Raw genomic sequence first — 54,738 nt, 5'->3', positions numbered from 1 at the left:
CCGGGCGCAGGAGTACGAGGCGAAGATCAACTCGGGCGACCTGGTCTCGATCGCCGAGGTGACCCGTGACCTGTTCCGCCCCGATGACCAGCCCGAACAGTCCTATTCCGAACGGCAGATCTTCGAAGCGGCCTCGAGCCGACTGGCGCGCGAACTCGCGGCCATGGAGAAGACCGATGAGCCCGCCGCGCTCGAGAAGATCCTCAATGTCCTGCGCGAACACGCCCCGCAGTACTACGAGAACGCCGAAGAGGCCTGATTTCGACCAAGGGTCATCTCGGACCGACGAAAGGCCGCCCCACCGGGCGGCCTTTTTCGTATCGCGGTTGCACGCACGATGCTGCTGTATTATGTCGGCAACACGGACTGGGTCCATTTCGGCACGAGGAAGGTTCACATGCTGCAGAAGATTCTCAAGGGGGTTGCCCCGGTTATCGCGCTGATGATGGCCACTGGTTGCAACGGAAGCATCAACATCAACGGCTCCGACGGGGTTCCGCTGTCCGAGCTCGATCTCACGGGCAAGACCCCGACCGAAGTGGTCGCAGCCGGGCCCGACAGCGTGATCGTGACCCGCGGCGAGACCCTCGCCATCGACGTCAGCGGCGACCGGGAAGCGGTCGACGCGCTGCGCTTCACCCTCGACGACGAGACGCTCGGCATCATGCGCGAGAACGAGAACTGGAGCAGCACCGACGGCCGCGCGACGGTGCGCGTTACCCTGCCCCGGCTGGAGAAGCTGGTCGTCGCAGGTTCCGGCACGGTTGAGGCGGACATGATCGACGGAAATGCGGAAGTGACGATCGCCGGCAGCGGATCGGCGAATACCGCGCAGGTCGATGCCGACGTGCTCGAAGTGAACATCGCCGGATCGGGCACCTATCGCGCGGCCGGTCGGGCGACGACGCTCGAACTCAACATCGCCGGATCGGGCGAAGCCGAGATGGAACGGCTCAAGGTCGACAAGGCCGACATCACGATCGCCGGATCGGGCGATGCGGCGTTCGCCTCGGACGGAACGGTGGAAGCGTCGATCATGGGCTCGGGCGACGTATCGGTGACCGGTTCGGCCTCCTGCACGATCAGCTCGATGGGTTCGGGCACGCTCAAGTGCTCCTCGGCAGCGGCCACTGCGGGCGACAATGCGGCGCCTGCAACGGCCGAAGCGGAATAAATTCGCACCCGTTCATCGCCGCGACGCTTTTTACAGGCTATGCTGCGCAGAGGAGGAATTCCCATGCGCGGCATAGTCTTGGCTTCCATCGTTCTGCCCGGCGCGCTCATGCTCGGCGGCTGTCTTGCAAAGGCCGCGGTTGGCGCGGTGACGGCACCGGTCAGAGTCGCCAGCGGGGCGGTCGATCTCGCCACCACCAGTCAATCCGAAGCGGACGAGAAACGCGGGCGCGAACTACGCCAGCGCGAGGCGCAACTTGGCCGGCTCGAACGCCGTTATGCGGACGAGATGCGCGACTGCAGCGACGGCGACCGCCGCGCCTGCGACGACGCGCGACGGACCTACGGCGAGATCCAGATCCTGCTGCCCAGCGTTCCGGCCGCCCCCGAACCGCGCTAGCCCGGCTCAGGCTGCGGCGCGCCGCAGCCGGTCGTTGATCGCGGCGCCGATCCCCGCTTCCGGCACGGGCGCGACCGCGATGCGCGGCAGGTCCGATCGCGCCGCTTGGTGGAGGCAGGCATAGAGGCGCGCGGCGGCCTCGGCGAGATCGCCGGATGGCGAGAGCGAGCAGTGGCTCGCAACGGCACCGAAACCGATCAGAAACTCGTCCGGCGTGGCTGTCGCGGCGTTGAGGCGCACCGGCTTGCCCGGCGCGTAGTGGCTCGCGAGCTGGCCGGGCGCCTCGATCGCACCGCCCGCGCTGCCGCTTTCGCGCGGCGCTCCCAGCAACAGGCGGTGGAGCGCGTCGAGATCCACGGGTCCAGGACGAAGCTCGTCCCAGCGCCCGCCGTCACGAATGGCGAGGATCGTCGATTCGACCCCCTCCTCGCACGGCCCTGCATCGAGAATGAGGTCGATCCGCCCGTCGAGCGAGGCGGAGACGTGTTCCGCCTGTGTGGGGCTGATGAAGCCGCTGCGGTTGGCCGAGGGCGCCGCAAGCGGAAAATCGCAGGCGGCGAGCAGTGCCCGCATGGCCGGATGCGCCGGCGCGCGCAGCGCGACCGTCGGCAGACCGGCAGTGACCGCCGCGGCCAGACCCGCATCCTCGCGCCGGGGCAGAACCAGCGTCAGCGGCCCTGGCCACACGCGTTCGGCGAGCAGCGAGGCGTCACCCTCCAGCCGCGCATACCGCGCGGCCTGCGCGGCATCGCGGACGTGCACGATCAGCGGGTTGAAGCTCGGCCGCCCCTTGGCATCGTAAATCCGCGCCACAGCCTCGTCGCTGTCGGCCCGGGCAGCGAGGCCATAGACCGTCTCGGTCGGCACCGCGACCAGCCCGCCGGCGGCGAGAATTCTCGCCGCGCGAGCAATTCCTTTCGCATCTGCAGAAACTGTTTCGGTCGCGTTCTTGCCGCTCATTCCCGCGCGCTATATGCGCTTTGGCGCAAAGCCAAGGGGAACCGCACGACGTGACCTACTCGCCCGCCACCCAGGATCAGTTGCTCGCCATCCGCGTCAACGCGGGAATTGCCGACCTCGCCGCGACCGAACGCTTCGCCGCGGCGGAGCCCGATATGGTCGAGGCGATCGTCGAAGGCATCGGCGCTTTCGCTGCCGGGGAATGGGCACCGCTGAACCGCGCGGGCGACCTGGAAGGCGCGAAGCTGGAGAACGGCGTGGTCCGCCTGCCGGACGGGTTCGCGCAGGGCTATGCCGACTATGTCGCGCAGGGCTGGAACGCGATCGCCGGCCCGGCAGAGTTCGGCGGCCAGGGCCTGCCCTTCACGCTCGCCTGCAACGTGCTCGAGAACCTCGGCACCGCGAACATGGCGTTCAGCCTCCTGCCGATGCTCTCGGTCGGCGCGATCGAGGCGCTCGACCATCACGGCAGCGAGGCGCAGAAGGCGGCCTATCTGCCCAAGCTGGTCAGCGGCCAGTGGTCCGGCACGATGAACCTCACCGAGCCGCAGGCGGGCAGCGACCTCGGCGCGCTGCGCACCACGGCAACCCCGATCGAAGACGGCGAGCACGCCGGCAAATACCGCATCGCCGGGCAGAAGATCTTCATCACGTTCGGCGAGCACGAGCTGGCGGAGAACATCGTCCATCTCGTTCTCGCGCGCCTGCCCGACGCGCCCGAGGGCAGCCGCGGCATCTCGCTGTTCCTCGTGCCGAAGTACCACGTCAACGACGACGGATCGCCCGGCCCCCGGAACGACGTGCGGTGCGTGAGCCTCGAGCACAAGCTCGGCATCAATGCCTCGCCGACCTGCTTGATGAGCTACGGCGACAACGGCGAATGCATTGGCGAACTCGTCGGCGCGGAGAACCGCGGGCTGATGGCGATGTTCACGATGATGAACAACGCGCGGATCAACGTCGGCAACCAGGGCGTACAGATCGGCGAGCGCGCGACCCAGGCCGCGCTCGCCTATGCTGCCGAGCGCGTGCAGTCGGCCCGCGCCGGATCGCCCGACAAGACGCCGGTCGCGATCATCGAGCATCCCGACGTGCGCCGCATGCTGCTGCGGATGAAGGCGCTGACCGAAGGCGCGCGGGCTCTCCTCTACTACACCGCGGGCCAGGTCGACCGCGGCACGCTGGGCGACGAGGCGGCCGATCGGCGCGGCGACGTGCTCGTGCCGCTGATCAAGGCCTGGGGGACCGACGTGGGCATCGAAGTCGCCAGCCTTGGCGTACAGATCCACGGCGGCATGGGCTTCATCGAGGAGACCGGTGCGGCGCAGCATTACCGCGACGCGCGCATCGCCCCGATCTACGAAGGCACCAACGGCATTCAGGCCGCCGACCTGGTGACGCGCAAGCTGGGGCTCGAGAACGGCGCGGTGTTCGCCGCATTGATGGCGGATATCGCGCGCGATGCGGCGGGCGATGAGCCGTCCCTCGCCGCGCTCGCCAACGATTGCGCCGCGATCGGCGAATGGATGCGCGACACTGCGTCGCTGGACGACCGGCTTGCCGGCAGCGTGCCGTTCTGCACGATGTCGGCCGTCGCGGTCGCCGGGTGGCAGTTGCTGCGGCAGCTTCGCGCGATCGGAGGCGGCGAAGCGCCGGGCACCGCCGCCGCCAAGCGCGCGAGCGTGCGCTTCTTCCTCGACCGGATCGTGCCCGAGGCCGCCGGTCTCAAGGCATCGGCCATGGCCGGCGCGGAGCCGCTCTACACGCTCACCAGCGAGCAGCTCGCGGGATGACGCGCGAGACTTCGTCCGACCAAGGCGATCCTCTCGCGCGGATTGCCGATGCGCTGGAGAAGCTCGCGGGAGAAGCTGCGCCGGCGACCGACTGGAACGCGGCGCCCGCCTATGTATGGGACGGGCACGCGGCGCGTCCCGTCGGCGCGATCGATGCGCCGCCGCTCGCGCTGCTCCAGGGCATCGACGCCCAGCGCGACACCGTCGCGGCCAACGTCGTGCGCATCGCCAGGGGTCACGCAGCGCACGACATGCTGCTGTGGGGCGCACGCGGCATGGGCAAATCGGCGCTGGTGCGGGCTTCGGTCGTTGCAGCCCAAGCCGCAGTGCCCGGCGGACTGGCACTGGTGCAGGTCGCGGCGGACGCCCTGCCCTCACTCCCGCGCCTGTTCGCGCAGCTCCGCGAGGCGGGACGCAATTTCCTCGTCTATATCGACGATCTCGGGTTCGGCGAGGAGGATACGGCCGGCCCGCGCCACTTGCGCAGTTGGCTCGAAGGCGGAGTCGAAGCGCGGCCCACGAACGTACGCCTCGCGGTCACCTCCAACCGCCGGGCAATCGTGCCGCGCCATTCGCGCGAACAGGACGATCCGCTGAACCCGCGCGATGCGGTCGACGATACGCTCGCGCTGGCCGACCGGTTCGGACTCTCGGTCGGCTTCCACAACTGCACGCAGGACGATTACCTGGCGATTATCGCAGGTTACGCCCGCGAATACGGCCTCGAGTGGAGCGAGCCCGATGCGCTCGAATGGGCGCGGCGGCGCGGCGCACGCTCGGGCCGCACGGCATGGCATTATGTGAACGAGCTTGCCGGACGCGCCGGACGCGCGATCTGAGGCTTTACTGGATCACGTCTTCGCGCGCGTAGTCGTCGTCGAACGTGGCTGTGCTGCCGCCCAGTTCGCGCTGGGGCGGCAACGAAGCGCCCTGGATGCGCTCGATCGCCGGCAGGGGTTCAGCCCCGGGGGCAATCACACGCCAGATGATGCCCGCGGTGTCGTCGCTCACCAGCAGCGCGCCGTCGCCGGCCCATTCGACCCAGGTGGGGCGGCCACGCGTCGTGCCCTCGCCCGTCAGGAAGCCGGTCAGCACCGGGATCGGCTTGCCGAGCGGGTTGCCGCGCTCATCGAAGGCTACGTAGACGACGTCGTACCCGGCAGGTGGCTTGCGGTTCCATGATCCGTGGCGCGCGATGAAGGCGCCCTGACCGAAACGCGGACCCACGCGCGCGCCTTCTTCACTGAAGACCAGGCCGAGCGCCGCGACGTGCGGGCCGAGCGCATATTCGGGCCGCCGGGCATATTCGATGAGAAACGCCGGCATCGGCGCCTCAACCCGGCGGTCGATATTGTTCTTCCAGTAGACCCAGGGCCAGCCGTACTGCGCGCCGATCGGCACGTTGGTGAGGTAGTCGGGCACGAGGTCCGAGCCGAGCATGTCGCGCTCGTTGACCGTGGTCCAGAGTTCGCCGCTCCACGGGCTCCAGTCGAGGCCGTTGGGATTGCGCAGGCCGGTTGCGTAGATCCGCTGCCGGTCGTCCTCGAGATCGTACTCCCAGATCGCGGCCCGGCCTTCTTCCAGCTCGATGCCCTTCTCGGCGATGTTGGAGGCCGATCCGACCGCGACGTAGATGTGGGCGCCTTCCGGATCGAGCGCGATGTTGCGCATCCAGTGGTTGCCGGCAGCCGGCAGGTCCATCAGCTTGCGCGGCTCGGCGGTGATCTGCGTCGCGCCGAGTTCGTAGGGAAAGGCAAGCAGCGCGTCGTGATTGGCGACGTAGAGCGTCTCGTCGGCCCAGGCGATGCCGGACGGCGATTCGAGATCGTCGGTCAGCACGAACCGCTGCTCGGCATCGCCGTTGCCGTCTGCATCGCGCAATAGCACGAGCGTGTCGGGTGATTCGCCCGTCGCCCCCGCACGCGACATCAGCAAGCCGGCGACCCAGTCGGTAAACCCGCCTTCGTCGTCGTCGCTCTTGGGCGCCCGGGTCAGGGTCACCAGGACATCGCCGTTGGGCAGCGTGTAGATGACGCGCGGATGGTCGAGCCCCTCGGCGAAGCGCGTGACGGTCAGCCCTTCCGCCGCTTGCGGCGCCTGGTCGGGCGCCCAGCCGACCGGCTTGGCGATCCGAACCGTCGGAATCATCTGGGAGTCGGGCTCCGCCAGTGTCGGATCCGTACCGGTGACCTCGGCCACCGAGAGCTCGGCCTCGTCGCCCCTGACGAGCCAGGCGGCCGCGAAGATGAGGACGAGGATCAGGAGAAGGACCCAGATCAGGATCTTGCGCTTGGTGCTCATGAGCGGAAGGATTACGCGCTGCGGGCCTTTGCGGCAATGGCGCAGCGGTCCAGGGTCCGTACTTAACTGGAGCAAGGATCGTGATTGCCCATGGAGGTCCGCCGACAAGGAGCGCAGCGCAGGCGCGTAGCAGCGCTACGCGCAAGCAAGCGACGCTGCTCGGCGAGCCTCCATGGGCAACCGCTGCGCGGCGGGCGGATTTTGGCGCCATGCGGCGTCGCGCGTCGGTCACGATGAATCATCATCGCTCCCTCCTTGCTCCTAGCCTGGCACCAAAATCCGCTCCGTCACGACCTTGCTCCAGTTAAGTACGGACCCTAGAGGGCGTGCCATGTACGATTTCGCTGCCGACCCCGCGCTCCCCAAGCCCGAGCTTTACCGTCAGCTTTGCGCGGCCGCCGATGCGCTGACTGCCGGCGAGCGTGACGGCATCGCCAACATGGCCAACGTCGCCGCCCTGATCTGGGAGTTCGTTCCGCGCCTCAACTGGTCGGGCTTCTACCGGATGGTGGAGGACGAGCTCGTCCTCGGGCCGTTCGCCGGTCGGCCGGCCTGTATCCGCATTCCGCTGGGCCAGGGCGTGTGCGGCGCAGCGGCGCGAACGGGCGAGACGCAGCTCGTGGAGGACGTGCACGCCTTCCCCGGCCATATTGCCTGCGACGCAGCCAGCCGCTCCGAACTGGTCGTGCCCGTATTTCGCGACGGGGCAGTAATCGCGGTGATCGATCTCGACAGTCCCGAGCCGGCGCGCTTCGACCGGGAGGACGCGGACGGTCTGGAAGCGCTCGCGGCGATCCTCTCCGACCGGATCTGACCCCCCGGCGCCCCGTTTCGGGACATCGCCCGCAGGCACGTGTGCCTCTGCGGGTTGCAATGGTAGATTTTTCGTTAACGCCGGGAATCGACTCGGCCTAACGAAGGGGATCGACCATGACCGCCCGTCACCTGACCCTGCTCGGCGCCGCAGTGGGCGCGATCGGCGCCGCATCTCCGGCGATGGCGCAGCCCGAGATGCCGTACGAGTACGCCTATCCGCTGCCGCCTGGCGAAGTCGTTTACGAGCAGGCGCCCGTGGTTCAGCCGCTTCCGGCGCCGGCACAACCGTCTCCGCCGCCGCAGGAAGTCTATCACGAGCCGGAATACTCCGACGATCCTGCGTATGACGACTACGCCGACCGCTACGAATACGAGCGCAGTGGGCCGGTCTACCACGAAGTCCCGCCGCCGCCGGCTGCCTATTATCCTGCGCCGCCCGCGCCCCCGCCGCATTTCGACGCCGAGGCGTGGCTGGCGGACTGCCGGGCGCGCTATCGCGCCGGCGAAGGCCGCGAGGAAGGCGGTGTCGCCGGGGGACTGCTCGGCGCGGCCGCGGGCGGGCTGATCGGCAATCGCGTTGCCGACGGCGAGCGGCTTGCGGGCACCCTGATCGGCGCGGGAGTCGGCGGCTTGGCCGGCCTTGCCATCGGCACCGCGATCGGCGCCGCCGTCGATCGGGACCGGGCGGAGGATTACTGCGAGGCTATGCTCGAGCGCTATCCGCACGGCTATGCGCACGCACCGGCGCCGGCCTATCCGCCCCCTGCTCCTTACGGGTACGGCTACCCCGGCTATTACGGCCACGGCTGCGCTTGCGCCCCGGCGGTAACCTACATGCCCGTCCTGATGGCCGTGCCGCAGCGCGCGGTCGTGCGCGAATATGTGACGGAGGAATGGGTCGAGGCCGAGCCGCGCGCCGAACGGCCCGTCTCGACCAAACGGCGCGTGATCCGCACGCCCGCGCCGGACAAGCGGATCAAGTACAGCAAGACCAGATGACTTGGGGCGAAGCCGCATTCTTGCGGCTTCGTAGGGGGAGGCGGCGGCCGCGGAGCCACCCGGTCGCCGCCTTTACTTGACATATCAGTTACTTAGATAGAAACTAGATATCGCCGCCGGTCAGGCGCTGGCAGATCAGATCGAGCTGATCGAGCGTCCGGTAGCGGATCGTCACAGCCCCCGACCGCGGATCGGCGTCGGTCTTGATCCGCACGCCCAGTCCGAGAAACTCCTCCAGGTGGGTCTGAACCGCGGCAATGTCGGCATCTTTCGCCGGATCGCGCGAATTGCGGACCTTGCGGCGCGGTTCGCCCTCGGCGGGCTGCGCGGCAAGCTTCTCGATCTGGCGAACGGAGAGCTTCTGGGAGACCGCACGTTGCGCCAACTCGACCGCGGCGTCGTTTCCGATTAGCGCCCGGGCGTGCCCCATCGACAGCGCGCCCTCCTCGACCAGATCGAGCACGTCTTCGGGCAGATTGAGCAGACGCTGGAGATTCGCGACGTGACTGCGCGACTTGTCGACCAGTTGCGCGATCTCGCCCTGCGTCATGCCCTGCCGGTCGGCCAGCGCCTGATAGGCGCGCGCTTCCTCAACCGGATTGAGATCCTCGCGCTGGATGTTCTCGATCAGCGCGAGCGCCATGACCTCGGTTTCGTCGAGCTCGCGCACGATCGCGGGAATCTCGTGCAGCCGCGCCTTCTGCGCTGCACGCCAGCGCCGCTCCCCCGCCACGAGCTGATAGCGCCCGCGGGCGAGCGGCCGGACGATCACCGGCTGGATCACGCCGCGCTGGGCGATCGACGCAGCAAGTTCCTCGAGCGCCGCCTCGTCGAAACGGCGGCGCGGCTGACCGGGCAGCGGCTCAATCGCCGACGTTGCAATGGAGGCAAGGCCCGAACGCGGTGAAGCACTTGATTTACCGGCATTTTCCACCGACCCGCCGGCCTCGCTGCGAGCGAGCGGCTCTTCGCGCTGAGTTTCGCCCAGGAGTGCACCCAGCCCTCTCCCGAGCTTCCGCTTGCGGTCGGTCGCGTTGCGAACGGGCGCCGAGGCGGCGGTCGGTTCGGGGGAGTTGCTCATGCGGCTTTCCTCTTCTCGGGAATGCGTCCGATCAGTTCACGTGCGAGCGCGATATAGGCGCGGCTGCCGGCGCAGGCGTGGTCGTAGACGAGCGCGGGGAGCCCGTGGCTCGGTGCTTCGGACAGGCGCACGTTGCGCGGGATGACCGCCTCGAACACGAGCTTGCCCAGGCAATCGCGCACATCGTCCGCAACCTGGTCCGTCAGCCGATTGCGGCGATCGAACATGGTCAGGACGATCCCGATGATGCCGAGATCGGGATTAAAGCGCTGCTGCACCCGCTCGACGGTCTGCAGGAGCTGGCTCAGGCCCTCAAGCGCGAAGAACTCGCACTGAAGCGGAACCAGCAGGGTGTCGGCCGCACCCAGCGCGTTGAGCGTGAGCAACCCGAGCGACGGGGGGCAATCGATAAAGCAGATGTCGTGCGCGTGATGGTCGGCAAGCGCCCGCCGCAGCCGTGCGGTGCGATCCTCGACCGACACGAGCTCCACCTCCGCTCCGCTCAAATCGACCGTGGCAGGGACGATATCGAGACCCGGGATAGCCGTCGGATGGACACATTCGGCGAGCGGAGCTTCGTCGACCAGAATGTCGTAGCTAGAACTCTCGCGGTCGGCGCTGGCGATTCCCAGTCCGGTCGAGGCATTGCCCTGCGGATCGAGATCGACCAGCAGCGTCTTCCAGCCGATCGCCGCCATCGCCGTCGCGATGTTGATGGCGGTCGTCGTCTTGCCGACCCCGCCCTTCTGGTTCGCGATGGCGATGGTGATCATGCTTTTCTCCCGGCCAGCTTACCGACGATAATGCCCGATGCGGGGTCCGTCCGCGATTGTTCCACGTGAAACAGCGCGCGCTGCCGTTTGGGCAGCTCCTGCAATTCTTGCGCCGCCGAACGCCCCTTGGGCAACAGCCACAGGGTTTCGCTTGTGGAAAATCGTGCGGATAGCGCGAGGATACGTTCGAGCGATGCGAAGGCGCGCGCCGAGATCACGCCCACGGGAACACTGTCGACATTTTCGAGTCGCACCCCTTCGATCCGGCAGTGTTCGAGTGCAAGCTCGTCCCGCATACGCTCCAGCCATTCGATTCGCTTCCGGCGCGATTCGACGAGAACCACGGGCCATTCGGGCCGCATCGCGGCAATGACCAGGCCCGGGAGCCCTGCCCCCGAGCCGAGGTCTAGCCAAGGTCCTGTTTCACGTGGAACATATTCGAGGAGCTGCGCCGAATCCGCGATGTGGCGTTGCCATATCGATGGCAGCGTCGCGCGCGCGACGAGATTCTGCCGCTCGTTCTCTTCGGCGAGTGCGCCGATCAGCCGGTTGAGCCGGTCCATGGCGACCGAATCGCACAGGCCGGCGACGTATGCGCGGGCCTGATCCTCGCTTGCGATCATGCCGCTTCTGGCCGCATATCGCGCCGGCGCGCATGGACGAGCACCGCCGAGAGCGCCGCGGGTGTGATCCCCGGAACTCGCCCCGCTGCCGAAAGCGTCTCGGGCTGCGCCGTGGTCAGCCGCTCCACCATCTCGTTGGAGAGGCCCGGCACTTCCCCATAGGGGAAGCCACTCCCCAGCCTTACTGTCTCGCTAGCACGCAAATCCCGCAGCTCGGCCTCCTGCCGCTCAAGATAGGGCGCGTAGATCGCGTCTTCCGCCAGCTCCACCGCGATCTCCTCAGCCGGGTCGAAACCCTCGTCGAGCCACGGTGCGAGACCCGCGAGATCGACGCCGTTGTACCGTAGCCATTCGTCTAGCCGGTGAACGCCGGAGTCGCGCCGGATCGGCAGTCCCGCCTGCTCCAGCTCTGAGGCAGGCACTCCCCTCGCGAGCTGCGCGTCCCACTCGGCGCGCCGCTGCTCGCGCGATTCGAACCAACGGCGGCGCGCGTCGCCGGCGCAACCGGCCGCGATCGCCAACGGCGTCAGGCGCGTCGAAGCATTGTTGGCGCGCAGCCGCAGGCGATACTCGGCCCGCGCGGTCAACATGCGATAGGGTTCGCTGACCCCCTGCAGAGTCAGGTCATCGACCATGACCGCGATGTACGAGTTGGCGCGGTCGAGCGGCGCCGGCTCCCGGCCCAGCACCGCGGCCGCCGCATGCATTCCGGCGACGAGCCCCTGCGCCGCGGCTTCCTCGTAGCCGGTCGTGCCGTTGATCTGTCCCGCGCAATAGAGCCCGCCGATCGCGCGCAGCTCCAGCGCCGGCGTGAGCGTGCGCGGATCGATGTGATCGTATTCGACGGCATAGCCGGGGACGACCATGTCGACGGCCTCGAGCCCTTCCATACTTCTGAGCATGGCGAGCTGGACGTCGACCGGAAGCGAAGTGCTGACGCCGTTGGGATAGACGAGGTGGGTGTCGAGCCCTTCGGGTTCGAGGAACACCTGATGTCCCTCGCGGTCGCCGAAGCGGTGGATCTTGTCCTCGATCGAGGGGCAATAGCGCGGCCCCTGTGCATCGATCGCGCCGGTGAACAGCGGCGACCGATCCAGCCCCGCACGAATGATGTTGTGGCTGCGCGCGTTGGTGCGGGTGATGGCGCAGAAGACCTGCGGATTCGCGCGCCGCGGCGTGACGGCGGACATCGTCCAGGTCCCGTCGTCCGACGGTTGCTCGGCCAGCCGCGCCCAGTCGATCGTCCGCCCGTCCAGCCGTGGCGGCGTGCCAGTCTTGAGCCGCGCCATCGGCAGCTTCGCCTCGCGGAGCTGCGCCGCGAGGACATGCGCGGCGTTCTCGCCGATCCGTCCGCCTTCGAACCGCTCCTCGCCGCGGAACAGGCGGCCGCCGAGGAACGTGCCGGTGCAGAGGATTATCGCCTGCGCTTCGATATGCGAACCGTCGGCGAGCGTGAGGCCCTTTGTCCGGCCGCCGTCCAGAATCAGGGCCGCCGCCTCCCCCGGGATCAGGTCGAGATTCGCCTGCTCACCCAACGCATGCTGGACGGCGGTCTTGAACAGCTTGCGGTCGGCCTGGATGCGCGGGCCCCAGACGGCGCTGCCTTTCGACATGTTGAGCATGCGATAGTGGATCGCCGCTGCGTCGGCTGCGCGGCCGATCACGCCGTCGAAAGCGTCGACCTCGCGGACAAGGTGCCCCTTCCCCAGCCCGCCGATTGCGGGATTGCAGCTCATCGCCCCGACCGTTTCGGGATCGAACGTCACCAGTCCGACGCGCGCGCCCATACGCGCAGCGACGGCCGCCGCTTCGACGCCGGCGTGCCCGCCGCCAATGACAAGGATATCGTAGGAGCGCATGGCCCGCGCGATAGGCGATCTCGCTCAGACGGTCAAAGCGCTCGCGCTGGATAGATGCCAGGTCTGGCGGGAATGCGATGTTCCACGTGAAACATCACTTGCCGATGCAGAAGCGCCCGAACAGCGCGTCCAGCATGTGCTCGGTCGACGCGCGTCCGGTCAGGCGATCGAAGGCACTGCGGGCGAGACGCAGATGCTCTGCCGCGATCAAGGGGTCGCCGGCCGCGCCGATCTCGGCGAGCGCACCCCGGGCCTCCTCGAGCAAGGCGGACTGCCGCTCGGTCAGCGCGACTTCTCCCGGCGCCGGCATCGCGTCCCGCGCACGGGCCATCAGCCGCTCGCGCAACCGATCCAGGTTGAACCCGGTCCTCGCCGAAAGCGCGAGCGCACCCTCGCCCTTGGCCCGGCGAGTCTGGTCGTCCGCCTTGGCATCGATCTCCCAGGCGCCCGTCGGCCCCTGCCCTTCCTCGCCGAGCCAGAGTACGAGATCGGCGCGCCCGAGCTGCTCCTGCGCCCGGGCAATGCCGATCTTCTCGATATCGTCCCCGCTCTCGTCCTCGCGCAGCCCGGCCGTGTCGACGAAAGTGAAGGGAATTCCGGCGACTGCGACCGACCGTTCGAGAACGTCGCGCGTCGTTCCGGCGATCGGCGAGGTTATGGCCGCTTCGTTCTCCAGCAAAGCATTGAAAAGTGTCGATTTTCCGGCATTGGGCGGGCCGGCGAGGACGACCCGGTACCCCTCGCGCAAGACGGTCGCACGCGGGCGAGCGAGCCACTGGTCGAGTTCCTCGGCGAGCCGCGACCCATCGTCCGTGAACGACGACGGCAAGTCCGCCGCGTCCTCTTCGTCCGAAAAGTCGAGCACCGCCTCCACTTGCGCGGAAAGCGCGAGCACCCGGTCGCGCCACTCACCGACCTGCTGCGACAGCGCCCCGCCGGCCAATGCCATCGCCGAGCGCCGCTGCAATTCGGTCTCCGCCTCAAGCAGGCCGGCCAGCCCTTCGGCTTCGGCAAGGTCGATCCGGCCATTGGCGAAGGCGCGGCGGGTGAACTCGCCGGGCGTCGCGGCGCGCAAGCCCGGCAGCTCCGCCAACGCGCGCTCGACCGCGCTCACCACCGCCCGTCCGCCGTGCAGGTGAAGCTCAGCGACGTCCTCGCCCGTCGCGGTCCCCGGCCCCGGCAGCCACAGCACCAGCGCCCGGTCGAGCACTTCGCCCCGGCCGTCGCGCAAGGTCCGCGCCGCCGCTCGCCGCGCCGGGGGAAGCGCGCCAGCCAGCGCCTGCAAGGCCTCGCCCGCGCGCGGACCGCTGACACGCTCGACCGCGATGCCGGCGGGCACTGCACCGCTCGACAGCGCGAAGATCGTCTCGGCCAGCGCCTTGCCGCTATCGTGAGGAGTCGACGTTGGTTTCATGGCTGGTTGGTCGCCCGCGGCCACGCTCTCCCTCTCGTCATCCCACCAAAAGCTGGGATGACGGATTTGTTTGCGGTGTATCGAAGCGATGAGCTCCTAGGACTTCTCGTCCGTCGGCTTCTTGTCCGCGTTGCGCGCCGCGCCTTCCATGAAGCTCTGGAACAGCTTCAGGCCCGCCTGCCCCATCGGGGCGAGCTGGCGCGCGTAGTCCTGCAACTGGTCGGGATTGCTGACCCCCTTCATCGCCTTGGCCATCATGTCGACGTAGACGTCGTTGGCCTTGCCGACGTCGGGCAAACCCATGAAGGTCCGGGCCTCCTCGGGCGTGCAGTCGATTTCGATATGGACCTTCATCGCGGTTCCTCCGTTGGATCGGGAAACAAACTGGGTTTGGCATTCGCCGCGCGCAAGCGGTAAGCCCGGCCTACGCAGGTGTAACCGGGAAAGGAAGGGACGACGAAATGAGCGAGACCGCGACCATCGAGACACTGTCGGGCGACCGGACGTTCAGCGCCTATGTCGCGCGGCCGGAGGGAACGGCGCGGGCGGCGATCGTCGTGATCCAGGAAATCTTCGGCGTGAACCCCGGCATCCGCCGCAAGTGCGACCGTCTGGCGGAGGCCGGCTATCTCGCGGTCGCGCCCGACGTGTTCTGGCGGATCGAACCTGGCGTCGAGCTCGACCCCGATGTGGAGGCTGAATTCCAGCGCGCGCTCGATCTGATGGGCAAGTTCGACCAGGATCAGGGCATCCGCGACATCGAGGCGACGATCCACTGGATCCGCAGGAGCGAAGGCGTCGCGAAAGTCGGCGCGGTCGGCTACTGCCTCGGCGGGCGGCTCGCCTACATGACCGCGGCGCGCACCGACGTGGACGCCTCCGTCGGCTATTACGCGGTCGGGATCGACAACCTGCTGCGCGAGAAGCACGGCATCGCCAATCCATTGATGCTGCACATCGCGGGCGACGACGGGTTCGTCGACAAGGATACGCAGAAGGCGATGCACGAGGGGCTGGACGACCATCCCAAGGTCACGCTCCACGATTATCCGGGCCTCGACCACGGCTTCGCCACCGAATTCGGCAAGCGCCGCGACGAACAGGGTGCGACGCTGGCGGACGAGCGCACCGCGGAGTTCTTCGCCCGGCACCTCGGCTGAGGGGCGGCAGGCGATGATCAACCGCGCGTCCTGGCGTTTCTCAGGGCACGTCGCCTCGCGCTTCGTCGTGCCGGCGCTGCTGATCGTCCTGACGGCGCTGTTCGCGTGGTGGGAGCCGCTGCGCTGGGGCCTCGTGCTCACCCTCCCCCTGCTGGCGGTCGCCGTATGGGACTTCTTCCAGCGCAAGCACACGCTGCGCCGCAACTATCCGCTGCTCGCCCGGGTGCGCTGGATCATGGAGGACCTGCGTCCCTATGCCCGCGCCTACGTAGTCGAGGGCGATCTCGAAGGGCGGCCGTTCAACCACGACGAGCGGGCGCTGGTCTACGCGCGCTCCAAGGGCGAGCTCGACTCGCATCCCTTCGGCACCGAACTCGACGTCTATTCGGACGAATACGAGTGGCTCGCCCATTCCATCGTGCCCAACGAGGAGGCCCCTACGGAGTGGCGAGTCGACGTCGGCGGGCCGCAATGCGCGCGGCCCTACTCCGCCTCGCTGCTCAATATCTCCGCGATGAGCTTCGGGTCGCTCTCGGCCAATGCAATCCTCGCGCTCAACAAGGGCGCAGCGGCGGGCGGATTCTACCACGACACCGGCGAAGGCGGCATCTCGCGCTACCACCGCGAGCACGGCGGCGATCTGGTGTGGGAGATCGGCAGCGGCTACTTCGGCTGCCGCGACGATAAGGGCCGCTTCGATCCCGCGCGCTTTGCGGACGCGGCGCAGGCCGACCAGGTCAAGATGGTCGAGATCAAGCTCAGCCAGGGCGCCAAGCCCGGCCACGGCGGCGTCCTGCCCGCGGCGAAAGTGAGCGAGGAGATCGCCGGCGCGCGCAGCGTTCTGCCGCACAAGGACTGCATCTCGCCCGCGGCCCACTCGACCTTCTCGACCCCGGTCGGCCTGCTCGAATGGGCGGCGCAACTGCGCGATCTCTCGGGCGGAAAGCCGATCGGAATCAAGCTCTGCGTCGGCAAGCCGCACGAGGTGTTCGCAGTGATGAAAGCCATGCGCGAGACGGGCATCCGGCTCGACTATATCGTGGTCGACGGCGCCGAGGGCGGCACCGGCGCGGCGCCGGTCGAAATGTCGAACCGGATCGGCATGCCGCTACGCGAAGGGCTGATCCTGCTGCGCAATGCGCTGGTCGGCTGCGAACTGCGGGACGAAATCCGCCTGTCCGCCGCCGGCAAGGTCCATTCGGGCGCGGGCATGGCGATGAAGTTCGCGCTCGGCGCCGACTGGTGCAACGCCGGGCGCGCCTTCATGTTCGCGCTCGGCTGCGTCCAGTCGATGCGCTGCCATGACGACACCTGCCCCACCGGCGTCGCGACCCAGGACGCGACCCGCCAGCGCGGGCTGGTGGTGATGGACAAGTCCGAGCGCGTCACCCGCTTCCACCGCCATACGCTCCACGCGCTGCGCGAAATGGTCGTCGCCATGGGGCTGGACAATCCGTGGCAGATCGAACCGTGCGACTTGTCCGAGCGGCAGAACAGCGCGCGCTCGGACAGTATCGACTACATCTACAACTTCCTCGAACCCGGAGAGCTGCTGATGGAACCCGAAGGCACGCAGTATGCGCGCGACTGGCGCCTCGCCCGCGCCGACAGCTTCGCGAAGGCGCTATAAAGCCATTTCAGCCTTTACGAGCCGATTGTAACAAGCTTTCGTGATTCTGTTGTGAAAGATTCGTACTTTGAAATGGAATCAACGAGTCGAGTCTGATATTCTGCACGCAAGGAGTCGGAGCATGGATATCGAGCTCGATCGCGAAATTCAGCGCAATCTATTCGCGTTTCTGCCCCAGTTGCCCGACCTACTGCCCGATCACGAAGGTTGGTTCGCCGTTTTGCGAGACCAGCGAATTGCTGGGCTGTATGCAAAACTTAGCGAGGCGATACGGAGCGCAGATGGCGAATTCACCGACGGGCGCTACTCGATCCAGCGCATAACCGACAGGCCAGTTGAATTGGGAATGTTCAGCGGTGCTGTTGATCAAGGGTAACGCGCGCAACGAACCGCCTATCATCCGTGTTTGCGTCCTTCCCACCACTCCCGAACTACTTTCAACCTCGTCATCGAATCCTACACCAACCCAATCGGGTGTAGATTGCCGTGCCCTGCTTGACACTGGTGCAGACGGCATGAGCGTGACACGCTCGCTCGCAGAAGCCGCCAACCTCAATTACCGAGGCAAGATGCCGGCATCGGGACTGGCTGGACAGAACTATCACCGATCATGGACGACATTCCTGGGAATCTATTGCGACGATATCGGACCACTGCCGTTCATCTTGGATGAACCCTACCTTGCAATCGAAGTCAGTCCGTATCCTGCTTTCGACGTGATCATCGGAAGGGAGGCGCTGATGGTCGGTGATTTTACGCTCAAAGCAAATGGCGATTTCGAATGGTTGATTCGAAACTGATTCACGACTGCTAGCGCGTCACCAACGCAGGTTCGCAGCCTGTAGGCATTCAAGCACAAAATCGACGCGCTCCTCGGCACTGACGAGCGGCAGATCGACCGACTCGTAGCCGTAGTCGCGCCACGCGGCCGTGACCGCCGCATCGCTTGCCAGCGCCGCCTCCCAGTCCTGAATCCGCTCCTCGTCGGGCCGGTAGATCGCCTGCCACGGCGGCGCGCGGAACACCGGGCCGTCGTAGCGCAGCTCGCGGCAGACGCGGTCGATGTCCTCGGGCACCGGCAGGTCTTCGAGCCGCAGGAAGCCGACGATATCGGGAAAGCCGCGGTCGAACACCGTCGGGCCCGGCCGCCCCTCGGCCGCCCGCCAGGCGGCAAGCTCCGCTTCGAACATCGCCCGCGCGAAGCCGGCAGGATCGTCCGCCCGCAGAGCCATGCCGCCGGCCTCGCGCAGGATCGCGCGTGCGACCTCGGGCTCGGTCGCGATCCCGCGCCGGTCGAGCGCCTCGAGCAGGGTCGACTTGCCCGTGCCGGGACCCGCCGGTGATCGCCGCGCGGACCGGAACCGACATGCCCGACCTACTGGTTCATCGTCGCGAAGAAGTCCTCGTTGGTCTTGGAATCCTTCATCTTGTCGAGGAGGAATTCCATCGCATCGATCGTGCCCATCTGCATGAGGATGCGCCGGAGGACCCACATCTTGGAGAGCTTGTCCTTCTCGACCAGCAGCTCTTCCTTGCGGGTGCCGGACTTGCCGACGTCGAGCGCCGGGAAGATGCGCTTGTCGGCGACCTTGCGGTCGAGCACGATCTCCGAATTGCCGGTGCCCTTGAACTCCTCGAAAATGACCTCGTCCATGCGGCTGCCGGTGTCGATCAGCGCGGTGGCGATGATCGAGAGGCTGCCGCCTTCCTCGATGTTGCGCGCCGCACCGAAGAAGCGCTTGGGCCGCTGGAGCGCGTTGGCGTCGACGCCGCCGGTCAGGACCTTGCCCGACGAAGGGACGACGGTGTTGTAGGCGCGGCCGAGGCGGGTGATCGAATCGAGCAGGATCACGACGTCCTTCTTGTGCTCGACCAGACGCTTGGCCTTCTCGATCACCATTTCGGCGACCTGGACGTGGCGCGTCGCGGGTTCGTCGAAGGTCGAGGAGATGACCTCGCCGTTCACGCTGCGCTGCATGTCGGTCACTTCCTCCGGCCGCTCGTCGACGAGCAGAACCAGCAGGAAGACTTCCGGATGATTGTCGGTAATCGCCTTGGCGATGTTCTGCATCAGCACGGTCTTGCCGGTGCGCGGCGGGGCGACGATCAGCGCGCGCTGGCCCTTGCCCTGCGGACTGATGATGTCGATCACTCGCGCGCTCTTGTCCTTCACGGTCGGATCGAGCGTGTCGAGATTGAGCTTCTCGTCCGGATAGAGCGGCGTCAGGTTGTCGAAGTTGGTCCGGTGGCGGACCGCTTCGGGATCATCGAAATTGACCTTGGTGAGGCTGGTGAGCGCGAAATAGCGTTCGCCGTCCTTCGGCGCCCGGATCTCGCCTTCGACCGTGTCGCCGGTCCTCAGGCCCCATTTGCGGATCTGGTTGGGAGAGACGTAGATGTCGTCGGGCCCGGCGAGATAGTTCGCCTCGGGGCTGCGGAGGAAGCCGAAGCCGTCCTGCAGCACCTCGATGGTGCCGACGCCCATGATCTTCTCGTCGTATTCCTCGTCTTCGGCGAGTTCGCGCAGGATGCAGAACATCAGGTCCTGCCGGCGCATGGTGGAGGCGCCCTCGACGCCGAGTTCCTCGGCCATCGACACCAGGTCGGCCGGGGGTTTCTGCTTAAGTTCTTTCAAGTGCATTGTGTTCGTTCCGTGGTGGAAATGGCCGGCAGGTCGATGGGCTTGGAGAAAGCAGACCCGGCACCGCTTGACCGCGGGGCCTCAGCCGGAAGAGACGTTGGGAATAAGCGCGCGCTGCGGCGCCGTCAATTCGCTTTGCGCAGGTTCGGCGCCGGTCGATCCGGCAATCAGAACGGGCGGACGATAACCAGTACCACGATCAGTGCGACGGCGATGCCCGGCACCTCGTTGAGCAGCCGCAATTTGCGTCCCTCGAGCGGACGCTCGCCGCGTGCCAGCTTCTTCGCATAGGCCGCCATCCACCCGTGATAGCCCGACAGCGCGAGCACCAGCAGCAGCTTGGCGTGGAACCAGCCCTGGCTCCAGGCATCGACGGTGAAGGCGAGCAGCAGGCCGAGCACCCACACGACCACGATCGATGGCATGAGGATGATCTTCAGCAGGCGCCGCTCGCGCTCGATCCACGCGGCATCCTCGACCGATCCGGGCGCAGATTCCTGATGATAGACGAAGAAGCGCGGCAGCATGAACAGGCCGGCCATCCAGAAAATCACGAAAATCAGATGGCCCGCCTTGAGCCAGTAGTAGGTCATGCCGAGGATGTCCTGCATGGGCGCGATGTAGTAGCTCGCGGGGCGGTCGTCACCCCCTCCATGCGCGAACGGTCTCGATCAGCGTCTCGACGTGCGCGATCGGCGTGTGCTGGCCGATCCCGTGACCGAGATTGAAGACATGGGGCCGGCCCGCGAAGGCCTCGAGAATCGCCCGCGCTCCGCTCGCCAGCCGCTCCCCGCCCGCGAGCAGCAGCAGGGGATCGAGATTGCCCTGGACCGGCATGCCCGCCGGCAGTTCGCGCGCCACCCATGCGGGGTCGAGCGTCTCGTCCACCCCGATCGCCGCGACGCCGGTTTCCCGGGCATAGGCCGGCAGCTTCTCGCCCGAGCCCTTGGGGAAGCCGATCACCGGCAGGCCGGGAAACCGCTCGGCCATGGCGGCGGCGATCGCGGCATTGGGCGCGATCACCCAGCGCTCGAACTCGTGCGGCGCGAGGCTGCCCGCCCAACTGTCGAACAGCTGCACTGCCTCCGCCCCGGCCTCGATCTGACCGGCGAGATATTCGACCGTGACCGAAACGATCGCGTCGATCAGCGCCTGGAACGCCGGGGGATCGCAGTAGGCCATCGCGCGCGCCGCGTGCTGGTCGCGGCTGCCCTCGCCCGCCACCATGTAGGTCGCGACGGTCCACGGACTGCCCGCGAAGCCGAGCAGCGTCGTCTCGGGCGACAGGCGCGCGCGCACCTGCCGCACCGTTTCGTAGATCGGCGCAAGGCGGCCCGGAACCGCCTCCAGGCTCGCCAGCGCGCTATCGACCAGCGGCGGCGAGAGCTTCGGGCCTTCGCCTGCGAGGAACGCGAGATCCTGCCCCATCGCGTAGGGCACGATGAGGATATCGGAAAACAGGATCGCGCCGTCGAACCCGAAACGGTCGATCGGCTGCATGGTGATCTCGGCCGCGGCCTCGCTGTCGTAGACCAGCTCGAGGAAACCGCCCTTCTCCGCCCGAAGCGCGCGGTATTCGGGCAGGTAGCGGCCTGCCTGACGCATGAGCCAAAGCGGCACGCGCTCGCCGCGTTTTCCGCGCAGGGTGTCGAGAAGAAGACCGGGCATTCGGGAAGGTCCAATCCAAATAATATAGTATTTAAATAGGATGCTGGAGTCTGTTGGCCCTGTGGATATCGGGGACAGGCGCGCCCTGCCCGATTTCTCCCGGAATGAACAGGCCCAGAGGCTTCGCGACTCATCGGTCTGCCGCGTCAACCGAAGCTTATCCCCGCTGTCCCCAGCCTGTCGAAAAGCCTCGCGCCCTGTCCACAAGCGCGGGTGCCGAATGGCTGACAGCGGGAATGAAATCGGCCCCCGAACTTGTCGCCAGCTTTCTCCCGTGGTTTATGCCGGCATTCTCCACAGCCGATCGCGCACCTTGCCGGATGAGCCGCCTCCACCTCCATCTCGTATCCGATTCCACCGGCGAAACGCTGGAAATGGTGGCCAAGGCCGCGCTTGCCCAGTTCGACGCGGCGGAGATCGTGCGCCACTTCTGGCCGATGGTCCGCTCGCGCCAGCATCTTTCGCGGATACTGCCCGATCTTGCCGACAATCCGGGGCTCGTGCTGTTCACCCTGGTCAATCCCGAGACGCGCGCGACGTTGGAGGAGCATTGCCGCCAGCTCGGCCTGCCGGCGGTGCCCGCGCTCGATGCGGTGACCGAAGCGCTCGAGGCGCAGCTCGGGCAGGAGGCGCATGGCCGCCCCGGCCGCCAGCACGCGATGGACGAGGCCTATTTCCGGCGGGTCGACGCGATCCACTTCACGATCGCGCACGACGACGGGCTCGGATGGGAAGACTGGGAGCAGGCCGATATCGTGCTCGCCGGCGTCTCGCGTTCGTCGAAGACGCCGACCAGCATCTATCTCGCCAACCGCGGATACAAGGTCGCCAACATCCCGCTCGTGATCGAAAGTCCGCCCCCGCCCGCGCTGTTCGAACTGCGCCATCCGCTGGTCGTCGGCCTGACCACCGCGCCCGAACGGCTGGTGCAGATCCGCCGCAACCGCCTGCTCACGCTCAACGAGACGGCCGAGACGTCCTATGTCGATGCCGAGCGCGTGCGCGGCGAAGTCCAGTTCGCCCGCCGCATGTTCGCCGACAACGGCTGGCCGGTGATCGACGTCACGCGCCGCTCGATCGAGGAGACCGCGGCGGCGATCATCCGCCTGCTGGGCGAGCGGGCGAGCGATGGCGACGACATGCTCACCGGATCGAAGCCGATATGACGCTGGTGCTCGCATCCAAGAGCGCCTCGCGCGCGGCCATGCTCGAGGCGGCGGGCGTCGCGTTCGAGGCCCGGCCCGCGCGGGTGGACGAGCGGGCGCTGGAGGCGCAGCTCGGCGCCGCCCCGCCCGACCAGGTCGCGCTGGCGCTGGCCGAGGCCAAGGCGCTCGCCGTCGCGGAGCCCGAGCGGCCGGTGCTCGGCAGCGATTCGCTGGTGGTGGTCGGCGAGCGGCGCTTCGACAAGCCCGCCAGCCGCGAGGAAGCGGCCGAGCACCTGCGCGCGTTCTCGGGCCGGGTCATGCACCTCCACTCCGCCGCCGCCATCGCCCGCGGCGGCTCGGTCGTCTGGCGCGAAACTTCACTCGCCATGCTTCACACGCGCAAGTTTACTGAAGATTTCATCCAGACCTACCTAAACGCCGAATGGCCCGCCGTAAGCCACTGCGTCGGGGTGTTTCGGATCGAAGGACCCGGCGTGCAACTGTTCGAACGGATCGAAGGCGACCAGTTCACCGTGCTCGGAATGCCGCTGCTCGCAGTGCTCGGCGCTTTGCGCGACATGGGGGAGCTGCCGCGATGAGCGCCGCCTATGCCGAAGTGATCGGCGATCCGATCGCGCAGTCGAAGTCGCCGCTCATCCATCGCTTCTGGATCGAAGGTGCCGGGCTCGACGCCGACTACCGCGCGCACCGCGTGGCCGAGGGAGCACTGGCCGGCTACCTCGCCGAGCGCCGGACAGACCCCGCCTGGCGCGGGTGCAATGTGACGATGCCGCACAAGCAGGCGATCATTCCCCTGCTCGACCGGATCGACCCGTTCGCGGCGCGGGTCGGCGCGGTCAACACCGTAGTGCGGGAAGGCGATGCGCTGGCGGGCTACAACACCGACGTGGCGGGCTTCCTCGAACCGCTCGAAGCCATGCTCGGCAAGCGGCACCTGTTCCGCATGGCACGCGTGTTCGGCACCGGCGGCGCGACGCGCGCGGTGATCACCGCCCTCGCTGGTCACGGATTCACACTCGTCCTCGCCGGCCGCGATCCGGAGAAGGCTCGCGCGCTGCTCGACGAGCTCGATCCCGGCGGCGAGCATTATGCGGTGGCGCTGGATCACTTCGCGGAGGCGACCGATTTCGCCTTCGACGACCGCGAGGGCTGCTGCGACCTGCTGGTCAACACCACCCCGCTGGGCATGCGCGGCCATGCGCCGCTTGCGTTCGACTTCAGCCATGCACCGCCGGGATCGGTCGCCTACGACATCGTCACCGATCCCGTGGATACCGACTTCCTCCAGCGTGCGCGCGCGGCCGGTTTCGATACGATCGACGGTCTCTCGATGCTGATCGGGCAGGCGGCCGCGGCCTTCGAGTGCTTCTTTGGTGTCGCCCCGCCGCGCGGGCGCGATAGCGAACTGCGCGAAAGGCTCGTGCAATGACCCGTCCAAAGATCGTCGGCCTCACCGGTTCGATCGGCATGGGCAAGTCGACCGTGGCCGGGATGTTCGAACGCGCGGGCGTGCCGGTGTTCGACGCCGATGCCGAAGTGCGGCGCATGCAGGGACCGGACGGCACGCTGGTCCCGGCAATCGAGGCGGCCTTTCCCGGCTCGACTGGCCCCGAGGGCGTCCGGCGTCAGGCGCTCGGCGCCCAGGTTTTCGGCGATTCCGAGGCGCTCGCCCGACTGGAGGGGATCGTCCATCCCGCGGTTGCCGCGCGGCGCAAGGAATTCCTGGCCCAGCACGCCGGTGCGCCGCTGGTGGTGTTCGATATCCCGCTGCTGTTCGAGAAGGGGGGGCATGCGCAAGTCGACGCGATCGTCGTCGTCTCCGCGCCGGCCGACGTCCAGCGCGAGCGGGTGCTTCGGCGGCCGGGAATGACGGCGGAGAAGTTCGCGCAGATCCTCGCGCTGCAGGTGCCCGACGAGGAGAAGCGGGCCCGCGCAGACCATGTGATCGATACCGGCGGTCCCCTTGCCGAAACCGAGGTCGCCGTGCGCGCCCTCGCCGCCGAGCTGGCTCCCTAGAATTTCGCCTGGCCCGAGCTAAAAAAGCGCTCGGCGCCCCTTGTCACTTGGCCGTCCGAGGCCGATAGATAAAGGGATGCGCGAAATCGTATTCGATACCGAAACCACCGGCCTCGACCCCCGCAGCGGGGACCGTCTGGTGGAAATCGGATGTGTCGAATTGATCAACCGCGTGCCCACCGGGCAGACCTTCCACGCCTATTTCAATCCGGAGCGCGACATGCCCGCCGGCGCCGAGGCGGTGCACGGGCTGTCGAGCGCCTTCCTGTCGGACAAGCCGCTGTTTCGCGACACGGTGAGCGCGGTGCTCGACTTCATCGCCGACTCGCCGCTCGTCGCGCATAACGCCTCGTTCGACTTCGGCTTCCTCAATGCCGAACTTGCGCTGTGCGAGCGCGAGGCGGTGTGCATGACCCGGATGATCGATACCGTCGCGCTCGCGCGCAAGCGGCATCCGGGCGCAAAGCTCTCGCTCGACGCGCTGTGCACGCGCTACGGCATCGATCGCAGCCACCGGGTGAAGCACGGCGCGCTGCTCGATGCCGAACTGTTGGCGCAAGTCTACGTCGAACTGACCGGCGGCCGGCAGATCGGGCTCGCGCTTGCTGCGGAAACCACCAGCGTCGGCATCGTCGCGATGCCGCGACACATACCCGCGACGCGTGTGCGCCGCGAACCACGACCACATGCTGCGAGCCAGGAGGAACTCGCACGGCACCAGGCGTTTATCGCCAAGATGACTTCGCCCCTCTGGGGTAGCTGATCGGGGCCGGGGGGTCTCGCCCAAGCAATGGAGAATGATCGCCGATGGATATCCGCATTTCTGGCCACCAGATGGAGACGGGCACTGCCCTGCAGGATCACGCCGCCGAGCGGCTGAACGCGATCGTCGAGAAGTATTTCAACCGAGCGCTCACCTCGCAGGTCACGTTCGGCAAGGCACCCGCCGGGGCCTTCAGTTGCGACATCGTGACCCATGTGATGCAGGGCATGATCGTCAAAAGCCATGCCGAAGCGCAGGACGCCCACCAGGCGCTCGACCGCGCGGCGGAGAAGATCGACAAGCAGCTCCGCCGCTACAAGCGCCGCCTGCAGGATCGCCACTCCCAGGCAGCGCACGCGCTGCAGGAAGAGGAGGCGGCCTATACGATCTTCGCGCCGATCGGCGAAGATGTGGAGGAAGTCGAGGGCAACGAGCCGCCGATGATCGTCGCCGAGACCACCGCAGACGTCCCCGAGACGAGCGTGGCCGACGCGGTCATGATGCTGGACCTGCGCGACACGAATGCGCTGTTCTTCAAAAACGCTGGCACCGGCCGTCATAATATGGTCTATCGCCGCCGAGATGGCTCGATCGGCTGGGTCGAGCCCCGTTGACACCGCGGCGCGGACAAGCGCCCGCCACGGAAATCAGCCGGATCGCAAGGGCTTGCTACGGTCGATCGCGCCTGCGGCGCGCGGCCCGCTCGCCAGATCATGGCATGCTGAACTGATTCGCAACCGAACGATGAACGTACATTTCAAGCTGATTCCCGAAGCATTCGTGCTGAGCGATGCCGGCACCAAAGCCGCGGTTCTGGGCGATCTCGCCCAGTGCTTCGCGCGCGCCTACGGGTTCGCCGTGTCCGACGTGCTGGAGGCGCTCGAGGAGCGCGAAAAGCTCGGCAGCACCGGTTTCGGCCGGGGGGTCGCGATCCCGCACGCACGCCTCACCGGGATCAACCGCCCGGTTGCGGCCGTGCTCAAGCTGTCCGCACCGGTCGATTTCCATGCGGCCGACGGCATGCCGGTGGAACTCGCCTTCGGCCTGATCTCGCCCGAGAACGCCGGCGTCGCGCACCTTCACGCGCTCGCGGCCATTTCGCGGCTGGTGCGCGACGAGGCGACCAATCGGATGCTGCTCGAGGCGACCGACACAGAGGCGCTGATCGCGTCGCTCACCAACGCCAGCGATCGTGACGTCGCCTGACTCTCGGTCCGGCGCCGGCCCGCACTACCGAGGGCTCGAGGCGCTCTACCGGTCCGCGCCGGTCAACGCACTGTTCGAATCGACGCTGGAAATCGTCGACGAAGGGCGGTCGCGGATCGAGTTCGTCGTGACCCCGGCCGCCTATCACGCCGCCGGCGCGGCGCACGGGACGATCTATTTCAAGATGCTCGACGATGCCGCCTTCTACGCGGCGAACACGCTGATCACCGACCGCTTCCTCCTGACGACTTCGTTCAACCTCCATTTCACCAAGCCGGTGCGCGAAGGCAAAGTGACGGCCGAGGGGCGCTGGATCAGCGGACGGCGGCGCGTTCTGGTCGCCGAAGCGCGGTTGATCGATGCCGAAGGCGAAGAGATCGGCCGGGGCACGGGCACGTTCATGCGCTCGCGGATCGCACTTTCGAGCCTCGCGGGCTATCGCCCCGGCCAGGCCTGATGGTGGACCGCCGGCTGCCCGCGCATCTCGAAGCGGCGGCGATTCTGCGGCTTGCCGAATCGCTCGGCGGGTTCGGCACGGTTATCGAAAAAGGTGAACGCGACTCGGGCACGATTCTGCTGGTAACGATATTTCGCGGTCGCGCGGCGCGGCTTTACGAAAGAATGCCGCAGCTCGACGGAACCCGCGCTTTCGTGCTGTCTCGCGAGCAAGACGCTGAAAACCCATTGGAATTTTCCGAGTATTTGACGCGGCGCAAGCGCCAGGACGGCGATATCTGGATTCTCGAGGCAGATATCGCGGACCAAGAACGGTTCGTCGCATCCCTGCCGCGTTAAGTTGACATCGAAACGCCGCTATCTATCTGGCCGCGCAACTACCGATGCGCAGGCGGCATGGGCGGCATTTCGGCCGCGCGGCAGGCACGCAGACGGGGAACGGCCGGCAGGCCTTTTTCATCCGGACCCATCCTAAACGCAATTTGACGCGATCAGGTCCCAGCCTGCGACTGTGCTCGTTCACCGCCTAGATATGACGGATTGATGAGTCGAAAGACCCGCTTGGCGTCGTTGGCGGCGCTTGCCGCAATGACCAGTTTTACGGTTGCCAGCGCCGAAGGTTCCGGCGCCAACGCCCAGATGGGCGAGAACCCCCAGATTTCCGAACCGGTGCTGACCGAGGAGGTCGTTCCGGTTTTCGTCGAGAAGGAAGTGGTCCAGCCGCTTCCCGACGCCGCAACGGCGCAGGATCTCGCCGATGCGAGCTCGCTGCGCGAACTGGTTGCGCAAATCCCCGATCATGGGCGGCTTTCGCGCGAGATGGAATGCCTCGCGGGTGCGATCTACTTCGAATCGCGCGGCGAGCCGCTCGCAGGCCAGCTTGCCGTGGCGCAAGTGGTGATCAATCGTGCCAACTCGGGCCTCTTCCCCTCGAGTTACTGCGGTGTGGTGTTCCAGCGCGCCCAGTTCTCCTTCGTGCGGGGCGGCGGCATGCCTCACATTCGGCGCGGATCGGCCGCGTGGGAACGTGCCAAGGCCGTGGCGCACATCGCGCACGAAGGGCTGTGGGAAAGCGAAGCCGCGGACTCGCTCTATTTCCACGCCACTTACGTCAAACCGTCGTGGAGCCGCAGCAAGCAGGCGCGCGCCACGATCGACACACACGTCTTCTACCGCTGATCGGTGAGCGGAGGCCGATGCCTCCGCAGCCTCATGCCCGGTCGGCGACGTCGACCCACACCGGCGTGTGATCGCTGGCTTTTTCGCGGCCCCGGTATTCCTTGTCGACCCCCGCGGCGACCATGCGGTCGGCGAGTTCGGGGCTGAGCAGCAGGTGATCGATGCGGAAGCCGTGGTCGCGTTGCCAGGCGCCGGCCTGATAGTCCCAGAAGGTCCACACACCGCCGCGCGGATTCAACGTATCGAGCGCGTCGGTCCAGCCGGCCGCCAGCAACCGGCGATAGGCGGCGCGCGATTCCGGCTGCATCAGCGCGTCGCTGGCCATGGCCGCGGGCGACCAGACGTCCTTGTCCTCGGGAATGACGTTGAAGTCGCCCACCACGGCGCAGGGGATCTCCAGCGCCCACAGCTCGGCCATGCGCGCACGTAGCCGCTCCATCCAGGCGAGCTTGTAATCGAACTTGGGGCCGGGCTGCGGATTGCCGTTGGGCAGGTAGATGCAGGCGATCCGCACGCCGTTCACGTCGGCTTCGATGTAGCGCGCATGGAGATCGTCCGGATCGCCGGGCAAGGTGCGCTGCGCCTCGACCGGCTGCACCCCGTCCGCGAGGATCGCGACGCCGTTGAACCCTTTCTGGCCATGCCAGATCGCCTTGTAGCCGATCTTCTCGAACGCGTCGGCGGGGAAGCCCTCGTCCTGGCTCTTGATCTCCTGCAGGCAGGCGACCGTGGGGCGGGTTTCCTCGAGCCACTCGATCAGCCGCGGCAGGCGCGCCTTGACGCCGTTGATATTGAAGCTGGCGATTCTCAGAGCAACCTCCCGCACACCGTTGGAGCGGAGCCTACCGGTCCCGCCCTTCAACGCTTCGCTAGAAGAAAATGGGCGGCTTCGAAAGCGCGGCGCGCGCCCAAGTGGGAAGCGGCGCTAGATTCCGAAGCTGGAGCCACAGCCGCAACCGGCGGCGGCGTTGGGATTCTCGACCTTGAAGGCCGCACCGCCCAGCGATTCCACGAAATCGACCGTACTGCCCGCGACGAGGTCCAGGCTGACGGGATCGACCACCAGGCGCACGCCGTCGGTCTCGCTCACGCTGTCGTCCGTGTCGGGCGCATCGGCGAGATCGAACTTGTACTGGAAGCCGGAGCAGCCGCCTCCTTCCACCGAAAGCCGCAGCACGGCGGGTTTCGCCTGACGTTCGGCAATCCATGCAATGCGCTTCGCGGCGGCGGGCGTGAGAGTCAGCGTGTCGGCCATGGGGGCGATATGGGGATGCGCCGGGCCGCGCTCAAGCGGTTCGGATATAGTCACGCATCGCAGCCGCATCGCGCTCGACTTCGTCGATCCGCGACTTGACCAGATCGCCGATCGAGATGAACCCGCACATGACCTCCCCGTCGACGACCGGCAAGTGGCGCACGCGCCGCCGGGTCATCAGCGCCATGGCCTCGTCGACTTTGGTTTTCGGCGAAACGGTGATTGCGGGCGCGGTCATCACCTCGCCCACCGTGCGGTCGAACGCGGCGGCCCCTTCCTTCGCCACGCAGTAGAGCACATCGCGCTCCGAGAAGATGCCCGCAACCCTGCCGCCTTCCATAACCGGCATGGCGCCGATCCGGCGCTCGGCGAGCAGGGCGACCGCATCGCGCATCCGGGTCGCTGCTTCGCACTGCACGATGTCGGCGCGTGCCCGGCCGACGATCAGGCTGGCTATGTCCATGGTATCCGGCCTCCTTCGCTAGGATGGGAGAATGCCATGAAACGCCCGCCATTGCCAATCGGGCGGGAAACAGCCAGTTGGGACTGGATGACATCCCGATCGCCCCTCGACGATCCCGACAAGGCCGCATTCGCGTGGGGCCGCTACAAGCGGCTTATGCGCGTGATGGTGCTCGTCACGCTGGTCGTGGTCGCGCTGGTCCTTGGCTACATCTATGTCACCGACAGCGCGCTTTCGATCCACTTCTACATCGCCACCGGACTCGGCGTCGGGGTGGCAATGATGCTGACCGCCGCCCTGATGGGGCTGGTGTTCCTCTCGAGCGGGACCGGTCACGACGAGAGCATCGACGACCCGACGAACGACAAGTGGCGCGACTAGTCGCGCGGTGTCCAACGCGCTAGCGAGGGACGGATGACAGCGCCTGCAGCCCAGACTACCAGACCGTCCGTGCGCTTCTTCGGCCTTTCTTCCTGGTCGGTTTTTGCACCGCTTGTCGCGCTGGCTGCCGTTCTGCTGGGCAAACCCGAAGGTCCGGCCCTTGCGGTCGTGGTCGGCGTGTTGCTCGGCGCCGCGATCCTGGCCGCGGTTTATCATGCCGAGGTCCTTGCGCATCACCTGGGGGAGCCGTTCGGTACGCTCGTGCTCGCCCTGGCGGTCACGATCATCGAAAGCTCGCTGATCGTCTCGATCATGCTGAGCGAGGGCGCGCAGGCCCAGGCGCTGGCGCGCGATACGCTGATTGCGGCGATCATGATCACGATCAACGGCATCATCGGCCTCTGTCTGCTGGCCGGCGGCCGGCGACATCACGAGCAGAGTTATACCCAGTCGGGAGTGAGTGCCGGCCTGGCCATGCTTGCGACGCTGTCCGTGCTGACGCTGATCCTGCCGAACTACACGACCAGCGCCAGCGGCGCCTTCTACAATTCCCAGCAGCTCGTGTTCGTGGCGATCATCTCGCTGCTGATCTACGCGACGTTCGTCGTCGCGCAGACGATCCGCCATCGCGACCATTTCCTGCACCACATTCCCGACGCAGACGACCGTGCGCACGAAGCGCCGGTGCCGCGTCCGAAAGCAATGGCGGCAGGTGCGGCCATGCTTGTCGCGCTGGCGGCGGTCGTGCTGCTGGCCAAGAACCTCTCGCCGGTGATCGAGGTCGGGGTCGCGGCGATCGGCGCGCCGCGTGCGCTAGTCGGAATCATCATCGCCGCGCTGGTGCTCGCGCCAGAGGGATTCGCAGCGCTGCGTGCCGCGCGCGCCAATCGCGTGCAGACCAGCCTCAACCTCGCGATCGGCTCCGCATTGGCCTCCATCGGGCTGACCATTCCCGCGGTCGCGACGGTGGCGCTGATCTTGGGTCTCGATCTCGAACTGGGTCTGTCGATGCCCTCGATCGTGATCCTCGCCCTCACTCTCCTGGTCGCCGCGATCACGCTGGGCCGTGGACGCACGACTGTGGTCCAAGGCGTGATTCACCTGACGATTTTCGCGACCTTCCTGTTCATCACGATCGTTCCCTAGGCGGCGCTAACTCCGGTAGAGCGCGTCCAATCGCGGCTGGTAGCGTTCGCGGATCTTGTGGCGGCGAATCTTCATCGAGGGAGTCATCTCCTCGTTCTCGATCGTGAACGGCTCGTCGGCGAAGGCGAACTGGCGGACTTTCTCGATCACCGAGAGATCCCGGTTCACTTCGTCGATCGCGGCGCGCACCGCGCTGCGGAAGGCGGGCAGGCCTTGCAGTTCCTTCATGTCGAACTTCTCGTCGTTGGCGTTGGCCCATTCGAGCGCCCATTCCGCGTCGGGCACGATCAGGCCCACGACGTAAGGGCGCCGGTCGCCGCTCACCATCGCTTGCGCGATCTCCTGCCGCAGGGTCAGCATGCCCTCGATCTTCTGCGGCGCGACGTTGTCGCCCTTGTCGTTGACGATCATGTCCTTCTTGCGGTCGGTGATGACGATCCGGCCCTTCTCGTCGAGATGACCGATGTCGCCCGTGTGCAGCCAGCCGTCCTTGAGCGTACGCCGCGTCTCGGCCTCGTTGCGCCAATAACCGTGCATGACCAGCTCGCCGCGGCAGAGGATCTCGCCATCCTCCGCGATCTGAATCTCCACTCCGCGCAAGGGCGGGCCGACCGTATGCATCGCGATCCCTGCGTTCGGTCGATTGCAGCTGATCACCGGCCCCGCCTCGGTCTGGCCGTAGCCCTGAAGCATGGTCAGCCCCATCGCCTGGAAGAACACCCCGACATCGGGATTGAGCGGCGCGCCGCCGCTGACCATCGCTTTGATCCGCCCGCCGAAGCGCTGGCGAATCTTCGGCCGCAGCAGCCGCTCGAGAACGAAATTCAGCGTTTTGTCGCCGAAACGGTAGCGGCCTTCCGCCTGCCGCTCGCCGAGCGCGAGCGCGCGGTCCATCAGCGCCTTGGCCGCCCCACCCTGCTTATCGACCTGCTTCATGATCCGCTGGCGCAGGACTTCGAACAGGCGCGGGACGACGACCATGATCGTCGGGCGCGTCTCCTCGATATTGCTGGCGAGCTTCTCGAGTCCCTCGGCGTAGTAGATCTCCGCGCCCACCGCGATCGGCAGGCACTGGCCGCCGGTGTGCTCGTAGGCATGGCTCAGCGGCAGGAACGAGAGGAAGCGCTCGTCTGCATCGAGCCCGAAATCGTTCGCCAGGATATCCGCCGCGCCGGCGACGTTGCAAAGGATCGCACCGTGATGCTGCAACACGCCGCGTGGCGCGCCGCCGGTGCCGCTGGTGTAGATGATGCAGGCGGTGTCGTCGCGGCCGATAGCGGCGATCCGCTCTTCCACCGCCTTGCGTGCGGCGACGGCGTCGCCTTTGACCATGTTCGGCCAGGCGTGGCAGGCGAGATTGCCTTGCTGGTATTTGCGGATGCCGTCGATCGGGATGACATGCTCGGCGATGCCGGTGCGCATGATCGCCGGGAGCAGGGGCTGCGAGAGTTTCTCGGTCGATACGATGACCGCCCGGGCGCCCGAATTGTCGAGGATATGGACGTGGTCGCGCTCGGTATTGGTGGTGTAGGCGGGCACGGTAACGCAGCCCGCCGCCATGATCGCAAGATCGGCGATGCACCATTCGGGGCGGTTTTCGGAGACCAGCATAACCCGGTCGCCCTGCTCTAGCCCGAGGGCGCGGAGGTTTTCGGCCAGAATGCAGACCGTTTCGGCCGCCTCGCGCCAACTCGTCGTCTGCCACGCCCCGCCGCGCTTGACCCCCAGCATGGGCGCGTCGCCCTTCGCATCGGCACGCTTGAGGAAGAGTTCGACGAGGTTATTCGCCGAATCGATATCGGAAAGCTGCAAGTCTCTGGGCTCCTGCTCCCACGTCCGGCTTCACTGCGGCCGGTGGCCCGGATTACGCCGCCGTCGCGGTAGCGGCAAGCGTGGGATCGCCGTCAGGGCAGGATCAGCTTCGCCTCGACCCGCGGGTCGCGGGCGGGAATCCAGCGGTCGCCCCGGCGCAGCACCGCATTCCCCTTCACACCCGCCTCGCGCACCGCGATCTCGCTGTGGCCGAGCGCCTTCAACTGCGGGATTGCGCCTTCGAGCCAGGTGCCCTCCTCCACGGTCACACCGTCGCCGTACGCCATGACGAACGGCATGCCGAGCGCCGCTTCCGTGCCCAGGCCGAAGTCGATCACGCCGATGATGCTGCGGGCGGTCTGCACCGGAATCGTGCTCCCGCCTGCGGCGCCGATTGCCAGCACCGGGCGGCCCTGCGGATCCCATACGACCATCGGTGCCATCGAGCTGCGCGGACGCTTGCCCGCTTCGACCCTGTTGACGACCGGGCGACCGTCGACTTCCGGCGACCGGCTGAAGTCGGTCAACTCGTTGTTGAGGAAGAAGCCGCCGGTCATTAGCCCGGAGCCGAAGGCGCTCTCGATGGTCGAGGTATAGCTGATCATCGTGTCGTCGGCGTCGACTACGGCAAAGTGAGAGGTACCGCGCTCCTCCGGCTCGTCGCCGTCGGCCAGCGCGGTCGATGCACCAGCGGGCACGCCGGCGACGACCGCCTCGATCGTCGAATCGGGATCGATCAGCGCGCTGCGCCGCGCGAGATAATCGCGGTCGATCAGGCCCTGGACGGGGACCGATACGAAGTCGCTGTCGGCGATGTAGAGTTCGCGGTCGGCATAGGCGAGCCGCTGCGATTCGAGGAACAGATGCCAAGTGACCGGGCTCTCGGCCCCGAGTGCGGAGAGGTCGAAGCGCTCGAGCTGGCCGAGGATCTGCAGCACCGCGATCCCGCCCGAGCTCGGCGGACCCATGCCGCAGATGCGGTAGGCACGGTAAGTGCCGCAGACGGCCTCACGTTCCTTCGCCTCATAGGTGGCGAGATCGGCCGCCGTCATCGCGCCATCGTGCGGTGTCTCGGCGGCGACCGTTGCGGCGAGCGCCTCGGCTCGCGGACCTTCGTAGAAGGCTTCGGGTCCTGCGGCGGCGATCGCCTCGAACGTGCGGGCAAGCTCTTCGTTGACGACCAGGTGCCCGGCGGGCTGCGGCTGGCCCGCCTCATCGAAGAACAGCGCCCGCCCCGTCTCGGTCCATCCGGCGCGCTCGGCCGTCGAGGTGAGCGACCCGTTGAGCCGCGGATTGATGCGGAAGCCTTCGCGCGCCAGCTCGATCGCCGGCTCGAACAGCGTGGCCCAGGGCAACCGTCCGTGCTGTTCGTGGGCGAGTGCGGCCAGCGCAATGTTACCCGGAACGCCGACGCTGAGACCGCTCTTCACCGACTCGCCGAACGGCGGCACCGTGCCGTCCGGGCGCAGGAACCAGTCCGGCGTCGCGCCGGCCGGCGCTTTCTCTCGTCCGTCGAAGGTTTCGACCGTTCCGTCCGCGGCGCCCCGGACCATGAAGCCGCCGCCGCCGATGCCCGAGCTCTGCGGCTCGACCACGGTCAGCGCGAGCATCGTCGCAATCGCGGCGTCGGTGGCGCTGCCGCCCCGGCGCAACATGGCCATGCCCGCCTCCTGCGCGCGCGGATCGGCGGCGCTGACCGTCCCGACGAAGCCGGCGTCGGTCTCCGCTGGCGGAACGGTCGCGCACCCAGCTAGGGCGAGGAGGGCGGCGATGGGGACGAGAACGGTGCGAAGCATGCGACGTGGCTATTCGCTCCCGACCGCCTCGGCAAGCGTGGCGAAGCCGTCGCGGCGCATCAGCTCTTCCATCCCGCGCACGATCCGCCGCGCCAGCCCCGGCCCTTCATAGACCATGGCGCTGTAGAGCTGGACCAGGCTGGCGCCCGCGCGGATGCGAGCCCAGGCGTCTTCCGCACTGCCGATCCCGCCCACGCCGATCAGCGGGATCGCACCGCCGGTCGCGGCGCGAAAGTCGCGCAGCCGCTGCTGCGCCAGATCGCGCAAGGGCGCGCCCGAAAGCCCGCCGGTCTCTCCCGCCTGCGGTGACGCGAGCGGCGGGCGCGAAATGGTCGTGTTCGAGACGATCAGTGCGCCGAGCCGCTTGTCGAGCGCGATGCGGGCGATCGCATCCATGTCCGCAGGCTCAAGATCCGGCGCGACCTTGAGGAACACCGGCGGACCGTCCGCCGGGCGCGCATCGAGCACGGCATCGAGCAGCGCAATCAGCGCGCCCTCGTCCTGCAAGGCGCGCAGGCCCGGGGTGTTGGGGCTGGAGATATTGACCGTGAGATAGCTCGCCAGCGGCGCGAATCGGCGGGTAAGCAGCGCGTAGTCGGCAATCCGGTCGGCCGAATCCTTGTTCGCGCCGATATTGACCCCGACGATCCCGGGCCGGGCCGCGCGCCGGCGCAGCCGTGCCTCTGCCTCCGCCGCGCCGCCGTTGTTGAACCCCATGCGGTTGATCACCGCGCGGTCCTCCGCCAGCCGGAACAGGCGCGGCCTGGGATTGCCCGGCTGCGGCAGCGGAGTGATCGAGCCGATCTCGACGAACCCGAAGCCGAGACCGAGCACCGCGTCGGGCACTTCGCCGTCCTTGTCGAACCCCGCGGCCATGCCGAGCGGATTGGGGAAGCGTAGCCCCGCCACTTCGGTTGCGAGCGGTCCCGGCGCCGGCGGCGTGCGCGCCGGCGAGAGCTTGAGCGCCGCGATCGTCGTGCGATGCGCGGTTTCGGGGGCGAGCGCGAAGAGCGCGGGACGGGCAAGGCGGAACAGCATTGCGGGCGCCTATGGCAAGCGCACCCGGCCCTGTCGACTGTGCCGAGCGGGTGCGTTTCGGGTTCGTGCCCGCAAGGAAATTTCGCGGGGCCATGTCGCATCCATACAATCGTGCACCGGCGACTCGCTCTAGAGAGGGCGCTGCGACCCGAAGGCGCTCGGTGCAATGGTGCGCCGGGTTCCTTGCCTTTGCAGGGCGGCGCTCCATCGGGAGTGCCGCCCTCTTTTTTCGCTGGTCTGGCCATGACGCGCAAATCGCGCCACAAGCCCGGCCGTCATTCGAAGAAAAGGGAGGTCGCTGATGGCGAAGAGGATTTTGGGTGTTTCGCTGCTGGCACTGGCGCTGGCGGGATGCGCCGCCACCGGAGAGGAACCGCGCACGACGCAGGTGGCCGGCTCCGAGACCGCGGCGACGCGGCCGGCGTCCGACATAGGGACGCTGTTCGAGCGTTATGACGAGGCGCAACTGGCGCTCTCGCCGCTCGGCAAGGCCTACCGCGGTATTCGCGATTCGGACTACGACGACTGGGGCGACTTCACCGACGCGGCCGAAGTGCGCGAGCAGGAATTGCTCCAGAAGACGGCCGCGACCCTGCGCGCGAACTTCGATCCCGCCACGCTGCCGGAACAGGATGCGCTCAGCTATCGCCTGTTCGACGCCATGGCGAAGCGCAGCGCGACGCTGTTTCCCTATCGCGAGTACGGCTACATCTTCGACCAGATGAACGGCGCACAGAGCGGGTTGCCGGCGTTCCTGATCAACATCCACTCGGTGGCCGACGAGGAGCAGGCGCGCGCCTACGTCAGCCGCATCGAGGGACTCGGCCCGGTGCTCGATACGCTGATCGCCGAATCGCGCGAGCGGGCGGCGAATGGCGTGATGCCCCCCGACTGGGTCTATCCCTACGTCATCTCGGATATCGAGAACCTGCTGAATGCGGGCGAGGAGAACGCAATCCTGGTCGACTTCGCCGGCAAGGCCAAGGCGCTGGAACTGGACGCGGCGAAAGAAGCGGAGCTGATCTCTGCGGCGCGGGCCGCGTGGGAGGATTCGGCCGCGCCGGCCTATCAGCGGCTGCTCGCCGAGATGAAGCGTCAGCAGGCGAATGCGCCGACCGACGACGGCATCTGGCGTCTGCCCGAAGGCGCGGCCTACTACTCCGCGCTGCTCAAGAACTACACCACGACCGATCTCACCGCCGACCAGATTCACCAGATCGGCCTCGACAACGTCGCGCGCATCCATGGCGAGATGCGGGCGATCATGCAGCAGGTCGGATTCGAGGGTACGCTGCAGGAGTTCTTCGCGCACGTCCGCACCGATCCGCGCTTCTATTACGACACCCGCGAGGAGTATCTGGCCGACGTAGAGAAGCACCGCGTGGCGATGGAAGCGGCGCTGCCGCAGTATTTCTCGACGCTTCCGGAAGATCCGCTGACGGTGAAGCCGGTCGAGGCGTTCCGGGAGAAGAGCGCCGGCAAGGCCTTCTACTCGCGCCCGGCGCCGGATGGTTCGCGCCCGGGCACCTACTACGTCAACCTCTACAACCTGAAGGACATGTCGAAGAACGAGCTCGAGGCTCTGTTCTACCACGAGGGGCTGCCGGGCCACCACCTGCAGCTTTCGATCCAGACGCAGCTCGGCGACGTACCGCCCTTCCGCCGCTTCGGCGGAGTCACCGCCTATACCGAAGGCTGGGGCCTCTATGCCGAGGAACTGGGCAAGGACATGGGCTTCTACACCGACCCCTATTCGGACTTCGGCCGGCTGGGGATGGAGCTGTGGAGAGCCTGTCGACTGGTCGTGGACACCGGCATCCACCACAAGCGCTGGAGCCGCGAGCAGGCAATTCAGTACCTGACCGAGAACACGCCCAATCCCGAAGGCGACATTCGCAAGGCGATCGAGCGCTATGTGGTCTATCCCGGCCAGGCGACCGCCTACATGATCGGCAAGCTCAAGATCATGGAGCTGCGCGAGCGGGCGAAGGCGGCGCTGGGCGCGGAGTTCGACATTCGCGGCTTCCACGATGCGATCCTCAGCAGCGGCCCCGTGCCACTCTCGATCATGGAGGAGAACGTCGATGCCTGGATCGCGGCGGAGAAGGCCGGATAGCCATCGCTCCCTGAGGGCTAGCGCGGAGAGGTTGCTAACGACTCGCAACTGACGGTTTTCGGTTGAAAGCCGGCGGCGCGGTGCATAGGTGCAAATCGGAACGAAATGGTCTGATTTGACGATGCGCCTCTCCAACCTTGCCGACTATGCGGTCGTGACGATGAGTGCCGCCGCGCGCCATTGCGGCGGCGGGCGCACGAGCGCGGCCGAACTGGCGGCGGAGACGGGGCTGCCGGTGCCGACGGTGCAGAAGGTGGTCAGCAAGCTCTCCGCCGCGGGTCTGCTGCGCTCGGTGCGCGGCGCGGGCGGCGGGCTGCAGCTCGCGCGCCCGGCCGCGGCGATCACGCTGGCGGACATCGTCGAAGCGGTCGAAGGCCCGATCGCTCTGACCGCCTGCATCGACGGCGACGAATGCGCGGTCGATCACACCTGCAGCGTCAAGCCGCACTGGCCGGTGGTCAACGCCGCGCTGCGCGGCGCGCTCGCAGGCATCCCGCTGACACAGCTTTCGAAGGCCGCACCGCGTGAACCGAATCTCACTGGAATTTCCGCATGACTGACGACATCGACATCCAGGATCGCGATGCCCGCGAAGCCGCTGCCCGCGCGGCCGAGTACGAATTCGGCTGGTCGAGCGACATCGAGCAGGAGTTCGCGCCCAAGGGGCTGAACGAGGATACGGTCCGCTTCATCAGCGCCAAGAAGCGCGAGCCGGAATGGATGCTCGACTGGCGCCTCAAGGCCTTCCGCCTGTGGCAGGAGATGGAGGAGCCGAACTGGGCCAAGGTCGGCTATCCGCCGATCGATTACCAGGACGCCTACTATTATGCCGCGCCCAAGAAGAAGGAACAGCTCGAGTCGCTCGACGAGCTCGATCCCGAGATCAAATCGGTCTACGACAAGCTCGGCATTCCCGTGGCGGAGCAGGAAGTGCTCGCCGGGGTCAAGGGCGCGCGCAAGGTCGCGGTCGACGCGGTGTTCGACAGCGTTTCGGTGGCGACGACCTTCCGCGAGGAGCTCAAGCGTGCCGGCGTTATCTTCCTCTCCATCAGCGAGGCGATCCGCGAGCATCCCGAGTTGGTGAAGAAGTGGCTCGGCCGTGTGGTGCCGCAGCGCGACAACTACTTCGCCACCCTCAACAGCGCGGTCTTCTCCGACGGCACGTTCGTCTACGTGCCCGAGGGAGTGCGCTGCCCGATGGAGCTAAGCACCTATTTCCGCATCAATGCTGAGAACACGGGCCAGTTCGAACGCACGTTGATCGTGGCCGAGAAAGGCTCCTACGTCTCGTACCTCGAAGGCTGCACTGCGCCGATGCGCGATGAGAACCAGCTCCACGCCGCCGTGGTGGAACTGGTCGCGCTCGAGGATGCCGAGATCAAGTACTCGACCGTGCAGAACTGGTACCCCGGCAATGCCGAGGGCAAGGGCGGGATCTACAACTTCGTCACCAAGCGCGGCCTGTGCCAAGGCGCGCGCAGCAAGATCTCGTGGACCCAGGTCGAGACCGGCAGCGCCGTGACCTGGAAATACCCGAGCTGCGTGCTCAACGGCGAGGATTCGGTCGGTGAGTTCTACTCGGTCGCCGTCACCAACAATTTCCAGCAGGCTGACACCGGCACCAAGATGATCCACAACGGCCGCGGCAGCCGCTCGACGATCATCTCCAAGGGTATCAGCGCCGGCAAAAGCAACAACACCTATCGCGGCCTCGTGCGCGTCGGCCCCAATGCCGAGGGCGTGCGCAACTTTACCCAGTGCGACAGTTTGTTGCTGGGCGACAAGTGCGGCGCGCACACCGTGCCCTATATCGAGGTCAAGAACCCGAGCGCGCAGATCGAGCACGAGGCGACCACCAGCAAGATTTCGGACGACCAGCTCTTCTACGCCATGCAGCGCGGGCTGGATCAGGAGCAGGCCGTCGCCCTGATCGTCAACGGCTTCGCCCGCGAAGTGCTGAAAGAGCTGCCGATGGAATTCGCGGTCGAAGCGCAAAAGCTGCTGGCGATTTCGCTGGAAGGGAGCGTGGGGTGATACGCATCCTTTTCATTATGATGCCGCTGTTAGTCGTGACTCCGGCGCATGCTACAACCCCGGCGCCGTGGATGATCGAGCACCAACAGTGTCTCGGCAAGGTGGCGGACGAGCAAATGGCTGCTGTAGCTCAAAAGTTGAGCCGCGCCGAAGCGCGTGCATTGGCTGAGGAAATTTATTGGGCCTGCCGAGCCTTGATGCCCGCAGACATGTCAGCCGTCGATCGTGTGCAATTCATCCATGGCCAGAGCCGCGATTTCGCCCGCCGACTTCGGTACCAATCCGGTGAAGCTCAGTGACCGACCGCAAGACCCTACAGCTCCGCGATTCGTCCGAGGCCGAAGCCCCATCCGCGCTAAAGAAGCGCGGCCGTGGGTGGAAGATTTCGGAAAAGCGGCTCGATGCGCTGCATGAGCGGGCGCGCGAGCTGCGGCGGCATTCGAGCGAGGCGCACAAGGCGCTGGCCGAGCGGTTCGCGAAGGCGGATCTCGGGCGCTACAAGTTCACCCGCCACGCGGTGGTCGGCTCGGCGATCGTCGATTTCAATTGCCACAACCTCGGCATGGCGATCGATATCGACGAGGACGGCGAGGACGAAGCGCTCGCCCGCCGCCGCGACAAGAGCCTCGAAGCGGTCGGCATTCGCGTGATGCGGATCAAGGCGGCCGACATTCTCGAGAACATGGACGACGTGCTGGCGCGCATCACCGCCGGCATGCGCTTGCGCATCGCCGACAAGCAGGCTGCGCGCCGCGAACATCATGCAAGCCACCCGCGCCAGAGTGCACCGCGCGGGCGCAGTTACAGGACCAGCAATGCTGAAAATCGATAATCTCCAGGCCGAAATTGGCGGCACGCGGATACTCAACGGTCTCTCGCTCGAAGTGAATGCGGGCGAAGTCCACGCGATCATGGGCCCCAACGGGGCGGGCAAGTCGACACTCGCCTACGTGCTCGGCGGGCGGCCCGGGTACGAAGTGACCGGCGGTTCGGTGGAGTTCATGGGCCGCGACCTGCTCGAGATGGAGCCGCACGAGCGCGCCGCGGCCGGCCTGTTCCTCGGCTTCCAGTATCCGGTCGAGATCCCCGGCGTTTCGAACGTGCAATTCCTGCGCGAGGCGCTCAACGCGCAGCGGCAAGTGCGCGGCGAGGAACCGCTGTCGGGCGGCGAGTTCCTCAAGCTGGCGAAGGAGAAGGCCGGGCTGCTGAAGCTCGACATGGACATGCTCAAGCGGCACGTGAACGTCGGCTTCTCGGGCGGCGAGAAGAAGCGCGCCGAGATGGTCCAGATGGGCATTCTCGATCCGCAGTTCGCTGTGCTCGACGAGACCGACTCCGGCCTCGACATCGATGCGCTCCGCGTCGTCGGCGAGGGCATCAACGCGATCATGCGTGCGCCGGAGAAGGGCGTGCTGCTGATCACGCACTACCAGCGGCTGCTCGACTACGTGAAGCCGGACTACGTCCACATCCTCAGCAGGGGCCGCATCGTGAAGACCGGCGGTCCCGATCTCGCGCTGCGGCTCGAGGAGGAAGGCTACGAGGCGGTCGCGGCATGAATGCGCTGACCGCCCTTCCCACCCGCAAGGACGAGGCCTGGCGCTATTCGGCGGTCGAGGCGCTCGCGGGCGCCGATCTCGACGCCTGGCGCGCGATCGACGTGCCGGCGGGCGAAAGCTACCGCGAGTGCCTGACGATCGAGAACAGCGAGGATACCGAGTTGCGCCGCTTGCGCTTCTCGGTCGGCGAAGGCGCGCAGTGCGAGCTGTTTGCGGTGATCGCCGCCGGGAAGCTGGGCCGGATCGAGGTTGAAGTGCGGCTTGCGAAGGGCGCGCATTTCGAGCTCGGCGGCGTCACCCTCGGCGGGCGCGACACCGTGCGCGAGTTCGTCACCCATGTGATCCATGCCGAGCCCGAAGCGACCAGCAACCAGGTCGTTCGCGCGGCCCACTGGGGCAAGGGCACCGGCAATTTCCTCGGCCAGATCGACGTCGTGCGAGACGCGCAGAAGACCGATGCGGCGCAGAGCTTCAAGGGGCTGCTGCTCGAAAAAGGCGCGAGCGTAAACGCGGTGCCGCAGCTCGAGATCTTCGCCGACGACGTGAAATGCGCCCACGGCGCGAGCGTCGGCCAGCTCGACGAGGCGGCGCGCTTCTACATGGCGGCACGCGGCCTCTCGCCCGAGCTTTCGCGGCGTCTGCTGGTCCAGGCCTTCATCGGCGACGCGTTCGTGGCGCTGGACGATGAAGCCGAGCGCGAGCGACTGATGGGCATCGCTCTTGCCAAGCTGGATCTGCACCTGTGAGCGGGCGTGTCTCCCCGAACTCCCGCGAAGGCGGAGACCTTAGCCCGCTCGCCGAGCGCCAGCGGCCTGAGGCCCCGGCCTTCACCGGGGCTCGCGATGTTCGCAAGGATTTCCCCGGCCTCGTCACCGCCGAGGGCAAGCCGTGGCACTATCTCGACACCGCTGCCACTGCGCAGAAGCCGCAAGCGGTGATCGACGCCGTCTCCCGCGCGATCGGGGCGGACTACGCAACGGTCCACCGCGGCGTCTATACGCGCTCGGCCGAGATGACGCTCGGCTACGAGGCGGCGCGGCGGCGGGTTGCGGGCTTTGTCGGCGGGCGCGAGGAGGAGCTGATCTTCAGCCGCGGCGCGACTGAGGCGATCAACCTCGTCGCCTACAGCTACCCCCATAAGGGCCGCGTGCTGCTCTCCACGCTCGAGCATCATTCGAACATCGTTCCCTGGCAGCTTGCCGGGTGGGAGGTCGATGTCTGCCCGCTGACCGAAGACGGCAGGATCGATCTAGACGCGGCCGAGCGCATGCTGACGAAGGACCACACCATGGTCGCCTTCGCACATATCTCGAACGTGCTTGGCTCGGTGGTCGACGCGAAGCGCGCGGCGGAGCTGGCGCATTCAGTGGGGGCGAAGCTGCTGCTCGACGGATGCCAGGCCGTGCCGCGCCTGCCGGTCGATGTCGCGGCGATCGGCTGCGACTTCTACGCCTTCAGCGCGCACAAGCTCTACGGCCCGACCGGGGTGGGCGCGCTCTGGGGCCGGGCCGAGCTGCTCGATGCTATGCCACCGTGGCAGGGCGGCGGCTCGATGATCGAGAAGGTGACTTTCGAACGCACGACCTATGCCCCCCCGCCGCAGCGGTTCGAGGCGGGCACCCCCGCGATCGTCGAGGCGATCGGCTTCGCCGCCGCATGCGACTATGTCGAGAGCATCGGGATCGATCGCATCCACGCGCACGAGTGCGCGCTGGTCGGGCACTTGCGCGAGGCGCTCTACGGGATGAACGACGTGACGCTGTTCGGCCCCGCCGACAGCGCGGGAATCGTAAGTTTCGCGATGCGCGGGGTTCACCCGCACGATCTCGGCACCATATTGGACGAGGAACACGTCGCGATCCGCGCCGGACACCACTGCGCGCAGCCGCTGATGGCCCATCTCGGCGTCCCCGCCACCGCGCGGGCGAGCTTCGGGCTCTATTCGGACGAAAGCGACGTCGAGGCGCTGCTGCGCGGGATCGATCGCACCAGGAGGATCTTCGGATGACCGAAGCGAGCGAAAAGAAGAAGGAATACGTGGCCGCGCCCGCGCCGAACGAGGGTTTCGCGAAACCGCCCCGCGCGCGCGTGTCGGATGCGGTCGACCCCGAGGAAAGCTCGGGGGAGACGATGGGCGAGAAGCTGGAGCGCAAGCGCGATTATCTCGAAGGCTTTCTGCAGAAGAAACCGGAGACCGTGTCGGCCGGCGCGCCGGGCGGCGAGCTCTACGAGGCGGTGATCGCAGCGCTCAAGGAGATCTACGACCCCGAGATTCCGGTCAATATCTACGATCTGGGCCTGATCTACGGCGTCGACGTCGACGGCGAAAGCGGCGTGACGATCACCATGACGCTGACCACGCCGCACTGCCCCGTCGCCGAATCCATGCCCGGCGAGGTCGAGCTGCGTGCGGCCTCCGTACCCGGGGTGCGCGATGCCGAAGTGAACCTGGTGTGGGACCCGCCATGGGGCCCGGACAAGATGACCGACGAGGCGCGGCTCGAACTGGGGATGCTCTAGGCGATCTCCGAAGGATAGATTTGTATCATGACCGAGACCAAAACCCGCCAACGCCCTGCCGCCGTCACGCTGACAGAAGCGGCCGAGCGGCGCATCGCCGACCTCATGGCGAAGGCGCCCGAAGGCGCCATCGGGGTCAAGCTCTCGACGCCGCGGCGCGGCTGCTCGGGCCTCGCCTATTCGGTCGATTATGTGACCGAGGAACAGGCGTTCGATGAGAAGATCGAAACGCCCGGCGGCACGTTCTACATTGATGGAGCGAGCGTGCTCTACCTCGTCGGCAGCGTGATGGACTGGCGCGAGGACGATTTCACCGCCGGCTTCGTGTTCGAGAATCCTAATGCCAAGGGTGCCTGCGGCTGCGGCGAAAGCTTCATGGTCTAACCGCGCCGGCGCGCGCGCCAGACTCTGAAGAGCACGCCCGGCGCGGCCAGCACCGGGTGCCGTTCGCGCCAAGGCGTGATCGCTACGGGAACGCCCGTGTGCCGTTCGATCTTCCAAGCCGCGTAGCGCGCGGCCCCGTCGAAGGTCGTGCTCGCCTTGACCAGTCGCGCGAGATTGAGCGGCTTGCCGAAACGCCGCCGGCGCCCCCACCAGCTCAGGATACGCCGCCGCTCGGTGGCCGAAAGGCGCGGCGCGAGCCGTTCTCCATCGCGCGCGAAGGGAATACCCTGTGCCTCCCAGGCGAGCGGCAACAGCCCTTCGAAATGAGCGGCGTTGACCGACAGGATCGAATCCTCGCGCCCCGGCTTCTCGACCCGGAACTCGGCCTGATAAGTCGCGCGGAACAGCGCGCGCCAGTAATCCCCGGCCGTACCGCTTTCCGGCCCGAGCGCCGCGGCGAGCCGGGCCGCCGTCTTCGCGGCGCTCGCGATCGCGGCAGCGACGCGCGGACGCCAATCCTCGGCCGACAGCCAAACCAGCGCGCTCGGCTGCACGAAACGCGCCCAGATCGTCGTGTCGCGGCTCTCCCCCTCGGCCGCCCGAACGAATGTCGCGAAGGCCATCCGCGCGACTTTCGCACGCAGCACGCGCCCCTCGTGCTCCCATTCGTGATAGCTCACGCGCGGCCAGATGCGCTCTGCCTGATCGCCCGGCAGCAGGAGGTAGAAGTCGAGCACGCCTTCGAGCTCGCCCGTGCGCAGGTTGGAACCGTAGAACAGCGCTGCCGCCGCGCCCGCTTCCTCGGCGAGTCGCGCGGCGAAAACAGTGACCGCAGGGTGAACCGCAGCCTCGAGTCCTTCCTCGATCCGCTGCGCCAGCGCGCCGTTCACGGTACCACGAAGCGCAGCTCGGGGCCGCTCGTCAGCCGGTAGCGCCCGGCGGGGAAGGCCTCGCCGTCGAGGATGATCTCGTCGTCAACCGCGATCTCGATCGGGTCAGCGGCGACGCGGTGGAAGCCTTGCTCGCGCAGACGCTCGGATCCGTGCCCGCGGACGATCGCCGGCATTTGCAGCAGCAGGCCTCGCGCGGGATGGTCGAGGACCGCGAGCTTGAGCCCTTCGCGCGGCTCGCCAAAGGGATTGAGGCCGGCGGGGAACCTCTCGAGCGTCGAGGCGAGAAGGAAATGGCGCCGTGCCGGGTCGCCGGCAGGAACGTGCGGCAGTGCGCGGCCTTCGGGGCCGATTGTCAGTTCCATCGGAACGCCGCGGCGCCAGCGGTTGCGATCGCTGCCGAGCAGGGCCTGGAGAATGCCCCACCCCGCCGTGACTCCCACCGCGAGGCTGTCGAACGCACCCAGCCGGTGGGCGTCCTGCCCGGCACGGATGCCGAGCGTATAGGCGCCGGCACCGAAGATGAAGCCGAGCATCGGCGCTGCCGCCCGATCGAGCGCATCGACCCGAACCGGCCGGCGGACCACGCGGCGGCCCGAGGCATAGGCCCCGATCGCCGCGCCGATCGTCCATGCCGGCGGTGCGCCGAGATCGACGTTGAGGGCGTTCGTCTTGCCCTTGGGCAGAACGGCGACGTCGGGCCAGGCATCGCCGAACACGTCGAGCCCGGCCGAGAGCACGTCGCGCACAGTGCCGTCCCCGCCGTTGATGACCAGATAGTCGATCCCGCGCGCGGCGAAGCGGGCCAGCTCCTCCTTCAGACGGGCGGTGTCGGGCGGCTGGGCGACGAAGATGTTGGCCTTCACCCCGAGATAGAGGTCCTGACCCTTGTTGCGGTGGCTGCGCGGGTTGTAGATCACGCCCACCGACGGCCCTGCGGTGGCGATCCGCACCTCGGGCACGGGCAGATTGGCGTCGGCGGGAGTCATGAGGGCGCCTTAGCCGGAGAGTGGGGTGCGGACCTAGACATTTTCGCTTCGCCGGCCCGGTCCGGTCCTGTAACCTCGGCCCATGCTCCATCCCGATCTGCTCGACTCCGCCCGCGCGCTGTCCGACCGCATTGTCACCCTGCGCCGCGCGATCCATGCCGAACCAGAGCTCGGGCTTCACACCCCGATGACGATGGCGAAAGTGCGCGCCGCGCTTGCGCATCTGCCGCTCGAATGGCGTGAAGGTTCGTCGACGACCGGCCAGGTCGCGGTGCTCAAGGGTGCACGACCGGGGCGGCGTGTCCTGCTGCGCGGCGACATGGACGCACTGCCGATGCGCGAGGAGACAGGGCTCGACTTCGCCTCCACCATCGAGGGGCGGATGCACGCCTGCGGACATGATACGCACACCGCGATGCTCGCCGGCGCTGCGGAGCTGCTCGCGGCCCGGCAGGGCGAACTGGCCGGCGAAGTGCTGTTCATGTTCCAGCCCGGCGAGGAAGGCTTCCACGGCGCGCGCTTCATGCTGGAGGACGGGCTGCTCGGCGGCGGCGCGCACGGCCCGCTGCCGGAAGCGGCCTTCGCGCTCCACATCATGCCCAACGCGCCCTACGGGGTGCTCGCGGGCCGTGCGGGGCCGCTGATGGCCGCGGCCGATCAGTTCGATGTCCTGGTGACTGGGCAGGGCGGCCATGCCTCAATGCCGCACGACGCGCGCGATCCGGTGCCCGCCGCATGCGAGATCGTAGGCGCGCTGCAGGCGATGGTCACGCGGCGCTTCAACGCGGCCGATGCGGTGGTCGTCACCGTGACTCAGCTCCAGGCCGGCACCGCGCACAACGTCATCCCCGATCATGCGAGCCTGCGCGGCACGATCCGCACACTGTCGCCCCGCCACCGCACCGCCGTGCGCGAGGCGATGGAGGCGGTCGTGCGCGGCGTGGCGCAGGTGCATGGGGTGGACGCCGAGCTGACCGTGACCGAGGGCTTTCCCGTCACCATCTGCGACGAACGCGCGGTCGCGCTCGGCCGCGAGGTCGTTCACGAGGCGCTGGGCGAAGGTTCGTGGCGCGAGTTGCCGGCGCCGATCATGGGCGCGGAGGATTTTGCCTACGTGCTGGAGAAAGTCCCGGGCGCCATGTTCTTTCTTGGCGTCGCGCCCGAGGGGGAGGACTGGCGCCAGTGCTGCGGCATCCACTCCCCGCGGATGACTGTCGACGAAAGCGCACTGCCGCAGGGGACCGCCATGCTCGCCGGCTGCGCACTGCGCTTCCTCGAAAGCGGATTCGCCTGAGCCGAGCCGCTATCGGCCGCGGGGGACGAACGGCTTTGGCCGGGCTGCGGTATCGCTCTCGGCCGGCTGCTCCAGAATTTTCCGCAGGAGGGTGACCATTGCGCTGCGCCCGCGGTCGGAGAGGCCGACGATGACGCGCCGATGGTCGAGCGGATCGGGTTGCCGCTCTATCAGCGCTTCGTCTTCGAGCCGGTCGATCAGCCGCATCGCCGATGTCGGAGTTATACTTGAAACGAGCATCAGCTGCTTGACGTAAACGATGCCGCCTTCCTCGCCGTTGACGAACAACTCCAGGAGTATGTCCCAGGCGTAGTCCTTCACCAGACCGGGCGGAATGTGCTGGTCCATTTCCTTGCGGAGGCGGATGAGCCGCCGCGCGCAATCGACGAGCTCCCGTTCGAGAATCGTCCGGCCGTGGCCGGCCTGCGCCAGGGATTCGACCGTCCGCCGGGAGGAGGGTGACGGATCCGCGGGAAGCGGGATGATCCTGTCCTTCGAACTTCTCATGACGATATTTGTCAAATGCTCCGAAACAATATTTAACAATTCAGCTTTATCTTGAAGTCAGTTCCTTTCTTCTGTCGTTTCTATATCAGAAACAAGTTGATGTATAGCAGTGCTGTGTGAACCTTTGAAAAGTATTGCGTCCCCAGTTTTCAGGTCGGATAGTAAACAGCTTCTTAACTTTTCTAAGGAAGAAGGTCGGGCTCCCCTGATTTTTTCGGGCAGATTGGACCAGAACTCGTCGTATAGGGGGCCAAGCGCATAGACCCGGTCTATCGGCTGGCGGGCCACGGCGGCGGCAAGCTGCGTGTGGTATGAACCCGCGTCGGGACCGAGCTCGGCCATTTCGCCCAGGACGGCGATGCGGCGTGCGGCCCCTGTCTTCGTGCCCAGCAGCGCTAGCGCCGCTTCCATCGAACCGGGATTGGCATTGTAGGCCTCGTCGAGGACGAGCACCCGCCGCCCCTCGATATCGGCTTCGAATTCCCGGCCGCGCCCTTCCAGCGGGACGAAGGTCGCCAGTCGCGACAGCGCCGGTTCGAGATCGCGGCCGAGCGCCCATAGCGCGGCGAGAACCGCCAGCGCGTTCAGCGCCATGTGTTCCCCGGCGGCCCCCAGCGCGAAGGCGACGCTGCGCCCGCCGATGCACGCCTCGGCAACGCGGGACGATGCATCGTAGCCGGCGAGCCTGACCTCGCATCCCGCCGCCCGGCCGTAGTTGATCACGCGCAGGCCGCGGCTGCGGGCGGCCATGTGGACCCGCGCCCATTCGGCCATCTCGCGGTTGAGCACCGCCACCCCGCCGGGGCGCATGCCTTGGAAGATCGCGCTCTTTCGCCGGGCGATCGTCGCGAGATCGCGGTGGTATTCGAGATGCGCGGGCAGGATGTTGGTGAAGATTGCCACGTCCGGCCGGGTCAGGCGTGAATTCTGCGCCATCCGGCCGATCGCCAGCTCCAGAGCGATATGCGGCACGTCCCACGGGATCGAGGCGAGATTCCAGGCGATCCCGTGCGGCAGGTTGGCATTGTGGCGTGTCGTCCCGACTGCGCCGTAGCCTTCCATCGCGTGCGCCAGCATTGCGACCGTGCTCGTCTTTCCGGCGCTGCCGGTGACGGCGACGACCTTTCCAGCCATCTTTCGGCGCGCATATTCGCCGAGGTCGAGAATTGCCGCCTCGACATCGCTCACAAGCAGAGCCGGCGCGCCAGTGTCTTCGAGTTGCACGGGGTCGCTGCCGATATAGGCCGCGGCACGGTTCGCCAGGCGGGGAATGTGACGTTCCGAGACACCGCGCTGGCCATCGGGCGGGCGCAGCGCGATCATGTCTCCATCGCGGAATGCCGGAAGGTAGGTGCACAATCCGCTCGTCGACCAGTCCGCCTCTGGACGCCTCAGCCATTCCCCGCCTGTCGCCTTCTCGACATCCGCCGCGGTCCAGTGACGCTGGTTCTTCTCCACCGGAGGACGGTGGGCGGCAGCGTCTTCGCCATCGCGAGCCAGAAGATAGCGGCGATAGGCGGCCAGGCCCGACAAGTAGTGCTCAACGTCGTCGATGCGGATGCGGAAGGCGTGGTGGCGGATGAAGAAGCTGCCGGCGATCTTCTCCGGCCGGGCGAAGAACATCGCCAGCTCGGGCCAGAAGTGGCCATTGAGCAGATAGTGCGCGCGAAAGTCGAGCGCCTGGTAGAAGCGCGTCAGGTCGATCCCGTCGAGCAGGTGCCGCCGCTCGGGATCGGCGCGCAGCCGGGCGACCATGCTCTCCGCCGCGGTCATCAGCTCCAGCAGCGTCGGGAAAGTCGTGATCCGTTCGAGGACGAAGCCGAGATGGGTGCGAAAGTTGTCGAGCCCGAACCGGAAATAGCGCTCCTCGGGCCGATAGCGGGTCAGTTCATTGACGGCATAGCTGAGCCAGTGGTCGTGTGCCTTCCAGTGCTCCTGGTCGATGAAGTATGCGAACGCCTTCTCCACCGCGGACAACCAGCGCTCGTCGCCGGTGGCCTCGTAGAGGCGCATAAGGGCGAAGGCCGCCTCGCCATCGTAGTAGATGATCCGGAAGCGCTCCTTCTCGTTCAGCGAAGAATAGGCGAGCACATGGGAGAACGATCCGTTATCGGGATCCTGCATGTGCAGGATTCCCGCACCCAACTGCTCGGCGAGCGCGAGGCTTTCGGCGGTTCCCGTCAGTGCATGGTGCTTGAGCAGCGCAAGGATCGCCACGGCGTTCCCACCCAGCTTGATCTCGTCCCCGACGTCGACGAGGAACGCTGCCTTCTCCTCCGAAGGGAGTGGCGCGATTCGAATGAGCTCCCCCGTCAAATAGGCGAGGGCGCGGCTGATCGCTTGCTCCAGATCCTCGTCGCGGGTGACTTCCCATGCTTCGAGCATGGCATAGACGGTGCTCGCATGGCGCAGCGTGTTGTAGGCCCGGATGGGGCGGTCGAAGCACGGATGCCAGCCGTAATGGAAGCGCCCGTCGTCGAGAACCTGCGTGGCGAGATAGGCGCTGCCCGACCGGACGAGCTGTGCCGCATCCTCCGGCTGCAGCGCGCCCATCGTACGCCGCCCGGAGTCGAGACCGGCGCCGGAAAGCTCGTGGACCGCGAGATCGTCGCCGACGAATGCGCCCCTGGTGGTGAACAGCCAGACCGGATCGTCGTCGCCGAACGTCAGATCCGCCAGCCGGTGGCGCTTTTCGGCGTAGATGCGGAAGTTCTTCTCGTTGAGGACGGCCGCCGGGTTCCGGTTTCCGCCGTAGAGCATGGCGTTGGCGTTGATCTCGGTCTCGAGGAACGCGTGCTCGAAGCCGGGATCGAGCGAGACGCCGAGGCGGAAATAGTTGCGCTTGATGGTGCGCAGCGCTGCCTTGAGTTCGCCCCAGGTCCTGCGCTCCACCGCGTCGACCCAGTCGAGGCGCAACCAGCGAACCGCCCTGCCGCTGGCGGCGATCCGCTCGACGCCGGCCTGCCAGGCCTCCTCCACGGTGTCCCCGCTCGCGGTTACGGTCGTCGCTCGCCGGGTTCCGTCGGTGAAAGAGAAGAACAGGACCGCGCGCGCCTGGCCTTCGACCTGCACGGATGGGACCTGCCCCAGACGGGTGCGGAGGCGCTCCAGGCAGGTTTCGAGCCGATCCGTCACCTCTCCCGAAGAGCCTCCTGTGCCCGGTTGATCGGCTTCATCAGGTATTGCAGCACCGTCTTCTGCCCGGTGTGAACGTCGACGGTGGTGATCATGCCCGGGACGATCGGGAAGCGTTCGCCCGCATCGTTGACCAGCGCGTTCGACGTCGTGCGGACGAAGACGCGGTAGTAATAGACTTCGGGATTGACCTCGTCGCGGATGGTATCGGGGGAGATTGACGCGACTTCGCCTTCGAGGCCGCCGTAGATCGAATAGTCGAAGGCGGTGACTTTCACCGTCGCCCTCTGCCCCGGATGGATGAAGGCGATGTCGCGCGGCGACATGCGCGCCTCGATCATGAGCTGGTCCTCCAGCGGAATGATCTCCATCAGCCGCCCGTTCGGCGGGATCACCCCGCCCACGGTCGAAACCTCGATGCTCTTGACGATCCCCTTGACCGGGGAGCGGAGCGTCAGCCGGCTCACGGTGTCGGAACGCCCGCGCACGACCGGAGCGAGAGCCTCCACTTGCTCGTTTGCTTCGGAGAGCTGCTGCCGTGCCTCGACGAGATATTGCGAGCGCAGATCCGCCTTCTTCAGCTCGAGCTCGGAAAGCTGGCGCCGCAGCCGGATCACCTCAACGTTGCTCGCGGCGCCGACCTCGATCAGCGATTCCCCGATCGCGACTTCACGGCGGATCAGTGCGATCGACTGATCGATCAGGCGAACCGACTCGTTCAGGCTGCGCCGGCGAGTTTCGTAGAGGCGGGTTTCCGCTTGTTTGAGGTCCGGAAACTCCTCGAGCTCGGCGGGAAAGGTCAGCGCCGTCTGGTTGACTTCCGCCTGCAACCGGGCCGACGCCGCAAGCGCCGCGCGGTACTTCGCGGCGCTTTCCTCGAAGGTCGAGCTCGCCTGGGTCGGGTCGAGCTGTGCGAGAATCTGCCCGGCCTCGACCAGATCGTCCTGCTGGACGTGCAGCTTCGCGACGATGCCGCCTTCGAGCGATTCGATGACCTGTTCGCGCATGGTCGGCACAACCCGGCCGCTGCCGGTCGCCACTTCGTCGAGCGTGGCGAACCATGCCCAGAGGATGGCGGCGGCAAACAGTGCGCCGAGCGTCCAGACCAGGCGGCTGGAGAGCTTCAGGCGGGGATCCGTCTCCTCACCGAACAGCCAGTCCTCGCTCGCGGCCTGCGCGGTCATGCGGCCTTGCCCTTGCCCTGCATCGTCGCCAGCGCGGCGTGCTTGGGTTTGTCCAGCTTGACCGCGCCGTTGTGGATCACGACGATCCGCTCGACGAGTTCGAGCACCCGCATGCGGTGCGTGGCGATGATCACGGTGCGGCTCTTGCTCCAGTCCGCGAAGCGTTCGATGAAGTGCCGCTCGGCCGCCTCGTCCATCGCGGCGGTGGGCTCATCGAGCAGGACGACCGAGGGTTCGCGCAGCAACAGCCGCGCGAGGAGCAGGGCCTGCGTCTGTCCGCCCGAGAGGCCCAGACCGCCTTCGAGGATCATGTAGTCGAGCCCCGACTGGGTCCGGCGCACGAAATCGTCGGCGCCGACCATTTCCAGCATGGCCGCGATCTGTTGGTCGGACGCATTGGGCGCACCCATCGTCAGGTTGTCGCGCAAGGTCCCGTGGAACAAGCGGCTGTTCTGGCTGAGCAGGCCGATGTCGCGCCGCACATCGGCCGGATCGATCTGCTGCAGCGCCAGGTCGTCGACCAGCACTTCGCCCGCGATCGGCGGGAGCAGCCCGGAAAGCGCCTGCAGCAGGGTCGACTTGCCGGCCCCGTTGCGGCCGAGCAGTGCGATCTTCTCGCCCGCGGCGATGTCCAGCTGCGGCACGGCCAGCGCGGGGGGCGCGTTGGCGTCTCCGTAAGTGAAGATGGCCGAGCGGAGGCCGAAATTCCCCTGTATCGCCGGGATCTGGAGGCGGTGTCCGTGCTCGGGGTTGTCGACCGGCAGCGCCATGATCTGGTCCACGCCCTGAATGCCGACTTTCGCCTGCTGCAACCGGTTCAGGACTTGCGCCACCTGCGAGATCGGCGCCATCATGCGCGAGCCCAGGATCGATGCGCCGACGAGCGCGCCGGTCGTCATGTCGCCCGCGATCACTAATGGCGCGCCGACGAACACGATCGTGGCGTAAACGGCGTTCTGCACGTTCTGCGCCCAGGCGGTCAGCCCGTTGGTGAGGCCCCGGAGTTTGAGCTGCGCCTCGCCCGCCACGGCGTTGAAGTGGTTCCACCGCTGCTGCAGCGGGTCTTCGGCCTGGAGCGTCTTCACGTCCTCGATCCGCTGGATCGCTTCCACCAGCATGGCGTTGCGCAGGGAGGACTCGCGCATTGCCTCGGTCGCGTAGGCACGCAGCTTCCGCTGGGCGAGCCAGCCGGGCACGAGCAGCAGCAGCATCGCGCCGAGCGGGACCAGGGCGAGCGGCCCGGCGATGAACCAGAACGCCGCCAGGAACAGGAGGAAGAACGGAATGTCGGCGATGGCGGACACCGTCGTCGAGGTGAGCAGTTCGCGCACCTGCTCGAGATCGCGGAGCTGGGCGATGAACGTTCCGGTGGAGGCGGGACGGTCGCTGTTCCGCACCCGCAAGGCATGGCCGAACACCCGATCGGAAATGCGCAGGTCCGCCCGCCGGCCCAGCACGTCGATGATATTGGTGCGCAGCTTGGTCAGCAGGAAGCTGAAACCGATCGCGAACAGCACGCCGATGAACAGGACGTAGAGCGTCGGGAACGATCCCGCCGGCACGACGCGGTCGTAGACCTGCATCGAGAACAGCACGCCGGCCAGCGCGAGCGTGTTCGTCACCAGCGATGCGACGACGACGCTGGCGTAGGAGCGGCGGTCCTTCAGCAGAATTCGCCGCAGCCAGTGCTCCTCGTAGGGGCGGATATAGGTATCGACCCGCGCGTCCGGGATGGCGCCGGCGGGGCGCGGGACGACGAAGCTCTCGCTGGCCTCGATCAGCTCGGCCAGTTCCATGCGCTGCTGCAATCCGGCCTCGCCCGCGACGGCCAGGCTGACTTCCCCCGACGCGCTGACCGCCGTGATCACGGCCAGATCGCCGTCCCGCATCCGTGCGACGACCGGTAGGCGCCAGCTCGTCAACGACAGCGAGGCGGGTTCGGCGAAGTGGACCTGCAAGCCCGCGTGCCGCGCGAGCATGCGGATACGCTCCTCATTCCCCTTGGTATGCAGCCAGCGATCGGACAGCCGGGCCGTCTCGGCCGATACCGGCAGCCCGTATTGGCGAGCGACGAGATGGAAGGCCTCGATCCAGGCGTGCGGGCGGAAATCCGCGTCCGGGGCGGCCTCGACCGTCACAGGACCGTGCCGCCGATGGT

59 protein-coding genes (2 of these 59 running past the window's edge) are annotated in these 54,738 nt (G+C 67.1%); 34 read left to right on the top strand and 25 right to left on the bottom strand.

Annotation, left to right across the window (positions count from 1 at the left end; all coding sequences use genetic code 11):
* From D2V04_RS17300 to D2V04_RS17290, 3 genes are all read left to right on the top strand, one after another.
* Positions 1–259 carry the end of a CarD family transcriptional regulator gene (locus D2V04_RS17300; RefSeq protein WP_119511653.1) on the top strand. The gene continues 275 nt to the left of window position 1, outside the view, so the window shows 259 of its 534 coding nt (coding positions 276–534); its start codon lies off the left edge, out of view; it ends in the stop codon at positions 257–259.
* A gap of 78 nt (positions 260–337) precedes the next feature.
* Positions 338–1,174 (top strand): head GIN domain-containing protein, encoded by an 837-nt coding sequence (locus D2V04_RS17295; protein WP_228766198.1) that lies wholly within the window; start codon positions 338–340, stop codon positions 1,172–1,174.
* A gap of 63 nt (positions 1,175–1,237) precedes the next feature.
* A complete protein-coding gene (locus D2V04_RS17290; protein WP_119511654.1) occupies positions 1,238–1,573 on the top strand; it encodes a hypothetical protein in 336 nt (111 codons plus the stop codon).
* A 6-nt stretch (positions 1,574–1,579) separates the two neighbouring features.
* Here D2V04_RS17290 and D2V04_RS17285 read toward each other — a convergent pair whose 3' ends face one another.
* Positions 1,580–2,533 carry an L-threonylcarbamoyladenylate synthase gene (locus D2V04_RS17285; RefSeq protein ID WP_119511655.1) on the bottom strand — a complete coding sequence of 318 codons (954 nt, stop codon included), beginning with the start codon at positions 2,531–2,533 and terminating at the stop codon, positions 1,580–1,582.
* A 50-nt stretch (positions 2,534–2,583) separates the two neighbouring features.
* Here D2V04_RS17285 and D2V04_RS17280 point away from each other — a divergent pair, with 50 nt between their 5' ends.
* Both D2V04_RS17280 and D2V04_RS17275 read left to right on the top strand, forming a co-directional pair.
* Positions 2,584–4,326: an acyl-CoA dehydrogenase gene (locus D2V04_RS17280; protein ID WP_119511656.1), complete on the top strand. Its 1,743-nt coding sequence runs from the start codon at positions 2,584–2,586 to the stop codon at positions 4,324–4,326.
* On the top strand, positions 4,323–5,165 hold the full coding sequence (locus D2V04_RS17275) for a DUF815 domain-containing protein (RefSeq protein WP_119511657.1): 843 nt from the start codon (positions 4,323–4,325) through the stop codon (positions 5,163–5,165). Before D2V04_RS17280 ends, D2V04_RS17275 begins: the two co-directional genes overlap by 4 nt.
* Before the next feature lie 4 nt (positions 5,166–5,169).
* On the opposite strand, the gene D2V04_RS17270 is transcribed toward D2V04_RS17275, so the two are convergent.
* The gene (locus D2V04_RS17270) at positions 5,170–6,627 is read right to left on the bottom strand and encodes a PQQ-dependent sugar dehydrogenase (RefSeq protein WP_119511658.1); all 1,458 of its coding nucleotides are present in this window, start codon (positions 6,625–6,627) and stop codon (positions 5,170–5,172) included.
* A gap of 331 nt (positions 6,628–6,958) precedes the next feature.
* On the opposite strand from D2V04_RS17270, the gene D2V04_RS17265 reads away from it, so the two are divergent.
* On the top strand, positions 6,959–7,441 hold the full coding sequence (locus tag D2V04_RS17265) for a GAF domain-containing protein (RefSeq protein WP_119511659.1): 483 nt from the start codon (positions 6,959–6,961) through the stop codon (positions 7,439–7,441).
* Positions 7,442–7,557: 116 nt separating this feature from the next.
* Positions 7,558–8,442, top strand: a complete 885-nt coding sequence (locus D2V04_RS17260) for a hypothetical protein (protein WP_119511660.1) — start codon at positions 7,558–7,560, stop codon at positions 8,440–8,442.
* Positions 8,443–8,545: 103 nt separating this feature from the next.
* On the opposite strand, the gene D2V04_RS17255 is transcribed toward D2V04_RS17260, so the two are convergent.
* The 6 genes from D2V04_RS17255 to D2V04_RS17230 form a co-directional block, all read right to left on the bottom strand.
* Positions 8,546–9,523: a ParB/RepB/Spo0J family partition protein gene (locus tag D2V04_RS17255; RefSeq protein WP_119511661.1), complete on the bottom strand. Its 978-nt coding sequence runs from the start codon at positions 9,521–9,523 to the stop codon at positions 8,546–8,548.
* Positions 9,520–10,296 carry a ParA family protein gene (locus D2V04_RS17250; protein ID WP_119511662.1) on the bottom strand — a complete coding sequence of 259 codons (777 nt, stop codon included), beginning with the start codon at positions 10,294–10,296 and terminating at the stop codon, positions 9,520–9,522. Before D2V04_RS17250 ends, D2V04_RS17255 begins: the two co-directional genes overlap by 4 nt.
* Complete coding sequence (rsmG, locus tag D2V04_RS17245) at positions 10,293–10,919, bottom strand: 16S rRNA (guanine(527)-N(7))-methyltransferase RsmG (RefSeq protein WP_119511663.1); 627 nt, start codon at positions 10,917–10,919, stop codon at positions 10,293–10,295. Before rsmG ends, D2V04_RS17250 begins: the two co-directional genes overlap by 4 nt.
* The gene (mnmG, locus tag D2V04_RS17240; protein WP_119511664.1) at positions 10,916–12,778 is read right to left on the bottom strand and encodes a tRNA uridine-5-carboxymethylaminomethyl(34) synthesis enzyme MnmG; all 1,863 of its coding nucleotides are present in this window, start codon (positions 12,776–12,778) and stop codon (positions 10,916–10,918) included. The genes rsmG and mnmG overlap by 4 nt, the downstream gene beginning before the upstream one ends.
* A gap of 94 nt (positions 12,779–12,872) precedes the next feature.
* Positions 12,873–14,192 (bottom strand): tRNA uridine-5-carboxymethylaminomethyl(34) synthesis GTPase MnmE, encoded by a 1,320-nt coding sequence (gene mnmE, locus D2V04_RS17235; RefSeq protein WP_119511718.1) that lies wholly within the window; start codon positions 14,190–14,192, stop codon positions 12,873–12,875.
* Positions 14,193–14,288: 96 nt separating this feature from the next.
* Positions 14,289–14,546 (bottom strand): DUF6489 family protein, encoded by a 258-nt coding sequence (locus tag D2V04_RS17230; RefSeq protein WP_119511665.1) that lies wholly within the window; start codon positions 14,544–14,546, stop codon positions 14,289–14,291.
* A gap of 107 nt (positions 14,547–14,653) precedes the next feature.
* Between D2V04_RS17230 and D2V04_RS17225 the strand changes: the two genes are divergently transcribed.
* The 4 genes from D2V04_RS17225 to D2V04_RS18370 all read left to right on the top strand — a co-directional run bounded on the left by D2V04_RS17225 (position 14,654) and on the right by D2V04_RS18370 (position 17,782).
* On the top strand, positions 14,654–15,352 hold the full coding sequence (locus D2V04_RS17225; RefSeq protein WP_119511666.1) for a dienelactone hydrolase family protein: 699 nt from the start codon (positions 14,654–14,656) through the stop codon (positions 15,350–15,352).
* Positions 15,353–15,365: 13 nt separating this feature from the next.
* Positions 15,366–16,982, top strand: coding sequence for an FMN-binding glutamate synthase family protein (locus D2V04_RS17220; RefSeq protein ID WP_119511667.1), 1,617 nt, complete (start codon positions 15,366–15,368; stop codon positions 16,980–16,982).
* 121 nt (positions 16,983–17,103) lie between these two features.
* Positions 17,104–17,358, top strand: coding sequence for a hypothetical protein (locus D2V04_RS17215; RefSeq protein WP_119511668.1), 255 nt, complete (start codon positions 17,104–17,106; stop codon positions 17,356–17,358).
* On the top strand, positions 17,339–17,782 hold the full coding sequence (locus D2V04_RS18370) for an aspartyl protease family protein (protein WP_324186836.1): 444 nt from the start codon (positions 17,339–17,341) through the stop codon (positions 17,780–17,782). The genes D2V04_RS17215 and D2V04_RS18370 overlap by 20 nt, the downstream gene beginning before the upstream one ends.
* An 18-nt stretch (positions 17,783–17,800) precedes the next feature.
* Here D2V04_RS18370 and D2V04_RS17205 read toward each other — a convergent pair whose 3' ends face one another.
* The 4 genes from D2V04_RS17205 to hemE form a co-directional block, all read right to left on the bottom strand.
* Positions 17,801–18,475 (bottom strand): AAA family ATPase, encoded by a 675-nt coding sequence (locus D2V04_RS17205; protein WP_228766199.1) that lies wholly within the window; start codon positions 18,473–18,475, stop codon positions 17,801–17,803.
* Complete coding sequence (gene rho / locus D2V04_RS17200) at positions 18,358–19,623, bottom strand: transcription termination factor Rho (RefSeq protein ID WP_119511670.1); 1,266 nt, start codon at positions 19,621–19,623, stop codon at positions 18,358–18,360. The genes D2V04_RS17205 and rho overlap by 118 nt, the downstream gene beginning before the upstream one ends.
* A gap of 167 nt (positions 19,624–19,790) precedes the next feature.
* Positions 19,791–20,234 (bottom strand): CopD family protein, encoded by a 444-nt coding sequence (locus D2V04_RS17195; RefSeq protein ID WP_119511671.1) that lies wholly within the window; start codon positions 20,232–20,234, stop codon positions 19,791–19,793.
* Positions 20,235–20,265: 31 nt separating this feature from the next.
* Positions 20,266–21,291, bottom strand: coding sequence for a uroporphyrinogen decarboxylase (gene hemE / locus D2V04_RS17190; protein WP_119511672.1), 1,026 nt, complete (start codon positions 21,289–21,291; stop codon positions 20,266–20,268).
* A gap of 320 nt (positions 21,292–21,611) precedes the next feature.
* Here hemE and D2V04_RS17185 point away from each other — a divergent pair, with 320 nt between their 5' ends.
* From D2V04_RS17185 to D2V04_RS17140, 10 genes are all read left to right on the top strand, one after another.
* Positions 21,612–22,457 (top strand): pyruvate, water dikinase regulatory protein, encoded by an 846-nt coding sequence (locus tag D2V04_RS17185; protein WP_119511673.1) that lies wholly within the window; start codon positions 21,612–21,614, stop codon positions 22,455–22,457.
* A complete protein-coding gene (locus tag D2V04_RS17180; RefSeq protein ID WP_119511674.1) occupies positions 22,454–23,035 on the top strand; it encodes a Maf family protein in 582 nt (193 codons plus the stop codon). Before D2V04_RS17185 ends, D2V04_RS17180 begins: the two co-directional genes overlap by 4 nt.
* A complete protein-coding gene (aroE, locus tag D2V04_RS17175) occupies positions 23,032–23,886 on the top strand; it encodes a shikimate dehydrogenase (protein ID WP_119511675.1) in 855 nt (284 codons plus the stop codon). The genes D2V04_RS17180 and aroE overlap by 4 nt, the downstream gene beginning before the upstream one ends.
* Entirely contained in the window at positions 23,883–24,473 is a 591-nt protein-coding gene (coaE, locus tag D2V04_RS17170) for a dephospho-CoA kinase (protein ID WP_119511676.1), read from the top strand. The genes aroE and coaE overlap by 4 nt, the downstream gene beginning before the upstream one ends.
* A gap of 76 nt (positions 24,474–24,549) precedes the next feature.
* Positions 24,550–25,236 (top strand): DNA polymerase III subunit epsilon, encoded by a 687-nt coding sequence (dnaQ, locus tag D2V04_RS17165; RefSeq protein WP_119511677.1) that lies wholly within the window; start codon positions 24,550–24,552, stop codon positions 25,234–25,236.
* A gap of 44 nt (positions 25,237–25,280) precedes the next feature.
* Positions 25,281–25,850: a ribosome hibernation-promoting factor, HPF/YfiA family gene (gene hpf / locus D2V04_RS17160; protein ID WP_119511678.1), complete on the top strand. Its 570-nt coding sequence runs from the start codon at positions 25,281–25,283 to the stop codon at positions 25,848–25,850.
* 130 nt (positions 25,851–25,980) lie between these two features.
* Complete coding sequence (locus tag D2V04_RS17155; protein WP_119511679.1) at positions 25,981–26,442, top strand: PTS sugar transporter subunit IIA; 462 nt, start codon at positions 25,981–25,983, stop codon at positions 26,440–26,442.
* Positions 26,429–26,899: a PaaI family thioesterase gene (locus tag D2V04_RS17150; RefSeq protein ID WP_119511680.1), complete on the top strand. Its 471-nt coding sequence runs from the start codon at positions 26,429–26,431 to the stop codon at positions 26,897–26,899. The genes D2V04_RS17155 and D2V04_RS17150 overlap by 14 nt, the downstream gene beginning before the upstream one ends.
* On the top strand, positions 26,899–27,237 hold the full coding sequence (locus tag D2V04_RS17145; protein WP_324186837.1) for a DUF1491 family protein: 339 nt from the start codon (positions 26,899–26,901) through the stop codon (positions 27,235–27,237). Before D2V04_RS17150 ends, D2V04_RS17145 begins: the two co-directional genes overlap by 1 nt.
* Positions 27,238–27,486: 249 nt before the next feature.
* Positions 27,487–28,077 carry a cell wall hydrolase gene (locus tag D2V04_RS17140; RefSeq protein ID WP_228766200.1) on the top strand — a complete coding sequence of 197 codons (591 nt, stop codon included), beginning with the start codon at positions 27,487–27,489 and terminating at the stop codon, positions 28,075–28,077.
* A gap of 31 nt (positions 28,078–28,108) precedes the next feature.
* Here D2V04_RS17140 and xth read toward each other — a convergent pair whose 3' ends face one another.
* The 3 genes from xth to D2V04_RS17125 form a co-directional block, all read right to left on the bottom strand.
* Complete coding sequence (xth, locus tag D2V04_RS17135; protein WP_119511721.1) at positions 28,109–28,888, bottom strand: exodeoxyribonuclease III; 780 nt, start codon at positions 28,886–28,888, stop codon at positions 28,109–28,111.
* A gap of 114 nt (positions 28,889–29,002) precedes the next feature.
* A complete protein-coding gene (gene erpA, locus D2V04_RS17130; RefSeq protein ID WP_119511682.1) occupies positions 29,003–29,332 on the bottom strand; it encodes an iron-sulfur cluster insertion protein ErpA in 330 nt (109 codons plus the stop codon).
* A 31-nt stretch (positions 29,333–29,363) separates the two neighbouring features.
* Positions 29,364–29,795, bottom strand: coding sequence for a CBS domain-containing protein (locus D2V04_RS17125; RefSeq protein WP_119511683.1), 432 nt, complete (start codon positions 29,793–29,795; stop codon positions 29,364–29,366).
* 87 nt (positions 29,796–29,882) lie between these two features.
* On the opposite strand from D2V04_RS17125, the gene D2V04_RS17120 reads away from it, so the two are divergent.
* Together D2V04_RS17120 and D2V04_RS17115 are read left to right on the top strand one after the other, a co-directional pair.
* Complete coding sequence (locus tag D2V04_RS17120; RefSeq protein WP_119511684.1) at positions 29,883–30,176, top strand: hypothetical protein; 294 nt, start codon at positions 29,883–29,885, stop codon at positions 30,174–30,176.
* 33 nt (positions 30,177–30,209) lie between these two features.
* Positions 30,210–31,322, top strand: a complete 1,113-nt coding sequence (locus D2V04_RS17115; RefSeq protein WP_119511685.1) for a calcium:proton antiporter — start codon at positions 30,210–30,212, stop codon at positions 31,320–31,322.
* A gap of 6 nt (positions 31,323–31,328) precedes the next feature.
* Here the strand turns inward: D2V04_RS17115 and D2V04_RS17110 are convergent, their stop codons facing one another.
* From D2V04_RS17110 to D2V04_RS17100, 3 genes are all read right to left on the bottom strand, one after another.
* Positions 31,329–33,134 carry an AMP-dependent synthetase/ligase gene (locus D2V04_RS17110; RefSeq protein WP_119511686.1) on the bottom strand — a complete coding sequence of 602 codons (1,806 nt, stop codon included), beginning with the start codon at positions 33,132–33,134 and terminating at the stop codon, positions 31,329–31,331.
* A 92-nt stretch (positions 33,135–33,226) separates the two neighbouring features.
* The gene (ggt, locus tag D2V04_RS17105) at positions 33,227–34,930 is read right to left on the bottom strand and encodes a gamma-glutamyltransferase (protein WP_119511687.1); all 1,704 of its coding nucleotides are present in this window, start codon (positions 34,928–34,930) and stop codon (positions 33,227–33,229) included.
* 9 nt (positions 34,931–34,939) lie between these two features.
* Positions 34,940–35,968 carry a quinone-dependent dihydroorotate dehydrogenase gene (locus D2V04_RS17100; RefSeq protein WP_119511688.1) on the bottom strand — a complete coding sequence of 343 codons (1,029 nt, stop codon included), beginning with the start codon at positions 35,966–35,968 and terminating at the stop codon, positions 34,940–34,942.
* Between the two features lie 301 nt (positions 35,969–36,269).
* Here D2V04_RS17100 and D2V04_RS17095 point away from each other — a divergent pair, with 301 nt between their 5' ends.
* The 10 genes from D2V04_RS17095 to D2V04_RS17050 all read left to right on the top strand — a co-directional run bounded on the left by D2V04_RS17095 (position 36,270) and on the right by D2V04_RS17050 (position 44,581).
* Positions 36,270–38,084, top strand: coding sequence for a DUF885 domain-containing protein (locus tag D2V04_RS17095; RefSeq protein ID WP_119511689.1), 1,815 nt, complete (start codon positions 36,270–36,272; stop codon positions 38,082–38,084).
* Positions 38,085–38,205: 121 nt separating this feature from the next.
* On the top strand, positions 38,206–38,640 hold the full coding sequence (locus D2V04_RS17090; protein WP_119511690.1) for an SUF system Fe-S cluster assembly regulator: 435 nt from the start codon (positions 38,206–38,208) through the stop codon (positions 38,638–38,640).
* On the top strand, positions 38,637–40,118 hold the full coding sequence (gene sufB / locus D2V04_RS17085) for a Fe-S cluster assembly protein SufB (RefSeq protein WP_119511691.1): 1,482 nt from the start codon (positions 38,637–38,639) through the stop codon (positions 40,116–40,118). Before D2V04_RS17090 ends, sufB begins: the two co-directional genes overlap by 4 nt.
* Complete coding sequence (locus D2V04_RS17080; protein WP_119511692.1) at positions 40,115–40,417, top strand: hypothetical protein; 303 nt, start codon at positions 40,115–40,117, stop codon at positions 40,415–40,417. Before sufB ends, D2V04_RS17080 begins: the two co-directional genes overlap by 4 nt.
* On the top strand, positions 40,414–40,950 hold the full coding sequence (locus D2V04_RS17075; RefSeq protein ID WP_119511722.1) for an endonuclease domain-containing protein: 537 nt from the start codon (positions 40,414–40,416) through the stop codon (positions 40,948–40,950). The genes D2V04_RS17080 and D2V04_RS17075 overlap by 4 nt, the downstream gene beginning before the upstream one ends.
* Positions 40,934–41,677, top strand: a complete 744-nt coding sequence (gene sufC, locus D2V04_RS17070; protein ID WP_119511693.1) for a Fe-S cluster assembly ATPase SufC — start codon at positions 40,934–40,936, stop codon at positions 41,675–41,677. Before D2V04_RS17075 ends, sufC begins: the two co-directional genes overlap by 17 nt.
* On the top strand, positions 41,674–42,423 hold the full coding sequence (locus tag D2V04_RS17065; protein ID WP_119511694.1) for a SufD family Fe-S cluster assembly protein: 750 nt from the start codon (positions 41,674–41,676) through the stop codon (positions 42,421–42,423). Before sufC ends, D2V04_RS17065 begins: the two co-directional genes overlap by 4 nt.
* Positions 42,420–43,685, top strand: a complete 1,266-nt coding sequence (locus tag D2V04_RS17060; protein ID WP_119511695.1) for an aminotransferase class V-fold PLP-dependent enzyme — start codon at positions 42,420–42,422, stop codon at positions 43,683–43,685. The genes D2V04_RS17065 and D2V04_RS17060 overlap by 4 nt, the downstream gene beginning before the upstream one ends.
* On the top strand, positions 43,682–44,197 hold the full coding sequence (locus D2V04_RS17055; protein WP_119511696.1) for an SUF system Fe-S cluster assembly protein: 516 nt from the start codon (positions 43,682–43,684) through the stop codon (positions 44,195–44,197). The genes D2V04_RS17060 and D2V04_RS17055 overlap by 4 nt, the downstream gene beginning before the upstream one ends.
* Before the next feature lie 27 nt (positions 44,198–44,224).
* A complete protein-coding gene (locus D2V04_RS17050; RefSeq protein ID WP_182849622.1) occupies positions 44,225–44,581 on the top strand; it encodes a HesB/IscA family protein in 357 nt (118 codons plus the stop codon).
* Here D2V04_RS17050 and D2V04_RS17045 read toward each other — a convergent pair.
* Complete coding sequence (locus D2V04_RS17045; RefSeq protein ID WP_119511698.1) at positions 44,578–45,471, bottom strand: hypothetical protein; 894 nt, start codon at positions 45,469–45,471, stop codon at positions 44,578–44,580. The genes D2V04_RS17050 and D2V04_RS17045 overlap by 4 nt on opposite strands.
* On the bottom strand, positions 45,468–46,460 hold the full coding sequence (locus D2V04_RS17040) for a diacylglycerol kinase family protein (RefSeq protein ID WP_119511699.1): 993 nt from the start codon (positions 46,458–46,460) through the stop codon (positions 45,468–45,470). The genes D2V04_RS17045 and D2V04_RS17040 overlap by 4 nt, the downstream gene beginning before the upstream one ends.
* Positions 46,461–46,542: 82 nt before the next feature.
* Here D2V04_RS17040 and D2V04_RS17035 point away from each other — a divergent pair, with 82 nt between their 5' ends.
* Positions 46,543–47,754, top strand: a complete 1,212-nt coding sequence (locus tag D2V04_RS17035) for a M20 metallopeptidase family protein (RefSeq protein WP_119511700.1) — start codon at positions 46,543–46,545, stop codon at positions 47,752–47,754.
* 9 nt (positions 47,755–47,763) lie between these two features.
* Here D2V04_RS17035 and D2V04_RS17030 read toward each other — a convergent pair whose 3' ends face one another.
* The 5 genes in view from D2V04_RS17030 to D2V04_RS17010 are tightly spaced (at most 57 nt apart) and all read right to left on the bottom strand, a layout consistent with a single transcriptional unit that may run on beyond the window.
* Positions 47,764–48,261 (bottom strand): MarR family winged helix-turn-helix transcriptional regulator, encoded by a 498-nt coding sequence (locus tag D2V04_RS17030; protein WP_119511701.1) that lies wholly within the window; start codon positions 48,259–48,261, stop codon positions 47,764–47,766.
* 57 nt (positions 48,262–48,318) lie between these two features.
* Complete coding sequence (locus D2V04_RS17025) at positions 48,319–51,396, bottom strand: UDP-N-acetylmuramoyl-tripeptide--D-alanyl-D-alanine ligase (RefSeq protein ID WP_119511702.1); 3,078 nt, start codon at positions 51,394–51,396, stop codon at positions 48,319–48,321.
* The gene (locus D2V04_RS17020; protein WP_119511703.1) at positions 51,393–52,580 is read right to left on the bottom strand and encodes an HlyD family type I secretion periplasmic adaptor subunit; all 1,188 of its coding nucleotides are present in this window, start codon (positions 52,578–52,580) and stop codon (positions 51,393–51,395) included. The genes D2V04_RS17025 and D2V04_RS17020 overlap by 4 nt, the downstream gene beginning before the upstream one ends.
* Complete coding sequence (locus tag D2V04_RS17015) at positions 52,577–54,718, bottom strand: type I secretion system permease/ATPase (RefSeq protein ID WP_119511704.1); 2,142 nt, start codon at positions 54,716–54,718, stop codon at positions 52,577–52,579. The genes D2V04_RS17020 and D2V04_RS17015 overlap by 4 nt, the downstream gene beginning before the upstream one ends.
* Positions 54,715–54,738, bottom strand: the 3' end of a protein-coding gene (locus D2V04_RS17010; RefSeq protein ID WP_119511705.1) for a TolC family protein. The gene runs 1,182 nt beyond the window's last position; 24 of the gene's 1,206 nt are visible here — the last part of the coding sequence; the start codon falls outside the window, past its right edge — the gene reads right to left on this strand; the stop codon is at positions 54,715–54,717. The genes D2V04_RS17015 and D2V04_RS17010 overlap by 4 nt, the downstream gene beginning before the upstream one ends.

It is taken from the genome of Pelagerythrobacter aerophilus (assembly GCF_003581645.1).
GTDB classification, from domain to species: Bacteria; Pseudomonadota; Alphaproteobacteria; order Sphingomonadales; family Sphingomonadaceae; genus Pelagerythrobacter; species Pelagerythrobacter aerophilus.
This window is presented reverse-complemented; position numbering and strand designations above follow the sequence as displayed.

What these genes read in the sequence shown, in the direction of transcription:
- sufC (WP_119511693.1), top strand. Translation starts at nt 40,934, where the DNA reads ATGCTGAAAATCGATAATCTCCAGGCCGAAATTGGCGGCACGCGGATA.
- coaE (WP_119511676.1), top strand. Translation starts at nt 23,883, where the DNA reads ATGACCCGTCCAAAGATCGTCGGCCTCACCGGTTCGATCGGCATGGGC.
- D2V04_RS17225 (WP_119511666.1), top strand. Translation starts at nt 14,654, where the DNA reads ATGAGCGAGACCGCGACCATCGAGACACTGTCGGGCGACCGGACGTTC.
- D2V04_RS17260 (WP_119511660.1), top strand. Translation starts at nt 7,558, where the DNA reads ATGACCGCCCGTCACCTGACCCTGCTCGGCGCCGCAGTGGGCGCGATC.
- D2V04_RS17295 (WP_228766198.1), top strand. Translation starts at nt 338, where the DNA reads ATGCTGCTGTATTATGTCGGCAACACGGACTGGGTCCATTTCGGCACG.
- mnmE (WP_119511718.1), bottom strand. Translation starts at nt 14,192, where the DNA reads ATGAAACCAACGTCGACTCCTCACGATAGCGGCAAGGCGCTGGCCGAG.
- D2V04_RS17250 (WP_119511662.1), bottom strand. Translation starts at nt 10,296, where the DNA reads ATGATCACCATCGCCATCGCGAACCAGAAGGGCGGGGTCGGCAAGACG.
- ggt (WP_119511687.1), bottom strand. Translation starts at nt 34,930, where the DNA reads ATGCTTCGCACCGTTCTCGTCCCCATCGCCGCCCTCCTCGCCCTAGCT.
- aroE (WP_119511675.1), top strand. Translation starts at nt 23,032, where the DNA reads ATGAGCGCCGCCTATGCCGAAGTGATCGGCGATCCGATCGCGCAGTCG.
- D2V04_RS17220 (WP_119511667.1), top strand. Translation starts at nt 15,366, where the DNA reads ATGATCAACCGCGCGTCCTGGCGTTTCTCAGGGCACGTCGCCTCGCGC.
- D2V04_RS17215 (WP_119511668.1), top strand. Translation starts at nt 17,104, where the DNA reads ATGGATATCGAGCTCGATCGCGAAATTCAGCGCAATCTATTCGCGTTT.
- D2V04_RS17040 (WP_119511699.1), bottom strand. Translation starts at nt 46,460, where the DNA reads ATGACTCCCGCCGACGCCAATCTGCCCGTGCCCGAGGTGCGGATCGCC.
- hemE (WP_119511672.1), bottom strand. Translation starts at nt 21,291, where the DNA reads ATGCCCGGTCTTCTTCTCGACACCCTGCGCGGAAAACGCGGCGAGCGC.
- rsmG (WP_119511663.1), bottom strand. Translation starts at nt 10,919, where the DNA reads ATGATCGCAAGCGAGGATCAGGCCCGCGCATACGTCGCCGGCCTGTGC.
- D2V04_RS17095 (WP_119511689.1), top strand. Translation starts at nt 36,270, where the DNA reads ATGGCGAAGAGGATTTTGGGTGTTTCGCTGCTGGCACTGGCGCTGGCG.
- D2V04_RS17090 (WP_119511690.1), top strand. Translation starts at nt 38,206, where the DNA reads ATGCGCCTCTCCAACCTTGCCGACTATGCGGTCGTGACGATGAGTGCC.
- D2V04_RS17270 (WP_119511658.1), bottom strand. Translation starts at nt 6,627, where the DNA reads ATGAGCACCAAGCGCAAGATCCTGATCTGGGTCCTTCTCCTGATCCTC.
- mnmG (WP_119511664.1), bottom strand. Translation starts at nt 12,778, where the DNA reads ATGCGCTCCTACGATATCCTTGTCATTGGCGGCGGGCACGCCGGCGTC.
- rho (WP_119511670.1), bottom strand. Translation starts at nt 19,623, where the DNA reads ATGCACTTGAAAGAACTTAAGCAGAAACCCCCGGCCGACCTGGTGTCG.
- D2V04_RS17145 (WP_324186837.1), top strand. Translation starts at nt 26,899, where the DNA reads ATGGTGGACCGCCGGCTGCCCGCGCATCTCGAAGCGGCGGCGATTCTG.
- dnaQ (WP_119511677.1), top strand. Translation starts at nt 24,550, where the DNA reads ATGCGCGAAATCGTATTCGATACCGAAACCACCGGCCTCGACCCCCGC.
- D2V04_RS17255 (WP_119511661.1), bottom strand. Translation starts at nt 9,523, where the DNA reads ATGAGCAACTCCCCCGAACCGACCGCCGCCTCGGCGCCCGTTCGCAAC.
- D2V04_RS17100 (WP_119511688.1), bottom strand. Translation starts at nt 35,968, where the DNA reads ATGCTGTTCCGCCTTGCCCGTCCCGCGCTCTTCGCGCTCGCCCCCGAA.
- D2V04_RS17035 (WP_119511700.1), top strand. Translation starts at nt 46,543, where the DNA reads ATGCTCCATCCCGATCTGCTCGACTCCGCCCGCGCGCTGTCCGACCGC.
- D2V04_RS17140 (WP_228766200.1), top strand. Translation starts at nt 27,487, where the DNA reads ATGACCAGTTTTACGGTTGCCAGCGCCGAAGGTTCCGGCGCCAACGCC.
- sufB (WP_119511691.1), top strand. Translation starts at nt 38,637, where the DNA reads ATGACTGACGACATCGACATCCAGGATCGCGATGCCCGCGAAGCCGCT.
- D2V04_RS17120 (WP_119511684.1), top strand. Translation starts at nt 29,883, where the DNA reads ATGACATCCCGATCGCCCCTCGACGATCCCGACAAGGCCGCATTCGCG.
- D2V04_RS17290 (WP_119511654.1), top strand. Translation starts at nt 1,238, where the DNA reads ATGCGCGGCATAGTCTTGGCTTCCATCGTTCTGCCCGGCGCGCTCATG.
- D2V04_RS17065 (WP_119511694.1), top strand. Translation starts at nt 41,674, where the DNA reads ATGAATGCGCTGACCGCCCTTCCCACCCGCAAGGACGAGGCCTGGCGC.
- D2V04_RS17185 (WP_119511673.1), top strand. Translation starts at nt 21,612, where the DNA reads ATGAGCCGCCTCCACCTCCATCTCGTATCCGATTCCACCGGCGAAACG.
- D2V04_RS17155 (WP_119511679.1), top strand. Translation starts at nt 25,981, where the DNA reads ATGAACGTACATTTCAAGCTGATTCCCGAAGCATTCGTGCTGAGCGAT.
- D2V04_RS17055 (WP_119511696.1), top strand. Translation starts at nt 43,682, where the DNA reads ATGACCGAAGCGAGCGAAAAGAAGAAGGAATACGTGGCCGCGCCCGCG.
- D2V04_RS17285 (WP_119511655.1), bottom strand. Translation starts at nt 2,533, where the DNA reads ATGAGCGGCAAGAACGCGACCGAAACAGTTTCTGCAGATGCGAAAGGA.
- erpA (WP_119511682.1), bottom strand. Translation starts at nt 29,332, where the DNA reads ATGGCCGACACGCTGACTCTCACGCCCGCCGCCGCGAAGCGCATTGCA.
- D2V04_RS17230 (WP_119511665.1), bottom strand. Translation starts at nt 14,546, where the DNA reads ATGAAGGTCCATATCGAAATCGACTGCACGCCCGAGGAGGCCCGGACC.
- D2V04_RS17265 (WP_119511659.1), top strand. Translation starts at nt 6,959, where the DNA reads ATGTACGATTTCGCTGCCGACCCCGCGCTCCCCAAGCCCGAGCTTTAC.
- D2V04_RS17275 (WP_119511657.1), top strand. Translation starts at nt 4,323, where the DNA reads ATGACGCGCGAGACTTCGTCCGACCAAGGCGATCCTCTCGCGCGGATT.
- D2V04_RS17115 (WP_119511685.1), top strand. Translation starts at nt 30,210, where the DNA reads ATGACAGCGCCTGCAGCCCAGACTACCAGACCGTCCGTGCGCTTCTTC.
- D2V04_RS17050 (WP_182849622.1), top strand. Translation starts at nt 44,225, where the DNA reads ATGACCGAGACCAAAACCCGCCAACGCCCTGCCGCCGTCACGCTGACA.
- D2V04_RS17195 (WP_119511671.1), bottom strand. Translation starts at nt 20,234, where the DNA reads ATGCAGGACATCCTCGGCATGACCTACTACTGGCTCAAGGCGGGCCAT.
- D2V04_RS17125 (WP_119511683.1), bottom strand. Translation starts at nt 29,795, where the DNA reads ATGGACATAGCCAGCCTGATCGTCGGCCGGGCACGCGCCGACATCGTG.
- D2V04_RS17030 (WP_119511701.1), bottom strand. Translation starts at nt 48,261, where the DNA reads ATGAGAAGTTCGAAGGACAGGATCATCCCGCTTCCCGCGGATCCGTCA.
- hpf (WP_119511678.1), top strand. Translation starts at nt 25,281, where the DNA reads ATGGATATCCGCATTTCTGGCCACCAGATGGAGACGGGCACTGCCCTG.
- D2V04_RS17020 (WP_119511703.1), bottom strand. Translation starts at nt 52,580, where the DNA reads ATGACCGCGCAGGCCGCGAGCGAGGACTGGCTGTTCGGTGAGGAGACG.
- D2V04_RS17180 (WP_119511674.1), top strand. Translation starts at nt 22,454, where the DNA reads ATGACGCTGGTGCTCGCATCCAAGAGCGCCTCGCGCGCGGCCATGCTC.